The sequence below is a fragment of the Sphingomonas radiodurans genome (assembly GCF_020866845.1).
GTDB lineage: Bacteria > Pseudomonadota > Alphaproteobacteria > Sphingomonadales > Sphingomonadaceae > Sphingomonas > Sphingomonas radiodurans.
On the sequence record NZ_CP086594.1, the window covers coordinates 680,100 to 734,913 of the forward strand.

At 66.0% G+C, this 54,814-nt stretch carries 60 protein-coding genes, 1 tRNA gene and 1 other RNA gene (2 of these 62 only partly in view); 29 read left to right on the forward strand and 33 right to left on the reverse strand.

Features of this window, described 5'->3' with window-relative positions:
• From LLW23_RS03300 to LLW23_RS03310, 3 genes are all read left to right on the forward strand, one after another.
• A protein-coding gene (locus tag LLW23_RS03300; protein ID WP_228947364.1) for a DUF6975 family protein crosses the window boundary here: on the forward strand, positions 1-90 show its 3' portion. Its footprint begins 570 nt before the window's first position; only the last 90 of its 660 coding nucleotides appear in the window; its start codon lies off the left edge, out of view; the stop codon is at positions 88-90.
• Positions 91-173: 83 nt separating this feature from the next.
• Positions 174-1,028, forward strand: a complete 855-nt coding sequence (locus tag LLW23_RS03305; RefSeq protein ID WP_228947365.1) for an AAA family ATPase — start codon at positions 174-176, stop codon at positions 1,026-1,028.
• Between the two features lie 113 nt (positions 1,029-1,141).
• Positions 1,142-2,311, forward strand: a complete 1,170-nt coding sequence (locus LLW23_RS03310) for a retroviral-like aspartic protease family protein (protein WP_228947366.1) — start codon at positions 1,142-1,144, stop codon at positions 2,309-2,311.
• A 140-nt stretch (positions 2,312-2,451) separates the two neighbouring features.
• Here the strand turns inward: LLW23_RS03310 and LLW23_RS03315 are convergent, their stop codons facing one another.
• From LLW23_RS03315 to ssrA, 6 genes are all read right to left on the reverse strand, one after another.
• Positions 2,452-3,216, reverse strand: coding sequence for a LamB/YcsF family protein (locus LLW23_RS03315; protein WP_228947367.1), 765 nt, complete (start codon positions 3,214-3,216; stop codon positions 2,452-2,454).
• 11 nt (positions 3,217-3,227) lie between these two features.
• On the reverse strand, positions 3,228-3,983 hold the full coding sequence (locus LLW23_RS03320) for an SDR family NAD(P)-dependent oxidoreductase (protein WP_228947368.1): 756 nt from the start codon (positions 3,981-3,983) through the stop codon (positions 3,228-3,230).
• Positions 3,984-4,041: 58 nt separating this feature from the next.
• Positions 4,042-4,116: transfer RNA gene (locus LLW23_RS03325), tRNA-Glu, on the reverse strand.
• A gap of 50 nt (positions 4,117-4,166) precedes the next feature.
• On the reverse strand, positions 4,167-5,912 hold the full coding sequence (gene recJ, locus LLW23_RS03330) for a single-stranded-DNA-specific exonuclease RecJ (protein ID WP_228947369.1): 1,746 nt from the start codon (positions 5,910-5,912) through the stop codon (positions 4,167-4,169).
• Positions 5,913-5,916: 4 nt separating this feature from the next.
• On the reverse strand, positions 5,917-6,597 hold the full coding sequence (locus LLW23_RS03335) for a prolyl hydroxylase family protein (protein ID WP_228947370.1): 681 nt from the start codon (positions 6,595-6,597) through the stop codon (positions 5,917-5,919).
• 112 nt (positions 6,598-6,709) lie between these two features.
• Positions 6,710-7,055, reverse strand: a transfer-messenger RNA (tmRNA) gene (gene ssrA / locus LLW23_RS03340).
• Between the two features lie 42 nt (positions 7,056-7,097).
• Here ssrA and LLW23_RS03345 point away from each other — a divergent pair.
• A complete protein-coding gene (locus LLW23_RS03345) occupies positions 7,098-7,529 on the forward strand; it encodes an RrF2 family transcriptional regulator (protein WP_228947371.1) in 432 nt (143 codons plus the stop codon).
• A 96-nt stretch (positions 7,530-7,625) separates the two neighbouring features.
• Here the strand turns inward: LLW23_RS03345 and mscL are convergent, their stop codons facing one another.
• Positions 7,626-8,078, reverse strand: coding sequence for a large conductance mechanosensitive channel protein MscL (mscL, locus tag LLW23_RS03350; RefSeq protein ID WP_228947372.1), 453 nt, complete (start codon positions 8,076-8,078; stop codon positions 7,626-7,628).
• Between the two features lie 104 nt (positions 8,079-8,182).
• Here mscL and LLW23_RS03355 point away from each other — a divergent pair, with 104 nt between their 5' ends.
• The 7 genes from LLW23_RS03355 to LLW23_RS03385 all read left to right on the forward strand — a co-directional run bounded on the left by LLW23_RS03355 (position 8,183) and on the right by LLW23_RS03385 (position 14,133).
• Positions 8,183-8,764 (forward strand): LemA family protein, encoded by a 582-nt coding sequence (locus LLW23_RS03355; protein WP_228947373.1) that lies wholly within the window; start codon positions 8,183-8,185, stop codon positions 8,762-8,764.
• Between the two features lie 143 nt (positions 8,765-8,907).
• The gene (locus LLW23_RS03360; RefSeq protein ID WP_228948446.1) at positions 8,908-9,699 is read left to right on the forward strand and encodes a TPM domain-containing protein; all 792 of its coding nucleotides are present in this window, start codon (positions 8,908-8,910) and stop codon (positions 9,697-9,699) included.
• On the forward strand, positions 9,699-10,370 hold the full coding sequence (locus tag LLW23_RS03365) for a TPM domain-containing protein (RefSeq protein ID WP_228947374.1): 672 nt from the start codon (positions 9,699-9,701) through the stop codon (positions 10,368-10,370). Before LLW23_RS03360 ends, LLW23_RS03365 begins: the two co-directional genes overlap by 1 nt.
• Positions 10,367-10,897: an NUDIX hydrolase gene (locus LLW23_RS03370; protein ID WP_228947375.1), complete on the forward strand. Its 531-nt coding sequence runs from the start codon at positions 10,367-10,369 to the stop codon at positions 10,895-10,897. The genes LLW23_RS03365 and LLW23_RS03370 overlap by 4 nt, the downstream gene beginning before the upstream one ends.
• Positions 10,898-10,943: 46 nt before the next feature.
• Positions 10,944-12,287, forward strand: coding sequence for a PQQ-dependent sugar dehydrogenase (locus LLW23_RS03375; RefSeq protein WP_228947376.1), 1,344 nt, complete (start codon positions 10,944-10,946; stop codon positions 12,285-12,287).
• A gap of 88 nt (positions 12,288-12,375) precedes the next feature.
• Positions 12,376-13,674 carry an alkaline phosphatase family protein gene (locus tag LLW23_RS03380; RefSeq protein ID WP_228947377.1) on the forward strand — a complete coding sequence of 433 codons (1,299 nt, stop codon included), beginning with the start codon at positions 12,376-12,378 and terminating at the stop codon, positions 13,672-13,674.
• A gap of 9 nt (positions 13,675-13,683) precedes the next feature.
• On the forward strand, positions 13,684-14,133 hold the full coding sequence (locus tag LLW23_RS03385; protein ID WP_228947378.1) for a MaoC family dehydratase: 450 nt from the start codon (positions 13,684-13,686) through the stop codon (positions 14,131-14,133).
• Between the two features lie 30 nt (positions 14,134-14,163).
• Here LLW23_RS03385 and LLW23_RS03390 read toward each other — a convergent pair whose 3' ends face one another.
• From LLW23_RS03390 to petA, 5 genes are all read right to left on the reverse strand, one after another.
• Positions 14,164-14,772, reverse strand: a complete 609-nt coding sequence (locus LLW23_RS03390; RefSeq protein ID WP_228947379.1) for a peptidase — start codon at positions 14,770-14,772, stop codon at positions 14,164-14,166.
• A 79-nt stretch (positions 14,773-14,851) separates the two neighbouring features.
• Positions 14,852-15,439 carry an adenine phosphoribosyltransferase gene (locus LLW23_RS03395; protein ID WP_228948447.1) on the reverse strand — a complete coding sequence of 196 codons (588 nt, stop codon included), beginning with the start codon at positions 15,437-15,439 and terminating at the stop codon, positions 14,852-14,854.
• Positions 15,440-15,494: 55 nt separating this feature from the next.
• On the reverse strand, positions 15,495-16,337 hold the full coding sequence (locus tag LLW23_RS03400; protein ID WP_228947380.1) for a cytochrome c1: 843 nt from the start codon (positions 16,335-16,337) through the stop codon (positions 15,495-15,497).
• Positions 16,338-16,362: 25 nt separating this feature from the next.
• Positions 16,363-17,646 carry a cytochrome b gene (locus tag LLW23_RS03405; protein WP_228947381.1) on the reverse strand — a complete coding sequence of 428 codons (1,284 nt, stop codon included), beginning with the start codon at positions 17,644-17,646 and terminating at the stop codon, positions 16,363-16,365.
• An 11-nt stretch (positions 17,647-17,657) separates the two neighbouring features.
• Positions 17,658-18,242 carry a ubiquinol-cytochrome c reductase iron-sulfur subunit gene (petA, locus tag LLW23_RS03410; protein ID WP_228947382.1) on the reverse strand — a complete coding sequence of 195 codons (585 nt, stop codon included), beginning with the start codon at positions 18,240-18,242 and terminating at the stop codon, positions 17,658-17,660.
• A gap of 169 nt (positions 18,243-18,411) precedes the next feature.
• Between petA and LLW23_RS03415 the strand changes: the two genes are divergently transcribed.
• Together LLW23_RS03415 and LLW23_RS03420 are read left to right on the forward strand one after the other, a co-directional pair.
• Positions 18,412-18,849 carry a tRNA (cytidine(34)-2'-O)-methyltransferase gene (locus LLW23_RS03415; RefSeq protein WP_228947383.1) on the forward strand — a complete coding sequence of 146 codons (438 nt, stop codon included), beginning with the start codon at positions 18,412-18,414 and terminating at the stop codon, positions 18,847-18,849.
• 103 nt (positions 18,850-18,952) lie between these two features.
• Positions 18,953-19,546, forward strand: coding sequence for a GNAT family N-acetyltransferase (locus tag LLW23_RS03420; protein ID WP_228947384.1), 594 nt, complete (start codon positions 18,953-18,955; stop codon positions 19,544-19,546).
• Here the strand turns inward: LLW23_RS03420 and LLW23_RS03425 are convergent.
• Both LLW23_RS03425 and LLW23_RS03430 read right to left on the reverse strand, forming a co-directional pair.
• Complete coding sequence (locus tag LLW23_RS03425) at positions 19,516-20,262, reverse strand: hypothetical protein (protein WP_228947385.1); 747 nt, start codon at positions 20,260-20,262, stop codon at positions 19,516-19,518. The genes LLW23_RS03420 and LLW23_RS03425 overlap by 31 nt on opposite strands.
• Positions 20,259-21,071: a hypothetical protein gene (locus tag LLW23_RS03430; protein WP_228947386.1), complete on the reverse strand. Its 813-nt coding sequence runs from the start codon at positions 21,069-21,071 to the stop codon at positions 20,259-20,261. Before LLW23_RS03430 ends, LLW23_RS03425 begins: the two co-directional genes overlap by 4 nt.
• An 89-nt stretch (positions 21,072-21,160) precedes the next feature.
• Here LLW23_RS03430 and lipB point away from each other — a divergent pair, with 89 nt between their 5' ends.
• The 3 genes from lipB (at position 21,161) to LLW23_RS03445 (ending at position 23,079) form a co-directional block, all read left to right on the forward strand.
• Positions 21,161-21,826 carry a lipoyl(octanoyl) transferase LipB gene (lipB, locus tag LLW23_RS03435; protein WP_228947387.1) on the forward strand — a complete coding sequence of 222 codons (666 nt, stop codon included), beginning with the start codon at positions 21,161-21,163 and terminating at the stop codon, positions 21,824-21,826.
• 88 nt (positions 21,827-21,914) lie between these two features.
• On the forward strand, positions 21,915-22,172 hold the full coding sequence (locus LLW23_RS03440) for a hypothetical protein (protein WP_228947388.1): 258 nt from the start codon (positions 21,915-21,917) through the stop codon (positions 22,170-22,172).
• Between the two features lie 289 nt (positions 22,173-22,461).
• Complete coding sequence (locus tag LLW23_RS03445) at positions 22,462-23,079, forward strand: hypothetical protein (RefSeq protein ID WP_228947389.1); 618 nt, start codon at positions 22,462-22,464, stop codon at positions 23,077-23,079.
• Positions 23,080-23,148: 69 nt separating this feature from the next.
• Here LLW23_RS03445 and LLW23_RS03450 read toward each other — a convergent pair whose 3' ends face one another.
• Both LLW23_RS03450 and LLW23_RS03455 read right to left on the reverse strand, forming a co-directional pair.
• On the reverse strand, positions 23,149-23,436 hold the full coding sequence (locus LLW23_RS03450; RefSeq protein ID WP_228947390.1) for a hypothetical protein: 288 nt from the start codon (positions 23,434-23,436) through the stop codon (positions 23,149-23,151).
• A gap of 146 nt (positions 23,437-23,582) precedes the next feature.
• Positions 23,583-24,125, reverse strand: coding sequence for a fasciclin domain-containing protein (locus tag LLW23_RS03455; protein ID WP_228948448.1), 543 nt, complete (start codon positions 24,123-24,125; stop codon positions 23,583-23,585).
• A 139-nt stretch (positions 24,126-24,264) separates the two neighbouring features.
• Here LLW23_RS03455 and LLW23_RS03460 point away from each other — a divergent pair, with 139 nt between their 5' ends.
• The 5 genes from LLW23_RS03460 to LLW23_RS03480 all read left to right on the forward strand — a co-directional run bounded on the left by LLW23_RS03460 (position 24,265) and on the right by LLW23_RS03480 (position 30,362).
• Positions 24,265-25,671 (forward strand): MATE family efflux transporter, encoded by a 1,407-nt coding sequence (locus tag LLW23_RS03460; RefSeq protein WP_228947391.1) that lies wholly within the window; start codon positions 24,265-24,267, stop codon positions 25,669-25,671.
• Between the two features lie 132 nt (positions 25,672-25,803).
• On the forward strand, positions 25,804-26,091 hold the full coding sequence (groES, locus tag LLW23_RS03465; protein WP_228947392.1) for a co-chaperone GroES: 288 nt from the start codon (positions 25,804-25,806) through the stop codon (positions 26,089-26,091).
• A gap of 55 nt (positions 26,092-26,146) precedes the next feature.
• Complete coding sequence (gene groL, locus LLW23_RS03470; protein ID WP_228947393.1) at positions 26,147-27,784, forward strand: chaperonin GroEL; 1,638 nt, start codon at positions 26,147-26,149, stop codon at positions 27,782-27,784.
• A 181-nt stretch (positions 27,785-27,965) separates the two neighbouring features.
• Entirely contained in the window at positions 27,966-28,535 is a 570-nt protein-coding gene (locus LLW23_RS03475; protein ID WP_228947394.1) for a Uma2 family endonuclease, read from the forward strand.
• Between the two features lie 51 nt (positions 28,536-28,586).
• Complete coding sequence (locus tag LLW23_RS03480; protein ID WP_228947395.1) at positions 28,587-30,362, forward strand: ABC-F family ATP-binding cassette domain-containing protein; 1,776 nt, start codon at positions 28,587-28,589, stop codon at positions 30,360-30,362.
• Between the two features lie 162 nt (positions 30,363-30,524).
• Here the strand turns inward: LLW23_RS03480 and LLW23_RS03485 are convergent, their stop codons facing one another.
• Positions 30,525-31,331 (reverse strand): ATP-binding protein, encoded by an 807-nt coding sequence (locus LLW23_RS03485; protein ID WP_228948449.1) that lies wholly within the window; start codon positions 31,329-31,331, stop codon positions 30,525-30,527.
• A 14-nt stretch (positions 31,332-31,345) separates the two neighbouring features.
• Positions 31,346-32,332 carry a mannose-1-phosphate guanylyltransferase gene (locus LLW23_RS03490; RefSeq protein WP_228948450.1) on the reverse strand — a complete coding sequence of 329 codons (987 nt, stop codon included), beginning with the start codon at positions 32,330-32,332 and terminating at the stop codon, positions 31,346-31,348.
• A 261-nt stretch (positions 32,333-32,593) separates the two neighbouring features.
• Here LLW23_RS03490 and LLW23_RS03495 point away from each other — a divergent pair, with 261 nt between their 5' ends.
• The 4 genes from LLW23_RS03495 to LLW23_RS03510 are packed head-to-tail and all read left to right on the forward strand — an operon-like array spanning position 32,594 to position 39,515.
• Positions 32,594-33,982: a TIGR03013 family XrtA/PEP-CTERM system glycosyltransferase gene (locus tag LLW23_RS03495; RefSeq protein ID WP_228947396.1), complete on the forward strand. Its 1,389-nt coding sequence runs from the start codon at positions 32,594-32,596 to the stop codon at positions 33,980-33,982.
• Positions 33,983-33,992: 10 nt separating this feature from the next.
• Positions 33,993-36,062 (forward strand): XrtA/PEP-CTERM system histidine kinase PrsK, encoded by a 2,070-nt coding sequence (gene prsK, locus LLW23_RS03500; RefSeq protein WP_228947397.1) that lies wholly within the window; start codon positions 33,993-33,995, stop codon positions 36,060-36,062.
• Positions 36,059-37,405 (forward strand): PEP-CTERM-box response regulator transcription factor, encoded by a 1,347-nt coding sequence (prsR, locus tag LLW23_RS03505; protein WP_228947398.1) that lies wholly within the window; start codon positions 36,059-36,061, stop codon positions 37,403-37,405. The genes prsK and prsR overlap by 4 nt, the downstream gene beginning before the upstream one ends.
• A complete protein-coding gene (locus LLW23_RS03510) occupies positions 37,398-39,515 on the forward strand; it encodes a tetratricopeptide repeat protein (protein WP_228947399.1) in 2,118 nt (705 codons plus the stop codon). Before prsR ends, LLW23_RS03510 begins: the two co-directional genes overlap by 8 nt.
• Before the next feature lie 144 nt (positions 39,516-39,659).
• Here the strand turns inward: LLW23_RS03510 and LLW23_RS03515 are convergent, their stop codons facing one another.
• The 3 genes from LLW23_RS03515 to LLW23_RS03525 all read right to left on the reverse strand — a co-directional run bounded on the left by LLW23_RS03515 (position 39,660) and on the right by LLW23_RS03525 (position 41,558).
• Positions 39,660-40,016 (reverse strand): GntR family transcriptional regulator, encoded by a 357-nt coding sequence (locus LLW23_RS03515; RefSeq protein ID WP_228947400.1) that lies wholly within the window; start codon positions 40,014-40,016, stop codon positions 39,660-39,662.
• A gap of 37 nt (positions 40,017-40,053) precedes the next feature.
• Positions 40,054-40,632, reverse strand: coding sequence for a nitroreductase family protein (locus LLW23_RS03520; protein WP_228947401.1), 579 nt, complete (start codon positions 40,630-40,632; stop codon positions 40,054-40,056).
• Positions 40,633-40,901: 269 nt separating this feature from the next.
• Entirely contained in the window at positions 40,902-41,558 is a 657-nt protein-coding gene (locus tag LLW23_RS03525; protein WP_228947402.1) for a hypothetical protein, read from the reverse strand.
• A 275-nt stretch (positions 41,559-41,833) separates the two neighbouring features.
• Here LLW23_RS03525 and LLW23_RS03530 point away from each other — a divergent pair, with 275 nt between their 5' ends.
• Together LLW23_RS03530 and LLW23_RS03535 are read left to right on the forward strand one after the other, a co-directional pair.
• Positions 41,834-43,438: a peptide MFS transporter gene (locus LLW23_RS03530; protein ID WP_228947403.1), complete on the forward strand. Its 1,605-nt coding sequence runs from the start codon at positions 41,834-41,836 to the stop codon at positions 43,436-43,438.
• A 78-nt stretch (positions 43,439-43,516) separates the two neighbouring features.
• The gene (locus LLW23_RS03535) at positions 43,517-44,194 is read left to right on the forward strand and encodes an NnrU family protein (RefSeq protein WP_228947404.1); all 678 of its coding nucleotides are present in this window, start codon (positions 43,517-43,519) and stop codon (positions 44,192-44,194) included.
• A gap of 16 nt (positions 44,195-44,210) precedes the next feature.
• On the opposite strand, the gene mobA is transcribed toward LLW23_RS03535, so the two are convergent.
• The 6 genes from mobA to LLW23_RS03565 all read right to left on the reverse strand — a co-directional run bounded on the left by mobA (position 44,211) and on the right by LLW23_RS03565 (position 47,961).
• Positions 44,211-44,741 carry a molybdenum cofactor guanylyltransferase gene (mobA, locus tag LLW23_RS03540; RefSeq protein WP_228947405.1) on the reverse strand — a complete coding sequence of 177 codons (531 nt, stop codon included), beginning with the start codon at positions 44,739-44,741 and terminating at the stop codon, positions 44,211-44,213.
• Positions 44,742-44,832: 91 nt separating this feature from the next.
• Positions 44,833-45,378 (reverse strand): hypothetical protein, encoded by a 546-nt coding sequence (locus LLW23_RS03545; protein WP_228947406.1) that lies wholly within the window; start codon positions 45,376-45,378, stop codon positions 44,833-44,835.
• 95 nt (positions 45,379-45,473) lie between these two features.
• Entirely contained in the window at positions 45,474-45,902 is a 429-nt protein-coding gene (locus LLW23_RS03550) for an OsmC family protein (protein WP_228947407.1), read from the reverse strand.
• Positions 45,903-45,982: 80 nt separating this feature from the next.
• Positions 45,983-46,279 (reverse strand): glycine zipper 2TM domain-containing protein, encoded by a 297-nt coding sequence (locus LLW23_RS03555; RefSeq protein ID WP_408642033.1) that lies wholly within the window; start codon positions 46,277-46,279, stop codon positions 45,983-45,985.
• Between the two features lie 201 nt (positions 46,280-46,480).
• Positions 46,481-47,299 (reverse strand): 2,3,4,5-tetrahydropyridine-2,6-dicarboxylate N-succinyltransferase, encoded by an 819-nt coding sequence (gene dapD / locus LLW23_RS03560; protein ID WP_228947409.1) that lies wholly within the window; start codon positions 47,297-47,299, stop codon positions 46,481-46,483.
• Positions 47,296-47,961 carry a pyrimidine 5'-nucleotidase gene (locus tag LLW23_RS03565; RefSeq protein WP_228947410.1) on the reverse strand — a complete coding sequence of 222 codons (666 nt, stop codon included), beginning with the start codon at positions 47,959-47,961 and terminating at the stop codon, positions 47,296-47,298. Before LLW23_RS03565 ends, dapD begins: the two co-directional genes overlap by 4 nt.
• Before the next feature lie 290 nt (positions 47,962-48,251).
• On the opposite strand from LLW23_RS03565, the gene LLW23_RS03570 reads away from it, so the two are divergent.
• On the forward strand, positions 48,252-49,253 hold the full coding sequence (locus LLW23_RS03570) for an LLM class flavin-dependent oxidoreductase (protein ID WP_228947411.1): 1,002 nt from the start codon (positions 48,252-48,254) through the stop codon (positions 49,251-49,253).
• A gap of 21 nt (positions 49,254-49,274) precedes the next feature.
• Here LLW23_RS03570 and LLW23_RS03575 read toward each other — a convergent pair whose 3' ends face one another.
• The gene (locus LLW23_RS03575; protein WP_228948451.1) at positions 49,275-50,582 is read right to left on the reverse strand and encodes a sensor histidine kinase; all 1,308 of its coding nucleotides are present in this window, start codon (positions 50,580-50,582) and stop codon (positions 49,275-49,277) included.
• Positions 50,583-50,705: 123 nt separating this feature from the next.
• On the opposite strand from LLW23_RS03575, the gene LLW23_RS03580 reads away from it, so the two are divergent.
• Positions 50,706-50,963 (forward strand): hypothetical protein, encoded by a 258-nt coding sequence (locus LLW23_RS03580; RefSeq protein WP_228947412.1) that lies wholly within the window; start codon positions 50,706-50,708, stop codon positions 50,961-50,963.
• On the opposite strand, the gene LLW23_RS03585 is transcribed toward LLW23_RS03580, so the two are convergent.
• From LLW23_RS03585 to LLW23_RS03605, 5 genes are all read right to left on the reverse strand, one after another.
• A complete protein-coding gene (locus LLW23_RS03585; protein WP_228947413.1) occupies positions 50,936-51,601 on the reverse strand; it encodes a response regulator transcription factor in 666 nt (221 codons plus the stop codon). The two genes, LLW23_RS03580 and LLW23_RS03585, sit on opposite strands and share 28 nt — an antisense overlap.
• 76 nt (positions 51,602-51,677) lie before the next feature.
• The gene (locus LLW23_RS03590) at positions 51,678-51,929 is read right to left on the reverse strand and encodes a hypothetical protein (RefSeq protein ID WP_333473789.1); all 252 of its coding nucleotides are present in this window, start codon (positions 51,927-51,929) and stop codon (positions 51,678-51,680) included.
• Positions 51,930-52,171: 242 nt separating this feature from the next.
• On the reverse strand, positions 52,172-53,377 hold the full coding sequence (locus LLW23_RS03595; protein ID WP_228947415.1) for an acyl-CoA dehydrogenase family protein: 1,206 nt from the start codon (positions 53,375-53,377) through the stop codon (positions 52,172-52,174).
• A gap of 24 nt (positions 53,378-53,401) precedes the next feature.
• Positions 53,402-54,499, reverse strand: coding sequence for an acyl-CoA dehydrogenase family protein (locus tag LLW23_RS03600; protein WP_228947416.1), 1,098 nt, complete (start codon positions 54,497-54,499; stop codon positions 53,402-53,404).
• Positions 54,500-54,625: 126 nt separating this feature from the next.
• A protein-coding gene (locus LLW23_RS03605; protein ID WP_228947417.1) for an SDR family NAD(P)-dependent oxidoreductase crosses the window boundary here: on the reverse strand, positions 54,626-54,814 show its end. 600 nt of this gene lie beyond the right edge of the window; only the last 189 of its 789 coding nucleotides appear in the window; its start codon lies off the right edge, out of view; it ends in the stop codon at positions 54,626-54,628.

A 54,814-nucleotide genomic window follows, 5' to 3' on the forward strand; every position in this document is an offset into this window, starting at 1 on the left:
ATGATGTTCGGCGCGCAACAGCTGATCGCGCAGCACCGCGGCCTGTGGCACTTGCTCGATGCGCGCGCCGGAGCCCGCAACGCGCATTAAGCGGCAGGACTTAACCCGGCTTGCGCCCGCCCGAAAATTCCCGCATCGCCAGACCCGATATTCGAACGAGACGGGATGAGGGCATGAAGCGTTTCGAGGGCACGCAAAGCTATGTCGCGACCGACGACCTGAAAGTGGCGGTAAACGCCGCCGTGTCGCTCCGCCGCCCGCTGCTGGTGAAGGGCGAGCCCGGCACCGGTAAGACCGTCCTGGCCTATGAAATCGCCAAGGCGACCGGCGCGCCGCTGATCGAGTGGAACGTCAAGTCCACCACCAAGGCGCAGCAGGGCTTGTACGAATATGACGCGGTCGCCCGGCTGCGCGACGGCCAGCTCGGCGACGAGCGCGTTCACGACATCGGCAACTACATCCGCAAGGGCAAGCTGTGGGAAGCGTTCACCGCCCCCGAATTGCCCGTGCTGCTGATCGACGAGATCGACAAGGCCGACATCGAATTCCCGAACGATCTCCTGCAGGAGCTCGATCGCATGGAATTCCATGTCTACGAGACGAAACAGACGATCCGCGCTGCCGATCGCCCGATCGTCGTGATCACGTCGAACAACGAGAAGGAACTGCCCGACGCATTCCTGCGCCGTTGCTTCTTCCACTATATCAAGTTCCCCGATCGCGACACGATGCAGGCGATCATCGACGTCCACTTCCCCGGCATCCAGAAGATGCTGGTGAACAAGGCGATGGATATCTTCTACGACGTGCGCGACGTGCCCGGCCTGAAGAAGAAGCCGTCGACCAGCGAATTGCTCGATTGGCTCAAGCTGCTGCTGCACGAGGACATGCCGCTCGAGGTGCTGCAGAATCGCGATCCGACCAAGGCGATCCCCCCGCTCCACGGCGCGCTGCTGAAGAACGAACAGGACGTGATGCTGTTCGAGCGCCTCGCGTTTATGGCGAAGCGCCAGGCGAACAAGGGTTGAGGTCTCCCCGTCATTCCCGCGAAAGCGGAATGACGGCGCCCCCCCGTACCATTCTGAACCCGACCGCCCCGTAACCCCGTAGCCGCCCCGCGCCCCGCGGGCTAAGCAGGCGCGTGTTGCTTTTCTCGCTCCTCGCCGCTGCCGCGCTCGCGCTGCCAGCGGCCCAGCCCACCGGCACGGCGACGCTCGCGCCCGACGCCGAAACGCGCTGGGTGCCGTTCGAGCTGACGCCGGGCAATCAGATGCGCTTCACCATGGCGGTCGACGGGCGGCCGACGGTGGCGATCCTCGATACCGGCGTCAGCTATTCGGTGCTGTCGCGCCGCTTCGCCGACCAGGCAGCGCTGAAGGTGAAGCCCGGCGGCAGCGCCACCGCGATCGGCGGCCTGGTCGATATCGGCTGGACCGACACCACTTCCGTGACGCTCGGCGGCGCAACACGGCGCGGCGGAGGGCTGACCGTGGCGACGCTGCCCGCTATCGCGACCGGCAGCGCACAGGCGGTCGATCTGCTCGTCGGACGCGACCTGACCGGCAATTATGCGCTCGACATCGATTATGCCGGACGCCGCTTCCGCCTGCTGCCGAGCGGGCGGATGCCATATCGAGGCTTCACTGCGCCGCTGGCGATCTCGCGCGATCGGCTGGTCTATGTCAGCGAACTCACGCTGGGCGCGGCGCGGCTGCGGCCGATGGTCGTCGACACCGGCGACGGATCGTCGGTGACGGTCAGCGCCGCCGGCTGGTCAACGGCGCGGCTGACGGGCATCCGCACCACTACGGCGGTCTCCTTCGGCCTCGCCGGCGCGGTGACCAGCACGATCGGCGTGGTCCCGTCGCTCGCGCTGGGCGAACTCGTTGCGCGAAATGTCGAGATTCGTATCGAGCCGGCCAACGGGTTCTCCGAATCGATCGAGGCGGCTGGCCGGATCGGTTCGGGCTTCCTGCAGAACTACCGCGTGCTGCTCGATCCCACCGCCGGGCGGATGATCCTCAGCCCCGGCCCGACTGCGGACCAGCGGCCACTACGCTCCACCAGCGGGTTGCTCGTCGGCGTCGACCGCGACCGGCTGCGCATCCTCCACGTCATGCGCAGCGGCCCAGCGGCCGTGGCGGGCTGGAAGGAAGGCGAGACGATCTGCACCATCGACGGCCAGCCGATCCCGCGCGATTATGGCACCAGCGCGCTCGCCACCTGGTCGGCCGGCGCGCCTGGCCGCACAGTCGCGCTCGGCCTGTGTGACGGCACCAAGCGGACCCTGACGCTGCGCGACTTCTACTAAAAAGGGGAATTTGCCACCTAGTTCCCCGGCGAAGGCCGGGGCCCAGCCGCAAACCGACTAGTGGAGAGTGGCGCCAGCGCCACAATCCCCGCCCCGACTAGGCCCCGGCCTTCGCCGGGGAACGAACCTCCGGCCCTAAATTAGCTCGCAATAAATGGCGCGATCGTCAGGCCGCGCTTGGAAAGCACCTCACGCACCCGCCCCGCCATCGCCATGGCCGCGGGGTTGTCACCATGGACACAAATCGAATCGACCGCAAGCCGAACGCTGCCGCCCTCCACCGTCGGCATCTCGCCGCTGTCGAGGAAGCTGACCAGCCGCCCCGCCGCGACGTCGGCATCGTGAATCAGCGCGCCGGGAGCACTCCGCGGCACCAGATCGCCCGCCGCAGTGTAACCGCGATCCGCGAACACCTCGCTGAACACCCACAGCCCCGCCGTGCTCGCCGCCGCCTGCAGCTCAGTCCCCGAAATCGCCAGCACTGCAAGCGCTGGATCGACCGCACGCACCGCCCGCGCGATGGCATCGGCCACCTCGCGCTCGGCCGCCGCGACATTGGCAAGCGCCCCATGCGGCTTCACGTAGCGCACCGGATGCCCGGCGAGCGCCCCGACGGCGATCAGCGCACCCACCTGCGCCGCGACGAACCGCTCGATCTCTGCCGGTGTCGCCGGCAACCGCCGCCGCCCGAAGCCAAGCAGATCGGGATAACTCGGATGCGCCCCCACCACCACGCCGCGCTCGCGCGCTAGCACCATCGTGCGGAACATCGTCTCCGGATCGCTGGCATGCCCGCCACATGCGACGTTAGCGCTTGTGACGAGCCCCAGCATCGCGGCATCGTCACCCATCGACCAGGGGCCGTAGCCCTCCCCCAGATCGGCATTGAGATCGATCGAGATCATGGGAAGCCACCCTACAACGACTGCCCGTCATCGATATCGATCACCGATCCCGTCACCATCGCGCTCGCGTCCGATGCGAAATACAAAAGCTGCGGATCAAGCACGTCGATCGGCATAAAGCGCCGCCGGTGCCACCCGGCGACCTGCTTCGCGCCGCCCTCGGTATCGAACCAGTCGCCAGCGATCTCGGTCTGGATATAGCCCGGCTGGATCACATTGACGTTGATCCCCTGCCGCACCCACTCGCGCGCCAGATTGCGCCCGAGATGCGCCACCGCCGCCTTAGACGCAGCATATGCGCTGTCGCCATGACCCGTCACATGCGCGGTAATCGAACCGATCAGCACGATCCGGCCCCGCCCGCTCTCCCGCGATCCAGCCGCCATCAGCCGCTTGGCGCCCTCGCGCGCGGTGAGCAGAACGCCGGTGAAATTGGTGTCGATGGTCTGCCGCAGCGCGGCAGGCGCGACGTCGACCGAGCGCCCGCCATTCGCGACACCGGCGTTAGCGATCACCGTATCGACGATGCCGAACTGCGCCTCGGCAGCATCGAAGGCCGCAGCAATCGAATGCTCATCGGTAACATCGATCGCGACCGGCAGCGCCGCATCGCCCAGCCGCGCCGCCAGCGCCTCGACCCGATCGATCCGCCGCGCACAGATCACCACACGTGCGCCGGCGGCAACGAACACCTCGGCGAAGTGCGCGCCCAGTCCCGACGAAGCACCGGTGATGAGCGCAACGCGCCCGCTAAGATCGAAAGCCACGCATCCCCCCTCGCATTGCGCCCTGTCGGCGCCGCGAGAGGCGAGCGGGCGATGAAGCTGGTGACCCCTACGGGATTCGAACCCGTATTTCAGCCGTGAAAGGGCCGCGTCCTAACCCTTAGACGAAGGGGCCAGCGGAGGTGCGGTTAGAAGGCACTCCGCAGTAAGTCAATCGCGTGTACGTCAGTCTGCCCAGGCCGCATCGTCGATGTGCAGTTCCGCCGCCGGCCGCTGCGCCCAATCATCGATCTTCGCGCGCCCGGCGAGCCATAGCTTGCGATGTGGCGCTGCGCCAAGCAACGCCGCGCCGAGCGGCGTATCGGCAGCACGGAACGCCATCGCCTTTAGGCTACGCCCGTCGTCCCCCGCTACGATCGCGCGGACATGGCCGTTGCCGACCACATCGACCCGCACCGCCCGCACGGGGCCAATCGCGACCCGCGGCGACGGCCAGCCCATGCCATACGGCCCGCCGACCTCGAGCGCAGTGACCAAATCGGGCGTAACACCGCCCGGCGCATGCACCGAATCGACCAGCAACGCACGGTCCGCGACCGCGGCCGCCACCCGCACCGCCAGAAGCTCCTCGAGGAAATCGGCGAACGCCGGCACCTTGTCGGCCTCGATCGTCAACCCCGCCGCCATCGCATGCCCGCCGCCGGCGACGAGCAACCCCGCCTCCTTCGCCGCAAGCACGGCCTGCCCCAAGTCGACGCCCGGGATCGACCGCCCAGATCCCTTGCCGACTCCCGCCTCATCGACTGCGATGACGATCGCCGGCAGGCCGAGCTTCTCCTTCAGCCGCCCGGCGACGATGCCGATCACGCCGGGATGCCAGCCGCGCCCCGCCACCACCGTCACCATTCGGCTCGTGGGATACAGCGCTTCCGCCTCGGCCTGCACCGCCGTCTCGATCGCCCGGCGCTCCTCGTTCAGCCGGTCCAGCTCGGCGGCGATCGCGCGCGCTTCGTCCGGATCGCGCGTCGTGAGCAACCGCACACCCAGGTCCGCCCGCCCGACGCGCCCACCGGCATTGATCCGCGGCCCCAACGCGAAGCCCAGATCGGTCGCGGTCGGCGCTCGCGTCAGCCGCGACGCTTCGATCAGCGCGGCGAGCCCGACATTGCGTCGCGCCGCCATCACCTTCAGCCCCTGCGCCACGAACGCGCGATTGAGCCCGCGAAGCTGCGCCACATCGGCTACCGTGCCCAGCGCAACGAGATCGAGCAGGTCGAGCAGCCGCGGCTCGGCCCGCCCGGCAAAAAAGTCGCGCTTGCGCAACACGCGCAACAGCGCCGCACCCAGCAAAAACGCGACGCCGACCGCAGCCAGATGCCCATGCGCCGCCCCCTCCCCCTCGTCGAGGCGATTGGGGTTCACCACCGCATGCGCGATCGGCAGCGCGCTCGCGCATTGATGATGATCGACGACGATCACGTCGACCGGCACTGCACTCGCCGCGGCAAGCGCGTCGAACGCTTGCGCCCCGCAATCGACCGTCACGATCAGCGTTGCGCCCTCGCCCGCGAGCCGCTCCATCGCTCCCGCGGTTGGGCCATAGCCCTCGAGCATGCGGTCGGGGATATAGGCGCGCGCCTCGATCCCCAGGTCGCGCAGCAGCAGGATCATCACTGCTGCCGAGGTCGCGCCATCGACGTCGTAATCGCCGAACACCGCCACCTTTTCGCCCGCGACCACAGCATCGGCAAGCCGCTCAGCGGCACGGTCCATGTCACGGAAGATCGACGGATCGGGCATGAACGCGCGGATCGATGGCGTGCGATGATCGTCGAGCGCCTCGCGCGGGCAGCCGCGCGCGAGCAGCAATTGCGTCACCAGATCGTCGAGCGACAGATTGTCCGAAGCGGTCGCGCGCCAGCGCCACGGCTGGCCCAGGATCGACCGCTCGACCCCCAAGACGTGCATCATCGAGTCACGCCGCCGGTTCCCAGCGCGCTTCGCGAAACCATTTGGTGATGATGTACTTGGTTCCTTCCAAGACGGCCGTGCCCTCGTGCAGCGTCATCGGGTTCGGGCTGCCGTCGGCCTTCATGTTGTTCCAGGCCAGCAACAGGCCGCGCTTCGGCGCGACCCGCACGCCGGCCTGCGGAAACCAAGTCGCGCCGCCTTCATCGACATCGTTGAGGAAGATCATCGCGGTCCACACGCGCTGCCCGCCGCTGGCCTTCATAGCCGGCCAATAGGTCTCGCCCTCGTGGAAATAATCGTTGTGCGCCCTGAAATATTGCCCGGCGGCATATCGCTGCCCCTGCATGGTCTCGCCGCAGGCGGGATCGAACCCGAGCAGCGCGGCCAGCCCGTCATCAATCGGCTTAATGTCCGGCGCGTGCCGATCCATGTCGCAACTTTCCGACGTGCGAAACGATGCGCCGCCGCTGTCGGACAGCAAGGTCGAGGGCCGGCGGTTGGCGTCGATCATCGCCACCAGCCGCTTGCACGTCGCAGGATCGAGATAGCCCGGCAGCTTCCACGCCTCGGCCACTTGGCTCGGCAACTTCACCGCGCGCGGCTCCGCCGCCAGCCGCGCCGTCACCGCCGCGCCGATCTGCGCGCGATGCACTGAGGGTTGGCCCGAAATGTTCGAGATCGACATGGCCAGCCTATTTGCGCGCTGCGATGCGGATGACAAGCGCACCCGCCTGCGAGCTTCTTGATGGGTGTGGATCAGTGGGGGGCTTCTGTTGCCCGGTGCCCCCCGTACCGCTGGAATCCGATTCTGTTGCCCGGTTCGGTCCAACCGCGCTTTGTAGAATAACCTTAGGCCGTTAGGCCCTCAGTTACGCTGCAATTGCGAGTGCTTCGTTATCGTTGGCACTTATGTGTAGGCCGTCACGGTGGTCCCATTCCGAGCAAAAACCAGCGCCTTTCAACACACGTCGATCCTGGTTCGGCCCCGTCACCGAAGCTGCGGAACAGCTGCGGTGGTGGAGCCGCCGGGTACTGCCCCCGGGTCCGCTGCGTCTATTTTACACTAGTATTTATCGCCATAGCCGTGGGGCAAGCCCCGCGAGCCCGAGCAATATAGGGCATTGTAGAGAAACTGCAAAGAGCGCCTTCCGGCGGCCATAATACGGGTGCATATAACAGGGTATCATGCTTACCCAGCGTTCCCGTTACGCCCTTCGATCGATGATCTATCTTGCGACGACGCCGGCCGGTGGCCCGCCCGTGCCGATGAACCGCATCGCGATCGAAGCCACCGTCCCGCGCAAGTTCCTCGAACTGATCCTTGCCGATCTCCGCGATGCCGGGCTGCTGCACAGCTATCGCGGCAAGATGGGCGGTTACGTCCTTGCCCGGCCCGCACATCTCATTTCGCTCGGCGAAATCATCCGCGTCATCGAAGGCCCGCTCGCGCTGGTCTCGTGCGTCAGCCGCACCGCCTATCGCCCGTGCCGCGACTGCAAGAGTGAGGCTGATTGCGCGATCCGCCACGCCATGGCCCGCGTCCGCGACGAAACCGCACGCATCCTCGACGGGACCAGCCTGGCGGATGCGACAGCGGAGGAAATGGCGGCGGCCTGAGGCCCGTCATCCCAGCGAAAGCTGGGATCGCCATCATCAAAGCGATCCGCTCCAATGCGCCCTGCCCCAGCTTTCGCTGGGGTGACGGAACGCCGCTCACACCCGCGGCCGCGCCCGCAATTCATCCCTGATCTCGCGCAACAGTGCCACGTCGGTCGGCTCCGCCGCCGGCTCGGCCGCAGCCTTCTCTTTCTCGCGTTCGAACAACGCCGTCGCGCGGTTCACCGTGCGCACCAGCATGAAGATCACGAACGCGACGATGACGAAGCTCACCGCCTGGGTGATGAACGCACCATAGCCGAGCAACGGTACGCCGGCCTTCTTCAACGCGGCATAATCAGTCGATCCGATGAGGTTCGCCGGAATCTCGCCCATCACGACGAAATAGCTCGAAAAATCGAGCCCGCCAAAGATGCGCCCGATCACCGGCATCAGCACGTCCTCGGTCAGCGATGTCACGATCTTGCCGAACGCCGCACCGATGATCACCGCCACCGCAAGATCGAGCACGTTGCCGCGCGCGATGAACGCCCTGAATTCCTTGAGCATCGTACCTCCCGTTTCCTGATCGAGGTTAGCTTGCGATTGCCCCTTCGCCAAGCATCCCGGCTGTCCTATATGAGTGATACAGGCCCCTTCGGAGACCCACGCCAATGACGTTCCGTCCCGTCCTCCTCCTCCTCGCGCTCACGACGACTCTCGCCGGCTGCGGGATCAACACCGTCCCGACCGCGGAGGAGAATGCCAAGGCACGCTGGGCCGACGTGCAGAACCAGTATCAGCGCCGCGCCGATCTCATCCCCAACCTCGTCTCGACAGTGAAAGCCGCCGGCGCGCAGGAAAAGGACATTCTGACCGAAGTGACGCAGGCACGCGCCTCGGCGACGCAGATTCAGGTCTCGGGCGACGAGCTGAGCGACCCCACGAAGATGCAGGCCTATCAGCGCGCGCAGGCCGGGCTCAGCCTGTCGCTGCAGCGGCTGCAGGAGGCCTATCCCGAGCTTCGCAGCCAAGGCAATTACACCACGTTGATGAGCCAGCTCGAAGGCACCGAGAACCGCATCACGATCGCGCGCAACGACTACAACGGCGCAGTGCAGGCGTATAACACCCGCATCCGCACCTTCCCCGACGCGGTCGGCGCGAAGATCTTCTATGGCGCCAAGCCGATGGTGCCGTTCGCCGCGACCACGCCCGGTGCCGAGGCGGCACCCAAGGTGGATTTCGGGAGTTAAGGCATCCCGATCCGCTTCGGGCCGAGCGTAACGGCTCGGCCTCCTCTTCTTCGGAGTAGATAGTGCAGCGCGTCGACAGGCTCAGCGCGAACGGCTGGTGGGTTTGGCTCCTCGCCACGCTGGCGGTGGCGCTGTGCGTCGCCATGCCCGCGACGGCGCAGACCTTCCCCAAGTTCACGGGCTTGGTGGTCGACGCTGCCGACATTCTGCCGCCGCAAGTCGAGGCCGATCTCACGCAGAAGCTCGACGCTCTGCAGCGCGACACCAAACGCCAAGTCGTCGTCGCCACCGTGCCCAGCCTCGAAGGCTATCCGATCGAGGAATATGGCTACAAGCTTGGACGCGCCTTGGGCGTCGGGCTGAAGGATGTCGACAATGGCGCAATCCTGCTCGTCGCGCCGACCGACCGGAAGGTGCGCATCGAGGTCGGCCGGGGGCTCGAACCCTTCCTCACCGACGCCTTCTCCAGCGTCACGATCAATCAGGCGGTTCTGCCGCGCTTCAAGGCCGGCGACATGCCCGGCGGGGTCGTCGCCGGGACCGATGAGATCATCGCGCAACTCCGCTCCTCGCCCGAAGAAGCGCAAGCGAGGCTCGACGCGGCGGTAAAGGATTTCGACGCGAGCCGCGCCCCGCAGCGCTCCGGCAGTGGCGGCGTGCCTATCGGCCTCATCTTCTGGGGCATGGTAGCGCTGTTCGTGTTCCTCTCGGTCGCGCGCAGTCGTGGCGGCGGAGGCCGGCGTTACCGTGGCGACGGTGGCGGCAGTGCACTACCCATCGTGCTCTGGTCGATCGCGAACGAGATCGGCCGCAGCAGTGGCGGTGGCGGCGGTTGGGGCGGTGGATCGTCCGGCGGCGGCGGCTGGGGCGGCGGCGGGTTCAGTGGCGGCGGCGGTGGCGATTTCGGGGGCGGTGGCGCCTCGGGGGATTGGTGATGCGGCTGACCGCGCAGGATCACGCCACGGTCACCGCCGCCGTTGGCGCGGCCGAGGCCGCCACCGACGGCGAGATCGTGACGATCGTCGCGCGCTCGTCCGATGCGTACCACGACGTCGGGCTGCATTATGCCGTGCTCGCGATGCTGCTCGTCCTCGCCTTGCTAGCGGCGTTCCCAGGCGTGCTCGACGCGATCCATGCGCTCTTCGCCGATCCCTGGACCGAATCAATCACGACCAGCGCCGCGCTGACGATCGCGACCTTCCTCGCGGCCGTCACCTTCCTCGCAGTCCGCTATCTGCTCGCGATCCGGCCGCTGCGCATGGCGTTAACGCCGCGCGCAACCAAGGCGCGCCGCGTCCGCGCTCGCGCGCTGGCGCTCTTCCGCGCCGCCGCCGAGCAGCGCACTAGGGCCGCGACCGGCGTATTGCTGTACCTCAGCCTCGACGAACATCGCGCCGAACTGATCGCCGACGCCGCGATCCACGGCCGCGTCCCCGATGACATTTGGGGCCATGCCATGGAGGCACTGATCGTCGCGGTAAAGGATGGCCGCCCCGGCGATGGCATGGCAGCAGCGGTGGCCGAGATCGGCGTCGTGCTTGCCGAACATTTCCCACGCAGCGCCGGCAACCCCAACGAGCTGCCCGACAGGTTGATCGAGCTATGACCGACGCGCCCACCGATGCGACCGAGACGATGTGGGAAGGCCGCTTCATTCGGATGATGCGACAGGGGAAATGGGAATATGCTTCGCGCAGCCGCGGGATCGAGGCGGCGGTAATCGTCGCGATCACCGATGCCAACGAGATCGTGCTGGTCGAGCAATATCGCGTGCCGCTCGGCCGCGCCTGCCTCGAACTCCCCGCCGGCCTGATCGGCGACGTCAACGCTGGCGAGCCGATGGCTGAAGCGGCCAATCGCGAGCTTGAGGAAGAAACCGGCTACCGCGCCGGCCGCATCGAGCCGCTGGGCTTCTTCCACTCCTCGCCTGGCATGGTCAGCGAAGGCTTCACGCTGGTCCGCGCGCACGATCTGGTGAAGGTCAGCGAAGGCGGCGGCGATTCGGACGAAGACATTGTCGTCCACACCGTCCCGCGCGCCGAGATCGCCGCCTTCGTCGCGCGCAAACGTGCCGAGGGCCTCGCGATCGACGTCAAGCTACTGCTGCTGTTGGCGGATACGCTGATCGGCTGACGCGCGGGGCCTTCCCCCATACCCCTGCCCCGCCTATCTCCCGCTTATGCGCAAACATATCCTGATCGTTCTCGGCCTGCTGGTTCTCGCCGGTGTCGGTGTCTTCGTGTGGCTTGGCTGGCCCGACAAGGCGATGGTCGATTTCGCGCAGGTGACTGGCCAGCGCCCCCAGATCAGCAACCCGCGCCGTCAGATCATCCCGACCGTCAAGGTCGCCAAGGCGGTCGGCTGGCCGCAGGGCGGGATGCCGACAGCCGCGCAGGGGCTCACCGTGACGCGCTATGCCGACGGCTTCGATCACCCGCGCTGGATGTATCGCCTGCCCAACGGCGACGTGCTGGTTGCGGAGACGAATTCGCCGCCGCGTGAGGGCGGTGGGATCACCGGCTTTGTAATGAAAACGCTGATGGGCCGCGGCGGCGCCGGCGTGCCTTCGGCCAATCGCATCACGCTGGTGCGTGATGCGAACGGCGATGGCCGGGTCGACGAGAAGCACGTGTTCATGACCGGGCTCAACTCGCCGTTCGGCATGGCGCTGTTCCAGGGCCAGCTCTACATCGCCAACACCGATGCGTTGGTGCGCGTTCCCTATGTCGAGGGCGCGACGAGCATAACCGCCAAGCCCGAACTCGTCATCAAATACCCCGGTGGCGCGAACCATTGGGCGCGCAACGTGATCCCGGCGGAGGACGGCAGAACGCTGTACCTGTCGATCGGCTCGGCCTCGAACATCGCCGAGGGCGGCCTCGACAAGGAACGGCTGCGCGCGACGATCCTGCAGGTCTGGCCGAAGGAGAAGACTTACCGCATCTATGCCGCGGGCGTGCGCAACGCGAACGGCATGGCACTCAATCCGCAGACCAACCAACTGTGGACCGTCGTCAATGAACGCGACATGCTCGGGTCGGATATCGTCCCCGATTATCTCACCGCGATTGAGCTCGGCGATAACTTCGGCTGGCCTTGGTATTATTGGGGTGGCTATCCCGACAAGCGCGTCGAGCCGGCCAACCCCGCCCTCCAGCAATATTCGAAACGCCCCGATTACGCGCTCGGCCCGCACGTCGCCGCGCTCGGCCTCACCTTCGCCGCAGATGCGAAGCTGGGCCGGCGCTTCGCCACCGGCGCCTTCATCGGCGAGCATGGCTCGTGGAACCGAGTCCCGGTGTCGGGCTACAAGGTCGTCTTCGTGCCGTTCAACGCGCAGGGTTGGCCGGCAAAGGGCGCCAAGCCGGTTGACGTGCTCACCGGCTTCCTCAACGCCGATGGCGAGGCACTCGGGCGCCCGGTCGGCGTGATCACCGACAAGGCTGGCGGGCTGCTAGTCGCGGATGATGTCGGCAACGTGATCTGGCGCGTCGCGGCGGCAGGGCAAGTCGCCGCGCGCTGATTACGTTTCCCCTCCCGAGAGGGAGGGGAGCGGAAATGTGACAAGCACGCGCAAGACAGGCCGGGTTTCCCCCGCTACCGGAGCGGACATGTTCCGACTCCTCCCGCCGCTCGCCATACTCGCCGCTGTCGCCGGATGCGCTTACCCAGGCACGCCGCCCGCGCTTCCCCCCGCCAATGCCCCGGCGCCGCTCGCATCGCCAGTCGCTTCGGCGGCAAAAGTACCCGTCACGATCATGGTCTCGATCGACGGCTTCCACCCCGACTACCTCGATCGTGGCATCACACCCAATCTCTCACGGCTCGCCGCTGAGGGCGTCACTGGCCCGATGCTGCCGAGCTTCCCGACCAAGACGTATCCCAACCACTGGACGCTCGTGACTGGCCTGCGCCCCGATCGCCACGACATCACCGCCAATACGATCGAGGATCCCGCCCGCCCGGGCGAAATCTTCACGATGGCGACTGACGATCCTGCGTGGTGGAACGCAGCGGCCCCGGTGTGGGTGACGGCGGAGAAGGCCGGCATCCGGACCGCTTCGATGTTCTGGCCCGGCTCGGTCGTCGGCTGGGGCGGCGTTCGCAGCAGCGATTGGCCCTATACCGTCATCGGCGGCACGCGCCCCACCGACTGGCAGGCCTATACGCAGCAGATGCCTGACACGAACCGCGTCCGCGTCGTGCTCGATTGGATGCGCCGCCCCGCCGCTACCCGCCCGCGTCTGGTGCTGACCTATTTCGACATCGTCGACACCTACGGCCATCAATACGGCCCCGTCTCTCCGCAGGTGAACACCGCGATCGCCGACGTCGATCGCGCGATTGGCGAACTCGTCGCTGGCCTTGCCGCGCAGGCCCAGCCAGCGAACCTCATCATCGTCTCAGACCATGGCATGGCGGCAACGTCGAGCGACCGAGTGATCGCGCTCGACCAGCTCATGCCGGCAACCGACGCGCGCATCGTCGAGGCTGGTCCTTATGCGACCTTTGCGCCGTTGCCCGGTCGCGATGCCGCCGTCGCCGCTACGCTGCTCAAGCCGCACCCGCACCTCACCTGCTGGCGTAAGTCGGAGATCCCGGCGCGCTTCCACTATGGCCGCAGCCCGCGCGTACCGCCATTCCTGTGCCTGGCAAAAGATGGCTGGGTAACCGCCAAGACCTCCCCGACGAAGCCCTTCTCCCGCGGCGAGCACGGCTATGACAATGCCGCTCCCGAAATGCGCGCGCTGTTCATCGCGAGCGGCCCTGCCTTCGCATCGGGACGCCGAGTCGAACAATTCGACAATGTGTCAGTCGCGCCGCTATTGCGGACGTTGCTCGACCTGCCGGCAGATCCGACCCTAGACGGAACGGATTCGCCCTTCCGGTCGGTGATGAAAAGACCGTAGGAGGGGACAATGCAATATTTCGAGGACATCGCCGTTGGCACGGTGTCGCGCTTCGGCAGCTATCAGGTGACGCGCGAAGAAGTGATGGAGTTCGCCGGACGCTACGATCCGCAGCCCTTCCACCTTTCCGACGAAGCCGCAGCGCAAACCCATTTCGGGCGGCTCTCGGCCAGCGGCTGGCACACATGTGCGATGGTGATGTCGATGATCGTCGCCAATTTGAAGGTCAATCGCCAAGCCGGGCTGGGTTCGCCAGGTGTCGACGAGCTTCGCTGGCTTAAGCCGGTCTATCCCGGTGATACGCTGCGCTGTGAGACCGAGGTTATCGAGAAGCGTCAGTCGCAATCGCGGCCCGAGATGGGCATCTTCAAGAGCCGCATGACCGTCTACAACCAGGATGATGTGGCTGTGATGTCGATGATCTCGAACGGCCTCGTTTCAACGCGGCCGCAAGAATAAGCCGGCGGCCGAAGCCGCCGGCCAAGTAGTTCACCGCGGGTTGCGCGGCGTGCGTCGGAACGAGCGCGATGGGCGCGGTGTACGGATCCCGTCGGCGCGATTTTCGCGGCGGTAATCGCGATAGTCGCGCCGTACGTCGGTGCGGAACTCACGCCGCGCGTCCCGACGGCCATCACGGAATTGACCTCGGTCGATAGTCCCATTCCGGAAGGCCTGGCGATTATCCCGCAAGTCGCCACGATAGTCGCGGCGCTCAGCGCGATAATTCTGACGGAAGCCGTTCCAGTTCGCCCGCGCACCCGGTTGGTTGAAACCCGGCCGGCCCTGCCAGTAGCGACGCTGTCCGTCGTTCCAACGGAACGGCCGACGATTGCGGTCGTACACGTAGACCCCGGTGCCCGGATAATAGAAGTTGTTGTACCAGCCAAACCCGTTGTTGAACCCGCCAAGGCCAGCGCCGCCAAAGCCCGGCCCGCCAAAGCCCGGCCCACCAAAGCCGCCGTCCAAATAAGGATCACCAACAAAGGCGGACCCGTAGCCGAGCGATGCACCGCCATAGCCGTAACCGTCAGTGCACGCCGCGGTGCCCATGCCGATACCGCCAATCAGCGCCACCAATCCAATCCGCTTCCAGTTCATCGTCCGTCTCCCAACATTGGAGGAGCGGCGGATACGCGCCGCAACGAGACTGGAAACGAGAACGGCTGGTCGAAGTTCCCTAATGGCCAGGGAACGAAACGAGCGCATTAACGCGGATGCCGTCGCTACGTAGCAGATCGGCACCGCCCAGGTCAGGCAGATCGACGAGGAATTGCGCCTCTTTCACCACCGCACCTGCCTTGTGGAGCAACCGCACCGCCGCGCGAGCCGTGCCGCCGGTGGCGATGAGATCGTCGATCAACAGAACTATAGCACCAGGCGCAAATGCATCGGCGTGGATTGCGATCCGATCCTGCCCATATTCGAGCGCATAGTCCTCGGCGATCGTAACGCCCGGCAGCTTGCCGTCCTTGCGGATCAGCAAAACGCCGGCCTTCAGCGGAACAGCCAAGGCGGCGGCGAACAGGAAGCCGCGCGCTTCGATCCCCGCGACCAGATCGACCGGCCCTTGCGCAGCGGCCACCATCCGTTCGATGCACGTGGCAAGCCCGTGCGGATCGAGCAGCAATGTGGTGATGTCGCGAAACTGGATCCCGGGCTTGGGAAAATCCGGAATCGTCCGGATCAGCGCCTTCAGGTCACCGTTCGCAGATGACCCCTCCCGCTGACGGGAGGGGTCGGGGGTGGGGCTGTCCTCGAGATCCATGTCGCACGACATGCCCTCCCCTAACCTCTCCCGCAAGCGGGAGGGGCACCCTCTCTCAATGCTTAATGTTGCGCCAGACGTTCTGGTAAGCGCCCCATGTCAGGAAGCAGAAGATTACCAGGAAGATCACTGCCGCAAGACCGGTGCCATGGCGCGTCTCGAGATTAGGCTCCGCCGTCCAGGTGAGGAACGCGGCGACGTCGCGCGCCATCTGCTGCTGGGTCGACTTAGTGCCGTCCTCGTACGCCACCTGCCCATCGGAGGCGAGCGGCGGCGGCATCGCGATGTTGAGGTTGGCGAAGTACGGGTTGTAGTACAGCCCGTCCGGCGTCTTCACATCCGGGAATTTCTTCAGCAACTCGGCCGGCTGCTCACGATAGCCGGTCAGCAACGACGCGACGTAATTGCCACCGTCGTGACGTGCCTTCGTCATCAGCGACAGATCCGGCGGCAGCGCATTGTTGTTCGCGGCGCGCGCGGCAACCTCGTTGGGATACGGGCTCGGGAAGCGGTCCGAAGCGACGTTCTTGCGCGTTGCCGCTTCGCCCGTCTCCGGGTTCACACTCGGCTGCTCGATCGGCCATGCCTGCGCGATCGCCTTAACCTGGCCTTCGCTGTAGCCGATCTTCTCGAGATCGCGGAACGAGACGAACTTGAGGCTGTGGCAGGCGGCGCAAACCTCCTGATACACCTTGAGCCCGCGTTGCAGCTGCTGGCGATCGAACTTTCCCGTCAGGCCAGCCGACGAAAGCTCGGCGTCCTTGGGATGCAGGTGAAACTCGTGCTCCGCAGTCTCGGGCGCGGGATCGGTGATCGCGGACGATACGGTCCCGAACAGCGAAATGCCGAGCACGAAGACGAAGAGCGCTCCGATCAGGAGTGCGATGGTACGAACCATTGTCTTAAAATTCCCCCGTATCGGCTCAGTGCGCCATCGCGGTCTTCGCGGGCGAGGTGCCATGCTTGGCGAGCACCGCTTCGGTGATCGAGTGCGGCAGCGGGCGCGGACGCTCCGAGCGCGACACGATCGGCAGGATGATCAGGAAGTGTGCGAAGTAATAAGCGGTCGCAAGCTGACCGATGATCACGTTGCGCGCACTCGCCTCCGCACCGCCGATATAACCCAGGATGAGCACATCGACGAGCAGTACGATCAGGAACATGCGGTACGTCGGCCGGTAGTTCGCCGAGCGAACCGGCGAGGAATCGAGCCACGGCAGGAAGAACAACAGCAGGATCGAACCGAACATCGCCAGCACGCCCCACAGCTTGCCCGTTAGGACGAAATCCGCGGTGAAGCTCTTGAGGATCGCGTAGAAGGGCAGGAAGTACCATTCAGGCACGATGTGCGCCGGCGTCGAGAGCGGGTTCGCCTCGATGTAATTGTCCGGATGGCCGAGCAGGTTCGGCGAGAAGAAGATCAGCGTTGCGAAGATCAGGAAGAACACCGCGACACCAACGCCGTCCTTTGCCGTGTAGTACGGATGGAACGGCACCGTATCCTGCTCGCCCTTCACGTCGACGCCGGTCGGGTTGTTCGAGCCCGGGATATGCAGCGCCCAGATGTGCAGGATGATGACACCTGCCGTCACGAACGGCAGTAGATAGTGGAGCGAGAAGAAGCGGTTCAGCGCAGCATTGTCCGGCGCGAACCCGCCGAGCAGCCAGATGCGGATCGGCTCGCCGACCAGCGGTATCGCCGAGAAGAAGCCAGTGATCACCTGCGCGCCCCAGAAGCTCATCTGCCCCCAAGGAAGCACATAGCCCATGAATGCGGTGGCCATCATCAGCAGGAAGATGACCACGCCGAGCAGCCACACCATCTCGCGCGGTGCTTTGTAGGAGCCATAATACAGCCCGCGCGAAATGTGGATGTAAACCACCAGCAGGAACATCGACGCGCCGTTGGCATGCGCATAGCGCAGGAACCAGCCAGCGTTCACGTCGCGCATGATGCTTTCGACCGAGCTGAACGCGACCGCGCCGTTCGCGGCATAATGCATCGCCAGCACAACGCCGGTGACGATCTGGCACACGAGCGCTGCGCCGGCGAGGATGCCGAAGTTCCAGAAATAGTTGAGGTTGCGCGGTACGGGATAACCCGCGCCGATCGCGTTGTAGACGAGTCGCGGCATTGGCAGCTTCTCGTCCAGCCACCGCATCAGCGGCTGCTTTGGCTCATAATGCTTGGCCCAGGGAAAGCTCATCTCTCGCTACCTCAACCAACCGTCACGACAGTGTCGGACGTGAATGTATATTCGGGAACCGCAAGGTTCGTCGGTGCCGGGCCCTGGCGGATGCGGCCAGCCGTATCATAGGCCGAGCCATGGCACGGGCAGAAGTAGCCGCCGAACGGCCCCTTGTTCTCGCCCTCGCCCGCGCCCAGCGGCACGCAGCCAAGGTGCGTGCAGACGCCCAGCGTGATCAGCCAGTTCTTCTTGCCCGCCTTGGTCCGGTCCTGCAGACTCTGCGGATCGCGCAGCGAATCCACCGGCACCGCGTCCGCCGCAGCGATCTCCTGCGGCGTCAGGTTGCGCACGAAGAGCGGCTGTTTTCGGAACGAGGATTTTATCGATTGGCCAGGCTCGATCTTGCTGATGTCGACCTCGGTCGTCGACTGCGCGAGCACGTCGGCCGAAGGGTTCATCTGGTTGATCAACGGCAGCACGATAATGCCTGCGCCCACTCCGGCCCATGCAATCGCGGCGATATTGATGAAGTCGCGCCGGCGGGGGTCGTGGCCTTCCTCTTGGTGCGGCGCCGGTGTTCCGCCCGGAGAAATCGTGCTGTCGACCGTCGCCATCCGTAAACCCTTGTCCTTCCTGCCGCGGCTGGCCGCATCGCCCGGGGTCGTGCCCGGTGTGCCCGCCTGGAATTCCCTCGCCGTAACGAAGATCAAGGTCTGATAGCCCCGCCCTCCGCGCCTGCCAACTGCCATTTTACGGATGTGGGCTTGCACGCTAATCAGCGCGATGCGCGTCGCCCTGTACGAACCCGACATCGCCGGCAACGTCGGCACGATCCTGCGCACCGCGGCGTGCTTCGGCGTCGGTGTCGATCTGATCGAACCGATGGGTTTTCCCTGGAGCGACCGTGGCTTGCGCCGTGCCGGCATGGACTATGCCGCCGCCGGCGAGGTGACACGCCATGCCGATTGGGGGGCATTCGCGGCGCAGCTCCACGGCCGGCTGATCCTCGCCACGACCCGCGGCGCGACCGACTTGTGGGACGTACGCTTCGCCGCCGACGATGTGCTGCTGTTCGGCAGCGAAAGCGCGGGCGTGCCCGACGCCGTCCACGCCCGCGCCGACATCGCCGTCCGCGTGCCGATGCGGGCAGGCTTCCGCTCGCTCAACGTGGCGGTCAGCGCCGGGATCGTGCTCGCCGAAGCGCTGCGCCAGACGCGATGATCGGCATGCCTCGACTTTCCGCTGTCGCCGTCACTAGAAGCGGCGGCATGCCAACGCTCGGTCTCGAACATGCCGCCGCTATCTTCCAGCGCCATGCAGCCACATGGGCCTGATCCAGGTCGCCGACGATCAGGTGGCGACCGTCGTCACCACGCTCGAAATGCGGCAGCGCCCCCCGCTTCGCCCCGTGCCGCCATCACCGCTGCGACTGATCCGCTGGCCGGCGCCCGATCCTGCCAAGTATCGCACGCTGTTTCGCCGCGTCGGCGGACCATGGCTCTGGTTCTCGCGGCTGGCGATGGACGATGCCACGCTCGTCCGGGCAACGCACCAGCCAAACACGCAAGTCCACGCCGTCGTCGACCAATCCGGAATCGAGGTCGGGCTGCTCGAACTGTCCCATCCGGAACGCGACTGGTGCGCGCTCGACTATTTCGGCCTTGTCCCAGAACTCGTCGGGCGCGGCCATGGGCGCTGGTTGATGGCGCTCGCGATGCAGCTGGCGTGGCGGCCGGGCGTCGCATTCGTCCGCGTCAACACCTGCTCGCTCGATCACCCCTCGGCGCTGAATTTCTACCGCGCGCAGGGCTTCGTCGCGACCAAGCGCACGGTCGAGACCTTTGCCGACCCGAGACTCGCCGGCCTATTGCCACTCGACTCCGCGCCTCACGTCCCGCTGCTGGCGAACCGGCGATAGGCGACCACGCCGAGCAGCAGCAGCCCGACATTATAGGCGGTCGCCGCAATCGCGAGCAGCGCCGCCACCAGCGCGATCAGGAACGGATTGTCGTGCCCCGGCTCGCGTAGCCAGGTGTCGAGCGGGAACAATGGGCTCACCGCCAGCCATTGCAGCAGAAACAGCGCAACTACGGCGCCAAGAATGCCCCACGCCGCCCCGCTGGTCATCCGCCAGCTCGCCCCAACCGCCCGCGCTGCCCCCTGCCCCGGCTCGGCGGCCAGCGCCGGCAACGTAGCGATCAGCCGCGCTTGCACGTACAGGCCCGGCAGTACGATGGTCCACAATCCCAGCCCGACCGGGATTGCGACCAGCAGATTGGCGAGCAGGAACCGCCCAAGCCGCCGCAGCGCGATTTGCAGCGCCTCGCCCACACTCGGCCGCTCGGGCGCGAGCAGCAGCAATGCGATCGTCACCAGCCCGACCAACGCGACCAGATCGGCCAGCAGATACCAGAAGGCGTTGGCCTGCCCCCAGGCGGTAACCGCGGTCAGCCATATCTCCATCGCGCCCTCGTCCCGTGGCGTGGCGGGCAAGGCTGGCAACGGATCGCACAGCAATTGCACTGCGAAGGCGGGGAGGAAGATCAGCGGCCCCGCGACGCGCAGGATGAGATCCGCCTCGCGCCGGAAGATGCCCCAGGCGTCCGCCAGCAGGCGTGCAAAACTAGGGCTCATGCCGCGCCACGCGCATCCCGCGCGGCGACGTAGAATTGCGCGGAATAAACCGACTGCAACACGCTGAACACCGCCGTCACCGCCGCCGTCGCCAGCGCAACCACGAAGGCGACCGCCCCCGCCGCGTCCGACCCGAAGATCAGCCGTGCGATCAGCCCGACGATCGACACGGCGGCGATCAGAACGACCAGAAACACGATCGAGTAGAGGATCAGCACCCCGATCAGCTTGAGCGTCGATCCGCGGCTGAGCGCGAACGACCGACGGATCGCGCCGAGCCGGAGCCGCTCATTCACCACCACGCCCATCAATGGCACGAGCCGCGCGGCAAGCCACAGCCCGACGACCGTGAGCACCAGGAAATACACGGTCGCCAGCCCGAACCGCCCGACGTTCAGCGCATCCTGCGACAGCCCCGCCTGCGCGCGCGAAACGTCGAAGCCGGAGGTGCCGATCAACAGGATCCCCGGCATCACCGCGGCGAAGAACACCAGTCCCATGACGATGATGATCCCCAGCATCGGCCCGATCCGCGCCCCGCCGATCGCCAGCGCGGCTTGCTGATCGACCGCCGGATCGGTCGCCACCGCGGTCAACGCCAGCGCGCCCAGGATCGCCATCGCGAACACGAACAGCCCGACGACGGTGCTCACGAACTTCATCGCCGGCGAGGTGCCGGCAGTGGCGTCGATCGCTGCTTGCACCACGGGCGGTACGAACAGCAGCAGCAGCGCGATCGCCGCGAGGATCGCGAACCGCCCGGCGATGACCTCCGTCGTCCGGTCCCAGACCTTCCCGATGCTGATCATGAACCGACCCCGTTACGCATTGCCGCGCGGCGCTTACCCGATCGGCCCGACGCTTGCCAATCGCTTCCCCGGCCCGCATCTCGGCCCGCGTGATCGACGACGATAGCATCGAATGGCGCGTGACGCCCGGCCTGACCGATTATGCGCTGGCGCTCGCCGAGATGGAGGCGCGCGCCGCCGCCGTTGCCATCGGCCAGGCGCGCGAGCTGGTGTGGCTGCTCGAACATCCGCCGGTCTACACCGCCGGCACCAGCGCCGATCCCGCCGAGCTGCTCGATCCGCGCTTTCCGGTCGTCGCGGCGGGGCGCGGCGGGCGCTACACCTATCACGGCCCCGGGCAGCGCGTCGGATACCTTGTGCTCGACCTTGGCAAACGCGGCCGCGACGTGCGCTGTTTCGTCCATGGCGTCGAAGGCTGGGTGATCGCTGCGCTTGGCGAATTGGGCATCACCGCCTTTCGCGCGCCGGGCCGGATCGGCATCTGGACAGTCGATGCGGCGGGTCGCGAGGCGAAGATCGGCGCGATCGGCGTGCGCGTCCGCCGCTGGGTGACAATGCACGGCTTCTCGGTGAACTTGTCACCGGACCTTTCGCATTTCGGTGGAATCGTGCCGTGCGGGCTGTCGGAACACCCCGTCACGAGCGCTCTGGCGCTTGGGGCCGTTCATGATCGTGAAACTTTTGATGCCGCGCTTGCGTTGTCTGGGTGTGCTTTCCTCAAAAGTCTTTCTTGTGTGCGTGAAATCGAGACTTGAGGGGGCGGCGTTCTGTGACTAATGTCCACTCTGATTTGGGTATTAAGGATCCGTCCGTCGTCCAAATCCACTATCTAGGGAGCTATCCATGCGTGCAATTTCAAAGATCCTGACGGGTTCGACCCTCGTAGCTGCCGCGCTCGCCGTTTCGGCTTGCGGCTCGAAGACCGAAACTGCCACCGACAACACCACCATCACCGACATGAACGCCACTGAGGGCATGGATACCATGACCGACAACATGACTGCCGTTGACGGTGGCATGAACGGCGGCATGATGGCGAACGACACGATGATGTCGAACGACATGATGATGACGAACGACACCGCGATGAACGCGATGTAATCATCGCGCTTTTTGCGTGATGTGAGGGCCGTCCGGGGAACCGGGCGGCCTTTTTCGTGCCTGCTGAAGAGCACGACGGTTTCTATGGCATGCGACCGTCAATCGTTACGCCGCCGCTCAACCGCCCTGCAGGTCTGATGAACGGACTTGGAGAAGCTGGTGGAAACGCATATGAATCCCGCGTGTTGCGCGTGGGGAGGTTGCGGTGGTGAGTGGGTTGCGGTTCGCGGGGGCAGGCGTCGCTGCTGTCGCATTGTTGGTTTCGATGCCAGCTTCGGCACAGTTCTTCATGAAATCCAAGGATCTTTCCGGCCAGGTCGTGCGCGGTGACGAACCCGGCGTGGCGCAGCCATTGCCCGGCGCGACTGAAAAGGAACTCACTGCCGGACTGACGTGGACGCTGCGTGCCGCACTCAATGTCGCCGCGCTGCAGTGCCAATTCGAGCCGACGCTGCTGACGGTCGACAATTACAACGCGATCCTCACCGATCACCGCGCGGAGCTGAAGGATTCATACGACACGCTGACAAAATATTTTCAGCGGATGAACAAGGCGCCCAAGGCTGGGCAGTCGGCGCTCGATCAGTTCGGCACGCGAACCTATTCCAGCTTCAACGCCGTGGCATCGCAGTATAATTTCTGTCAGATCTCCAGCGAGATCGGGCGTGGGGCGCTGTATGCGCCACGCGGTGGCTTCTCCACCATCGCGCGTGAGCGCATGCGGCAGTTGCGCAACAGCCTCGTGCCATGGGGCGAGCAGCAATTCCCGCGTTACGTACGGTCAGAATGGCGTGTGCCGCGGCTCGACAAGGTATGCTGGTCCGGCAAGGGTGAGTGGCAGACGCGCAAGTGCGGCCCACTCGATTTTCCGCCGCCGCTGGCGTCCGTCAACATGGCGCAGCGCTAAGCTCAATCCATCGACGGCAGACATGAAAAGGGCGTGGTCCGCATCACGCGACCACGCCCCTCTAAACGATTACTTCTCGCCATTGTCCTGGACGCCGACCACCGGCACTTCGACTTCGGTCTTCTTCGTGCCGACGACAACTTCCTTGCTGTCGACGTCAACGTCCGGCAACGCGCCGCCCTTGGCGCTGATGTCGACGTCCGGCAGTGCGCCTTCCTTGACATCGGCGCTCCAGAAGCCCGTCGCGAACAGAATGGCGGCAATGATGGCCGCAACCGCCAACACGATGGCAATCGTGCGTCCTGCTCCGCCGCGCTTCACCACTACGCGATCGTCCGTCGTGCGATAATCAGCCATTTTACGCTCTCCCTGTACTCGTGACATTCAGCATAGCCGAACCACGAGAACGCCGCTTTGTTCCGGAGCCGTAAGAAAAGGTTGCTGATTGCGCGATTTAGCCCGCGCCGGCACCCGATCTGGCACCAGCGCGGGCCATGAACAAATTACGGCATCAGCACCGTATCGACGACGTGGATCACGCCGTTGGACTGGCGGACGTCGGCGATCGTTACGTGTGACATGCCGCCCTTCGCGTCGGTCAGCATCAGCGTCTTGCCCATCATCGCCGCAGTCAGGGGCTCGCCCTGTACGGTGGTCAGCGTTGCCTTGCCGCCGCCAGCCTTGATCGCCTTTGCGATGTCCTTCGACGTCATCGTGCCCGCCACGACGTGATAGGTCAGGATCGAAGTCAGCGTCGCCTTGTTCTCAGGCTTCACCAGCGTGTCGACGGTTCCGGCAGGCAGCTTCGCGAAGGCGGCGTTCGTGGGCGCGAACACGGTGAACGGCCCCGGGCCACTCAGCGTCTCGACCAACCCGGCTGCCTTCACGGCCGCGACGAGCGTCGTATGGTCTTTCGACGCGACCGCATTGTCGACGATCGTCTTGGTCGGATACATCGCCGCACCGCCGACCATCGGATTCTTCTGTGCGAGGGCAGGCCCGCTGCCGGCCAGGGCCAGCGCGAATGCCACACCGCGGATCATCATCTTCGCCATTTGAATTTCTCCTGCGCGTTTGTCAGCGCACCCACAGCTACGAAGATAACCTGTTATAGTTTCACCGCAGGCTCACCTTTTCCACCCCGCGCTTTCCCCACATCCAAAACCCGCCTACCCGCGATCCGCCATGGAGATCGCCGCCAATCCACCGCTGACCGGCACGCGCCCCGTCACCGATCGAGCGGAGCTGTCGGCGCTCGTGCGGCTTGCCGGCCCCCTCGTCGGCGCGAACCTGTTGCAGATGGCGGTCAGCGCGGTCGACGTGATCTTCGTCGCTCGGCTGGGGACGGTCGATCTCGCCTCGGCGACGCTCGGCGTCTTCATGTTCAATCTTAGCATGTACGCGCTCATCGGTCTCACCAGTGCCGCCGCGCCGCTAATCGCTGCCGAGCTCGGTCGCCGCCGCCATGCGGTGCGCGAGGTGCGGCGCAGCGTACGCATGGCACTATGGGTCGGCGCGGCCGGCGCCCTCCCAGTGATCCTGATCCTCGCACACGGCGAAACGCTGCTGCTGCTCGCCGGGCAGGATCCCGAAGTCTCGCGACGCGCCGGGCGGTTCCTCGACATAATCGCCATCGCGATCGTGCCGGGCGTCGCGGCGGGCATCATGCGCACCGCCGCCGCCGCGCTCGGCCGCCCGGGCTGGGCGTTCGTCGTCACCGGGATCGCGCTCGCCGTCAGCATCCTCGCCAACTGGATGCTGGTGTTTGGCAACCTCGGCGCGCCGGCGCTCGGTCTAGAAGGATCGGCACTCGCGAGCGTCATCAGTCTCACGGCAATGGCATTGGCCTATGTCGCGATCCTCAAGTTCGATCGCCGCCTGCGCCGCTATCGCCTGTTCGGGCGCTGGTGGAACACCGAATGGTCGCGCTTTCGCGAGATCGTGCGGCTCGGCGTGCCGATCATGCTGACGTGGGTGTTCGAGGGCGCGCTGTTCGGCGGTGCGGCGATCCTGATGGGGCTGATCGGCGTCAACGAAGTCGCGGCGCACGCAGTCGCGCTCAACATCGCCGCCGTCGCCTTCCAGATCCCGTTCGGCATCTCGCAAGCCGCGACGATCCGCGTCGGCATGGCCTATGGCGCGGGCGATCACGCGTGGATCGCGCGCGCCGGCCGCGTGGCGCTGGTGCTCGGCATCGGCTTCATGGTGATCACCGCCACCGCGATCTGGGCGACGCCGCGGCTGTTCATCAGCGCCTATATCGATGTCGACGCGCCGCAGAACGCGATCGTCGTCGCACTCGCGATTAAGTTCCTCGTGCTCGCCGCGATATTCCAGCTGGTCGATGGCGCGCAGGCAGTCGCCGCCGGCGTGCTGCGCGGGCTGCAGGATACCCGCATGCCGATGCTGATCGCGCTGTTCGGCTATTGGGTCGTCGGCTTCGGCACCTCGATCTTCCTCGGCTTTTACGCCGGCTGGGCTGGCGTCGGGATCTGGACCGGCCTCGCCGTGGGCCTGCTGGCAGTGTCGATCCTGCTCCTGTGGCGCTGGCAGGCGCGCGAACGGCTCGGCCTGCTCCCGGGCTCAATCTGACGATTTGTTCAGCTGATTGATCGTTACGCCTGTTGACGCGACGCGTTGGCACTCTCATATGGCGAGTGCTGGCACTTGACCCCGTCGAGTGCCAAAAAATTGTCATACTCCGCTCAACAAGAGGGAAACCGCATGAACTTTCGTCCGCTGCATGATCGCGTGCTCGTACGCCGCGTCGAGGCCGAGGAAAAGACGGCCGGTGGGATCATCATCCCCGACACCGCCAAGGAAAAGCCGCAGGAAGGCGAAGTCGTCGCCGCCGGTGCCGGCGCCAAGTCGGAAGACGGCAAGATCAGCCCGCTCGACGTCAAGGCCGGTGACCGCATCCTGTTCGGCAAGTGGTCGGGCACCGAGGTCAAGGTGAACGGCGAAGACCTGCTCATCATGAAGGAATCGGACATCCTCGGCATTCTCGCCTGAGATCGTTCGACCTCCTCAACTTCCTCAACATTCGTTGATTTGAAAGGGTAGCCACATGGCAGCCAAGGACGTAAAATTCGGTCGTGACGCGCGTGAGCGCATCCTGCGCGGCGTCGACATTCTCGCCGATGCAGTGAAGGTTACGCTGGGGCCAAAGGGCCGCAACGTCGTCATCGACAAGAGCTTCGGCGCACCGCGCATCACCAAGGACGGCGTCACCGTCGCCAAGGAGATCGAGCTCAAGGACAAGTTCGAGAACATGGGCGCCCAGATGGTGCGCGAAGTGGCCTCGAAGACCAACGACATCGCCGGTGACGGCACCACCACCGCGACCGTTCTCGCTCAGGCGATCGTTCGCGAGGGCATGAAGTCGGTTGCAGCCGGCATGAACCCGATGGATCTGAAGCGCGGCATCGATATCGCCGTGATCAAGGTCGTTGAGGACGTGAAGGCACGCTCTAAGCCGGTGTCGGGTTCGGCCGAGATCGCCCAGGTCGGCATCATCTCCGCGAACGGCGACAAGGAAGTCGGCGAGAAGATCGCGGAAGCGATGGAGAAGGTCGGTAAAGAAGGCGTGATCACCGTCGAGGAAGCGAAGGGTCTCGAATTCGAGCTCGACGTTGTCGAGGGCATGCAGTTCGACCGCGGCTATCTGTCGCCATACTTCATCACCAACCCGGAGAAGATGTCGGTCGAACTCACCGATCCGTACATCCTGATCCACGAGAAGAAGCTGTCGAACCTGCAGGCGATGCTCCCGATCCTGGAAGCAGTCGTGCAGTCGGGTCGCCCGCTGCTGATCATCGCCGAGGACATCGAGGGCGAGGCTCTGGCCACGCTCGTCGTGAACAAGCTGCGCGGCGGCCTGAAGGTCGCAGCGGTCAAGGCACCGGGCTTCGGCGATCGTCGCAAGGCGATGCTCGAGGACATCGCTGTCCTTACCAAGGGCGAAGTGATCAGCGAGGATCTCGGCATCAAGCTCGAGACCGTTACGCTGGGCATGCTCGGCACCGCCAAGCGCGTGTCGATCGACAAGGACAACACGGTCATCGTCGACGGCGCCGGTGATTCCGATGCGATCAAGGGCCGCACCGAAGCGATCCGTCAGCAGATCGAGGTCACGACCTCGGACTATGACCGCGAGAAGCTGCAGGAGCGTCTCGCCAAGCTCGCTGGCGGCGTTGCCGTCATCAAGGTCGGCGGCGCCACCGAGGTCGAGGTCAAGGAGCGCAAGGATCGCGTCGACGACGCCCTCCACGCAACTCGCGCAGCAGTCGAAGAGGGCATCGTCCCCGGCGGCGGCACGGCCCTCCTGTACGCAACGAAGGCACTCGACGGCCTGAAGGGCGTGAACGAGGACCAGACGCGCGGTATCGACATCGTCCGCAAGTCGCTAACCGCTCTGGTTCGCCAGATCGCGCAGAACGCCGGCCATGACGGCGCCGTGGTTTCGGGCAAGCTGCTCGACCAGGACGACACGTCGTTCGGCTTCAATGCTTCGACCGACGTGTACGAGAACCTCGTCACCGCCGGCGTGATCGACCCGACCAAGGTCGTCCGCACCGCGCTGCAGAACGCCGCATCGGTGGCTGGTCTCCTGATCACCACCGAAGCGACCGTTTCGGAGCTGCCGGACGACAAGCCCGCGATGCCCGCAATGGGCGGCGGCGGCATGGGCGGCATGGACTTCTGATTTTCGACCGGGGCAGCGAAAGCTGCCCCGGACAGAAAATCAGAACGGCCAGCGGGTTTGCGCAAGCCAACCCGTCTGACGTCCAGCAGCGGCTTCGCCGCTGCCCCGTTCGAAAGAAAGGGTCGGGTGCATCAAGCACCCGGCCCTTCTTTTGTTGGAGCAACACTGGTATCTTTCGGTGATGGCTGAAGTCGCTCTCGATCCCGCTTATCGCCGCATCTCCGTCGAAGAGTTCCTCGCGATGAACTTTGGCGATGCGAAGGCGGAATTGGTCGACGGCCTGATTTACATGATGGCCGGCGGCACGGAGATACATTCCCGTATCGCCATAAACGTGATCCTGACGATCGGACCGATGCTACGCGGCAGCGGCTGTCGCCCTTATGGCTCCGATCTCGGCGCGCGGACGGGGGAGCGCACAGTTCGTCTCCCCGACGTTGCGATCTACTGCAATAATCCGGCCTCGGACGAAAACGCGCAGAAGCTGCTGCTCGGCGATCCTCGCGTTGTTTTTGAGGTTCTTTCGCCATCAACGTCCGCACTCGATCAAAAAACGAAGTTGAACGAGTATCGTGATTTGGCGGGCGTGAGCGAAATCGTGTTGATCGATCCGTCGACGCATAGGATCCGGCTAGTCGAACGGACAGGCGTCGATGCGTGGAACGATCACTGGTTACAGCCGGGCGAGGATCTCCACCTCGCGTCCCTAGACCTCACTCTGCCCCACGCCGAAATCTTCGCCGACGACTGACGCACGCTTGCCGCTTGGCGCATCGCCCCCGCGCCCCTATCTGCCGCCCCCATGGCTGCCCCAATCCTAGCGTACGAAGACCTCGGCCTTATCCAGGGCTCCGGCTGGCTCTTTCGCAATCTCAATTTCTACGTCGGCCCGCGCGATCGGCTCGCGCTGATCGGCCGTAATGGCGCCGGCAAGACGACGCTGCTGAAGCTGATCGCCGGCACGATCGACAGCGACGAGGGCCGGCGTACGATCGTGCCCGGCACGCGCGTCGTGCTGCTCGAACAGGATCCCAACCTCGTCGGCTACGCCACGCTCGCCGATTACGTCATGGCCGGCGACGACGCGCCCGAACATTACGAGGCCGATGCCATCGCTGACCAGCTCGGCATCGATCTCAGCCGCGACGCCGCCACCGCTTCGGGCGGCGAGCGCCGCCGCGCCGCGATCGTCCGCGCACTGGCGCAGGATCCCGACGTCTTGCTGCTCGACGAGCCCACCAACCATCTCGATATCAGCGCGATCGAGTGGCTCGAGGAATGGCTCGGGCGTTTCCGCGGCGCCTTCGTCGTCATCAGCCACGATCGCACCTTCCTCACCCGCCTCACCAAACAGACGCTCTGGCTCGACCGCGGGAACATGCGCCGCGCCGAAGTCGGCTTCGGCGGTTTCGAAGCCTGGACCGAGCAGGTCTTCGCCGAGGAACAGCGGCAGGCCGAACGGCTCGATGCCAGGCTCAAGCTCGAAGAACATTGGCTGCTGCGCGGCGTCACTGGCCGTCGCCGCCGCAACCAGGGCCGGCTGACCAAGCTCAAGGAAATGCGCGCCGAACGCGCCTCGATGATCGGCCCACAGGGCACCGCGGCGCTCTCAATGGGCAGCGACGACAACAAGACCAAGGTCGTGATCGACGCCGAACACGTCACCAAATCCTATGACAAGCGCACGATCATCCGCGATCTCACGCTCCGCGTCACCCGCGGCGACCGGATCGGCATCGTCGGCCGTAACGGTGCGGGCAAGACGACGCTGCTGAAGCTCCTCACCGGCGAGCTCGCCCCCGACAGCGGCCGGGTAAAGCTGGCGAAGACGCTCGACGGCATCGTCATCGATCAGCAGCGCAAGCTGATGGCCCCCGAGAAAACGGTGCGCGACGTGCTGGCGGAGGGCGGTGAGTGGATCGACGTGATGGGCGTCCGCAAGCACATCCACGGCTATCTCAAGGAATTCCTGTTCGATCCCAACCTCACCGAGGCGAAGATCGGCTCGCTCTCCGGCGGCGAACGCTCCCGACTGCTGCTGGCGCGCGAGTTCGCCCGCCCGTCGAACCTGCTGGTGCTCGACGAGCCGACCAACGATCTCGATCTCGAAACGCTCGATCTGCTGCAGGAAGTGATCGGCGACTACGCCGGCACCGTGCTGATCGTCAGCCACGACCGCGACTTCCTCGATCGCACGGTTACGGTGACGCTCGGGCTCGACGGCTCGGGCAAGGTCGATGTCGTGGCCGGCGGATACGAGGACTGGGAACGCCAACGCGCGCCCGCAGCCGGATCGCGCAAGGCCGCCGCCAAAGCGGTTGCAGCCGCCCCCGCACAGACAAAGACCAAGCTCACCTACAAGGACCAACGCGATCTCGACCAGCTCCCCGCACGGATCGAAGCCCTCGACCAGGCAATCGCCCGCGACGAAGCCACCCTCGCTGACCCCGCCCTCTACGTCCGCGACCCTGCCGCGTTCGATAGGCTGATGAAGACAATCGCCAAGGCCCGCGACGAAAAGGAAGCGGCGGAGCTACGCTGGCTAGAACTGGCAGAAATGTCGGAAGGGCTGGGCTGATCGCCTCTCAATGCTCTCCGAGCTCGCTCGGGGAGGGGGACCACGCGAAGCGTGGTGGAGGGGCTGGCCTGGCGAGACCGTGCCGCATCCCACCCCCTCCACCACTCGCCTACGGCGAGCGGTCCCCCTCCCCAAGCGAAGCTTGGGGAGGATTGGAAAAGATCACACCGCCTTCCCCGCCCGCCCGGCAAGATCCACCACATAGTGCCACGCCACCCGCCCCGACCGGCTCCCCCGCCGCGTCGCCCACAACATCGCATCGGCCTGATCAAACGGCAGCCCAAACCGCGCCGCATACCCCCGCACGATGTCGAGATACAGCGGCTGATCGACCACATGGAACCCAAGGCTCAGCCCGAAGCGATCCGCTAGCGCCAGCTGATCGTCCACCGCGTCGCGCGCGTTGATCGCATTTTCCTGCTCGTGCATGTCGCGCGGGATCAAATGCCGCCGGTTCGAGGTCACCACCAGCCGCGCATTCGCCGGCCGCGCCTCCGCCCCGCCCTCCAGCAGCGAACGCAAGACCCGCGCATCAGCCGCCGCGTCGAACCCCAGGTCGTCAAGGAACAGCACGAACGCCCGCGGCACGCCGGCGATCGTGTCGAACAGCGCCGGCAAGCTATCGAGCCGGTCCGCCGTCACCTCGACCAGCGCCAGCGCACCGCCAGCCGCCTGCACCGCGCCGACGCTTGCCTTCACCAGCGCCGACTTGCCCGTTCCCCGCGCACCCCACAGCAACGCATCCTGCGCCGCATGCCCCGCCGCCAGCCGCTCGAGATTGCCCGTCAGCGCCGCCTTCTGACCATCCACCCCCTGCAGCAAATCGAGCGGCAACGGCGCGAACGCCCGCGCCGCCACCAGCACGTGATCCCGCCACACATAGGCCGCGTGCGCCAGCGGGTCGGCGGCGACGGGCGGCGGCGGCGCAAGCCGCTCCAACGCGCCAGCGATGCGGGCGAGATCATCCATGCGCGGCTGATCGCTCAATCCTTCATCGCCTCCAGCAACTTCTTCACTTCCTGGCTGCGCCCGCGCGGTAGGATCAGGATGTCGTTGCCCGAGGCGACCACGATCAGGTTGCTTACCCCCACCATCGCGATCCGCGCGCCGTCGGTCCGCGCCAAGCAGTTCGTGGTGTCGAGCGCGATCACGTCGCCACGGATCGCATTGCCGCCCGCATCCGCCGCGCTGATCGCGTGCAGCGCGTCCCAGCTGCCGACATCGTTCCAGCCCATCGTCACCGGCACCACCGCGACACGGCTCGCCTTCTCCATCACCGCATAATCGATCGACTCGTTCGGCGCCTCGGCGAACGGTTTGGCGGCCGGCCGCACATGCGTGCCGACACGCTCGCCCTCGGCCAGCGACCGCCGCACCGCATCGAGCATCACCGGCTCATATTGCGCCAGTGCATCCAGATAGGCGTCGGCGCGGAACAGGAAGATTCCGCCGTTCCACGCATAGCCGCCGTCCGCCAGCATCGCCTCGGCATCCGCCAGCGGCGGCTTCTCGACGAAGCGATCGACGCGATGCACTCCGTCCGCGATCGGCTCGCCCACCTTGATATAGCCATAGCCGATCTCCGGCGCGTCCGGCGCGATGCCGAACGTCACCATCCAGCCGTCCTGCACCACCGGCAGAGCCGCCGCGATCGCCGCGCGGAACGCATCGACATCCTCGATCACATGGTCCGACGGCATCACTAACAGCGGCGCCTCCGGATCGCGCGCGACCAGGGCCGCAAGCGCGATCGCAGGCGCAGTGTTGCGCCCGATCGGCTCCAAGATCAGCGCCTGCGGCTTTGCGCCGACCGCCGCCAGCTGCTCCTCGATCATGTCGGTGTGGCGCGCGTTAGCGACCACGATCGGCGCGTCGAACGCCTCACCCGCCACGCGCGTCGCGGTCAGCTGCAGCATCGTCTCGTCGGCGGTCAGCGCCAGCATCTGCTTGGGCCGCTCTGGCCGCGACATTGGCCAAAGCCGCGTCCCCGATCCACCGGACAGGATGACGGGAACGATCGACCGCATCAATTTCTCCTAGCAAGGCTGGCCCTCGGCCCGGGCGGGCCGCTGGCGTTCGACTATCGGGGATTCCCCGCGCCGTACAATGCGGTTGTGTCATTTCCGATCCAAACGCTTCTCAAAACCTTATCTTCAGGCTTTGTTTGCCATTTCCTGCGACACACCGACTGTCGGAATCCCTTACAAGGCGGGACGGGCGGGCGCGGGCGAATGATCAGGGTCTTCAAACATTATGTGCCCAACGCGGTCGCCCTACTCGGGCTGATCGATCTCGTGCTGCTGCTGGCCGCGGCGGAGGTCGGTTGGCTACTGCGCGCCTGGCAGCTCGGCATGGTGCCCGAGGTGATCTGGACCCGCCTGCCCGAGCTCGTCACCTTCGCTCTGCCGCTCGCCACCGCGATGATCGCCGTCGGCGCCTACCAGGCCGACGTGCTCGTCTCGACGCGCCAGGCGGTGATGCGGCTGATCGTCGCGGTCTGCCTCGGCGTCATTTTCCTCAGCCTGATGTTCTTCTTCTTTCCCTCGATCACACTGTGGCGATCGAGCCTGTTCTACGCGATGGTCTTCGCGATCATTGGCCTCACCGCGGTGCGTGTCCTGTTCGGCAAGCTGCTCGGCGGCGAGCGCTTCAAGCGTCGGATCGTGGTGCTAGGCGCCGGCCATCGCGCCGCACGACTGGGCGCGCTTGAGCACGCCAACGGCTCGAGCTTCGTCGTCGCCGGCTATGTCGCAATGGGCGAGCCGGTGACCGTCGTCGATGGAGCGCTCCCCCGCGACGATATCCCGAACCTCGCCGCGCATGTCGTTGAACTCGGGGCGCTCGAAGTCGTCCTCGCAATCGAGGAACGGCGCAACGCGTTGCCGCTAAAGGATCTGCTGCGCGTCAAGACGACCGGCGTCCACGTCAGCGATTTCTCGACCTTCCTCGAACGCGAGACGGGCCGGATCGATCTCGCCAGCGTCAACCCATCGTGGCTGATCTTCTCCGATGGCTTCGCCTCGGGCCGGATGATCTCGGCGATGATCAAGCGCGCGTTTGACATTGCGGCGAGCGCGCTGCTGCTTGCGCTGTCGCTGCCGGTGATCATCGTCACCGCCATCGCGATCAAGCTCGAAAGCCGTGGCCCCGCCTTTTATCGCCAGCGCCGCGTCGGGCTATACAACGAGCCGTTCGACATCCTGAAGCTGCGCTCGATGCGGCAGGATGCCGAGGTCGCCGGCCAGGCCGTCTGGGCACAAGAGCGTGACCCGCGCATCACCCGGATCGGCCGCTTCATCCGCATGGTCCGCATCGACGAGCTGCCGCAGTGCTGGAGCGTGCTGAAGGGCGAGATGAGTTTCATCGGCCCGCGGCCCGAACGGCCCCAATTCGTCACCGAGCTGGAAGAGCATCTGCCCTTCTACGCCGAACGCCACATGGTGAAACCGGGTATCACTGGCTGGGCGCAGATCAATTACCCGTACGGCGCCTCGATCGAGGATGCGCGCCACAAGCTCGAATACGATCTCTATTACGCCAAGAACTATTCGCCCTTCCTCGATCTGCTGATCCTGCTGCAGACGCTGCGCGTCGTGCTGTGGCCGTCGGGCGCGCGCTGATGCCGCGCCGATGATCACCGCGCCGATGACCTTGTGGACGCACGCGCTCGCCGCGCTGCTGTTCGGCACGCTCGCGCTGGCGCAAGTGCGCGCCACCGGCCGCGGGCTGCCACGCCTCACCTTCATCGCCGCGCTCGTCGCAACGGCTTTATGGGCGCTCGCGGTGGCCGGGCTCGATACGCGCGATGTCGCCACCCGCGTCGCGGAAAGCGTGCGCAACCTCGCTTGGCTCGCCTTCATGTACGCGCTCGCGCGACGCGATCGATCGGCCCCGGCGCTGCGTTGGGCCGCCAGCGTCTATGCCGCCGTCGCGCTCGTGGTAGCGGGAAGCGCCGTGCTCGCGGTCGCCTCCGCCATGACGGCCGATCGCGAGGCGGTGGCGGCGTACAGCTATGCGCGCGTCCTGCTCCGCATGCTGGCCGCGATCGCCGCGCTGCTGCTCGTCAACCAGTTGCGGCATGGGGCGGCTTGGCGCAGCCGCGGCGGGATACGTATCGTTGCGGTCGCGCTGTCGCTGATGTGGGCGGTCGATCTCCTGATCTACTGCACCGCCTGGTTCGTCGAGGGATGGCCGGAGGGTCTGATCGACGCACGCGGCGCGATGATGGTCGTGCTAGCGCCGCTGTTCGGGCTTGCGGTGCAGCGCGACGGCCACTGGACGTTGCAGGTCTCGCGCACCGTCGCGCTGCAATCGCTCTCGATCATTACCATCGGGCTCTATGTCGTCGTGACTGGCCTTGCGACCGGCGTGATCGCCGCATTCGGTGGCAACCATGCGCGGATCGTCCAGACCGCGTTCGTCTTCGGCACCACCGCCACGCTGCTGACGATCGTCTCCACCCCTTGGGTCCGCGCCTGGGCCAAGGTCGTGGTCGCCAAGCACCTCTTCAGCCACCGCTACGATTATCGCAGCGAGTGGCTGCGCTTCACCGAAACGCTCGGCGCCCCCGGCGGCGACGCGCCATCGCTCGACGTGCGCGTGGTGAAGGCGATCGCCGACCTCACCGACTCGCCGGGCGGCTTGTTACTGGTGCCCGACGGCCCCGGCCTAGGCCTTGGCGTGACCTGGAACTGGCCCGATGCGCCGCGGCCGAGCGAGACCGACGAGGCGCTGTTTGCCCACCTCGCCAGCAGCGGCCGCATCATCGAGCTCGATGCGGTGCGCGGCGATGGCGCCGATGCCGACGACAGCAGCAGCGTCGCCGCCTGGTTGCGCGACAATGCCGACGCCTGGGCAGTCGTGCCGCTGGTTCACTTCGACCGGCTCGCCGGCGCGATCGTGCTCGCCCGCCCGTCGCTGGATCGCGCGCTCGATTGGGAGGATTTCGACCTGCTCGGCGTCGCTGGCCGCCAGGCCGCGAGCTACCTCGCCGAATCGCGCGCGCACGCCGCGCTCGCCGACGCGCAGCGCTTCGACGAGTTCAACCGCCGCTTCGCCTTCATCATGCACGATCTGAAAAACCTCGTGAGCCAACTTACCCTCGTCGCGCGCAATGCCGAGCGCCACGCAGACAACCCCGCGTTCCGGGCCGACATGGTCGCGACGCTCACCGAATCCTCCGCGCGGATGAATGCGCTGCTCGCGAAGCTGTCGCAGCATCACGGCAGTCGCGGCGAAGCGATCCGCGCCGTCCCGCTGCTCGCGCTCGCCGAAGGGATCGCCGCTGCACGCCGCGCGCAGCACCCGGTGCTCGCCAGCGGTGATCCGCACGCGATGGCGACCGCGGACCCAAGCGCGCTCGAAACGCTTGTCACGCACCTCGTCCAGAACGCCATCGAGGCAAGCGCTCCCGACCGCGCCGTCACGCTGCATGTCGCGACCGAGGCAGGCCGCGCCACCATCACCGTCGCCGATGAAGGCTGCGGCATGTCCCCCGCCTTCGTGCGCGATCAGCTGTTCCGCCCCTTCGTATCGGGCAAGCCCGGCGGCTTTGGCCTTGGCGCGTTCGAGGCGCGGCAACTCGCCGAAGCGATGGGCGGCACGGTGACCGTCACCAGCCGCGAGGGCGAGGGAACCAGCTTCCGCATCACCCTGCCGCTCGCCGCCCCCAGCACCGACGCCTTGGGAATCGCCGCATGACCGAAACCCGCAAGCTGCTGATCGTCGAGGACGATCTCGGGCTCCAGCGCCAGCTCCGCTGGGCCTATGACGGCTATGAGGTGATTGTCGCCGGCGACCGCAGCAGCGCGATCGAGGCGCTGCGGCTGCACGAACCCGCGGTGGTGACGCTCGATCTCGGTCTTCCGCCAGACCCCGACGGCACCAGCGAGGGCTTCGCCGTCCTCGCCGAAATCCTGTCGCTAAAGCCCGATACCAAGGTGATCGTCGCCTCTGGCCACGGCGCCCGCGAAAGCGCGCTGAAGGCAATCGCCGACGGCGCCTGGGATTTCTACCGCAAGCCGATCGACATCGACGCGCTCGGGCTGATCGTCGCGCGCGCTTTCCACGTCCACGATCTCGAAGCCGAAAACCGCCGCCTCGCCGCCAACGGCGCCGTCCCCGCCTTGGGCGGCCTGATCACCGCCGCGCCCGAGATGGCGAAGGTGATGCGCACGATCGAGCGCGTCGCCCCCGCCGACGTCTCGGTCATGCTGCTCGGCGCAAGCGGCACCGGCAAGGAACTGCTCGCCCGCGGCCTGCACGAAACCTCGCGCCGATCGCGCGGTGCGTTCGTCGCAATCAACTGCGCCGCCATCCCCGAGACGCTGCTCGAAAGCGAATTGTTTGGCCACGAAAAGGGCGCGTTCACCGGCGCGGTGAAGACAACCGAGGGCAAGATCGAGCAAGCGCACGGCGGCACGCTCTTCCTCGACGAGATCGGCGACGTGCCGCTCCCGCTCCAGGTCAAGCTGCTGCGCTTCCTGCAGGAACGCGTCATCGAGCGGATCGGCGGGCGCAAGCCAATCGCGGTCGACACGCGCATCGTCTGTGCCACGCACCGCGACATCGACGCGATGGTCGCCGACGGCTCGTTCCGCGAAGACCTCTATTACCGCCTCGCCGAGATCGTCGTGCGCATCCCCTCGCTCGCCGAACGCCCCGGTGACGCGGCGCTGCTAGCCCGCCATTTCGTCACGAAATACGCGCGAACGATGAACCCCGGCGTGACCGGCCTCTCGCCCGAAGCGCGCGCCGCGATCGATGCGCACGACTGGCCCGGCAACGTGCGCGAACTCGAAAACCGCATGAAGCGCGCGGTGATCATGGCCGATGGCAAGCTCGTCACCGCCCCCGATCTCGATCTCGCCGCCGCCGACAATGCGCCGATCAACCTGCGCGCGGTGCGGGAAGCGGCCGATCGCACTGCTATCCGCCACGCGCTCGCCCGCGCCGACGGCAACATCTCGCACACCGCCCGGCTGCTCGGCGTCAGCCGGCCGACGCTCTACGACCTGCTCAAGAGTTACGATCTTCATGCTTGATACGCCGGCACGTTACCCGCTGCTGCGCGGCCGTCGCCGGCGCGTGCCGCGCGCCAGCCGCCCCCTGTGGCTGAACGCCCGGAACGTCCGCATCCTCGCGGCCCTCGCCGCGATCGCGCTGCTGCTCGGCGGCATCGCCCTGCTCGCCCGCCGCGCGGCGCAGCCCGACCCGCGCGACGCCTTGCCGGCCAGCCTCGCCGCGCTCGCCCGCGGCAATTACAGCGCGGCACGCAACCATGCGATCGTCGCCACCAAAGGCCCCGACGGCGGCATCGCCAACGCCGTGCTCGCGCGCACCTATCTGCTGCTCGGTGAGGGAGTCTCCGCAGAGGGCGCGCTCAACCGCGCCGTCGCCGGCGGCGTGCCGCAAGCGCGCCTCCACCAATTGTTCGCCGACGCCTGGCTGCTGCAAGGCGACCCCGACCGCGCGCTCGCCGAAGCCGCCCGCACCGACCCGCGCTACGGCGGCTATGCCGCGCGCGTCCGCGCCCGGGCGCTCGCCGCGAAGGGTGATGTCCCCGCCGCCACGCGCGCGCTCGAAGCATTGATCGCGCGCAACCCGCGCAACGCCTACGCCTATGCCGATCTCGCCCGCGTCCGCCTCGACGCCGGCGACATCCTCGGCGGCGACGTGGCCGCGCGCCGCGCCGTCGCGCTCGATCCGGCCAATCTCGCCGCCAGCGTACTCGCCGGCGAGATCGTCCGCAGCCGCTACGGCCTCGTCGCCGCCCTGCCATGGTTCGAACGCGCGCTTGAGCGAGACGCCTTCTATCATCCCGCGCTAATCGCCTACGCCGCCACCGCAGGCGACGCAGGCCGCTATTCGGCGATGCTGAACGCCACCCGCCGTGCGCTCGCCGCGCGCCCCGGCAGCCCGCAGGCGCTGTACTTGAACGCAGTCATGGCCGCGCGCGCCGGCAACCGACCTCTCGCCCGCGCCATGCTCGCCAGGATGGGTGACGCCGGCCTCGGCACGCCCGGTGTCGTGCTCCTCTCCGGCCTCGTCGCGTACGCCGACGGCGGCTACGAACAGGCTGTCGTCAGCTTCCGCGAGATCGTCGGCCGGCAACCGATGAACCTCGTCGGCCGGCGCTTGCTGGGTGCCGCACTGCTCCGCTCGGGCGACGCGCGCGGCGCGCTCGATATACTTCGCCCGCTCGCCGTCCGCCCCGATGCCGACAGCTACACGCTCGGCCTCGTCGGTCGCGCCTTCGAGGCGACCGGCGAGCGCGACTGGTCCGCCCGCTTCCTCGATCGCGCCGCGCGCCCAATGCTCGCTACCCCGCGTCCGTTCGAGGGCGACAGCGGCGTCGCAGTGCTCGCCAACGCAGTTGCCGACGCGCCTGGCGATCCCGCCGCCGCCGTCGCCTATATCCGCGGCCTGATCGCCGCTGGAGACCCCGCCACCGCTTATGCCAAGGCTCAAGCAATAGCCGCCGTATCGCCCGGCGTGCCCGACGCGCAGACCCTCGCCGGCGACGTGCTCGCGAGCGCCGGCCGCTACGCCCCCGCGCTCGCCGATTACCGCCGCGCCGCCGATCTGCGCTTCGACGAACCCGCGTTGCTCCGCCTCGCCGAAGCCGCCGACCGCGCCGGCCAGCGCCGCCAGGGCGCCGAGGCGCTCGCGCTGTATCTCTCGCAGAACCCGCAAAGCATCGTCGCGCGCCGCGCGCTCGCCAACATGCAGCTCGGCGCGCGTGACTGGCAGGCGGCGATCGACACGCTCGAAACGCTGCGCGACGCGATCGGCCCGCGCGACGCATTGCTCATGGCGCAGCTCGGCTATGCCTATGCCGGCGCCGGTGATCCCAAGACAGGCGCGATCTACGCCCGCGCCGCGTATGCGATGGCGCCGATGAACCCAGCGGTCTGCGACGCCTATGGCTGGGCGCTATACGAAAGCGGCGACACGCCCTCCGCGCTGCAATTGCTCGTGAAGGCCTCGAAGCTAACCCCCGAGCACGCCGGCATCCGCTGGCACTTGGCGCAAGCCCTCGCCGACGCCAACCGCAACGCCGAGGCCCGCCAGCAAATCCAGATCGCGATGCGCGACCCCTCGTTCCAGGATCGCCAGCCGGCAACGGCGCTGCTCAAGGCGCTGACCACCTAACCGTCCCGTCGCTTAGGCCCTCGGCTGCCGCGCCTCCCGTCATTCCCGCGCAGGCGGAAATCCATATTCCAGGAAGGCGTTATGGATTCCCGCCTTCGCGGGAATGACGGCGCAGCGTAAGCCTAAAGCCTGGAGTCAGCAGGCCTAAGCCCGCTCGCGATCCAGCAGCCCGGCGGTATCCAGCCCCAGCAGATCGATATGCGCTCGGATCCGCGGCCAATGCTGCGTTACGAACGTCTCGCGCTCCGCCACGCGCAGCCGCTCCGCCGCACCCGGCAGCACGAACATGCCCACCCCGCGCCGCACCTCGACATAGCCCTCGTCCTGGAACGACTGATAGGCCTTCGCCACCGTTAGCGGATTGGCGCCATGCTCCGCCGCCAGCGCGCGCACCGAGGGCAATTGATCACCCGCGCGAAAGTCACCGCGCAGGATGCTTGCGGCGATCGTGCCGCGCAACCGGATGTAAACCGGGCTGTCATCGCTGCTCAGCGCTGTCATGCTGCCTTAATACAGCAATGGAGCGCCGCGTCGAGTCCTATGGTGTCCATTTCCGGACAGTTACGGCCAGATCGGGCCGCGGCCGCTCCTCCTGCGGGCGCGTCGGCGTGCCGATGAAGATGAACCCCGCGATCCGCTCGGGCGCCGCGCCGAACGCATCGCGCACCTGCTCGTTGAACGCCGCCCAGGTCGAAAGCCACCCGCCCGCAAACCCCATCGCGTGCGCCGCATGGAGCAAGTTCATGCACGCCGCCCCCGCCGACAATTCCTGCTCCCACACCGGAATCTGGCTCCCAAGCCGCGGCGACGACAAAGCGACGACGAGCGCCGGCGCCTGCCGCGCGAATTGCTCCACCGCGTCGAGTTCGAGCTGCTTCGCCCCCGGCCGCTCGCCGCGATAGGCATCGAGCAGCAAGGCCGCAAACGCATCGCGCTGCGCGTCCGCGACCATCACGAAGCGCCACGGCGCAAGCTTGCCATGATCCGGCGTGCGACACGCGATGGCACACATCTCCGCCACCTGCGCCTCGCTCGGCCCCGGCGCCCCCAGATCGCGCGGCTTTCCCGAACGGCGGGTCTGAAGGAGTGACAGCGGCGAGGACGTATCGTTGAACATGCTTCCTCTTATCGCGAAGCGCTCGCCAGTCGAACCTTTGATCGCCACCGCGCGCGCCGTCCTCGCGGCCTTAAGCCTGGACACACGGCTCCGTGAGCGTTGCCGCCCTAGCCATCTTTGCCGCACCTGCGCTGGCACTCATCCTCACCAGCCCGCGAGTGGGCGCCGGATTTCACTCGTTCCACTATTCAGAAGCGGCTCAGAACGGCAATTGTTGGGTGGATTTGCGACGGTCCGCTTTTTGCCGGTAGCACGCGACAGCGGACACTCTATCCGCGTTTCACCACGCCTGACAGCGTTGGCCTGTGCGCCACTTCCTTGATGTTCACCGCGTCCCGAAGCCGAATGCCGCTAACGAGATCAAACCCTTCCAAATACCAGCCCAAAGCAATTGGGTCGGCCTCGCTGTATGCCCGTGTCGCTTTGTCCGTATGAGAGATGAAAAGAAATGAAGGCTCTGGCCATGCTTTGATGTTAAACGAGACTTCTGTGACAAGTTTCTTCGTTTCGTTGCGCTTCAACAAAAATCGAAGATGCTCACCCTGCTCGCGCACGACCATATCAGCGCGGCCGATAGTGTCAGCCTGCTCAGGTCGAACAGTCAAGAGAGCAGCGACAATACCGCGCATAGCTATTTCGAGCGTGTCGAGGCCGTCCGGAAACTCCTTTGTTACGCCTACCTCGACATAACGATGCCACCACTCGGCATGGTTATCTGTTATTCGAGCCGAGCCTACCTCGATGGAAGGCGCGAAATGAACATAAAGCGCCGGGAACGAGCCTAAGCTGAAGCCTGCACCGTTTAAGTACCAAGCAATTCGACGGCCGTAAGCCACAGCCTCATGTTGCCCCTCCAGATATGAGTAGCGATCTCCAGCAAACAGCCTGATGTCGTTGATCAGGGACGGGCGGCCATCTTTTGTCATGCGCGAAGGTCGGCTCTTGGCACCTCAGATTGCAACAGCAAATGGCAATAAGTGGGCGACAGCGGACTGGCTGGTCTCCAAGGGCGAAGCGAGGGCACGGCCAAAAGCCCTACTTCCACCGGTTATCCCATACACCCCGAACCCGCCCCGCAGCGACCGCAGCCACCGACAATCGTCTCACCGGCAACAACCCCTTGGAATCCTGATTTCGCACGCTAGGCTCGCGCGCACCAAGGGGAGCGTTCATCCCCGGCCGACTTTCCGGGAGCGTATTCTTGCCCATCATTCCGTCGATCGCGCTTGGTTTTCTCGCGATCCTGCTGGCCGGCGGCACCGTCGCCGCGACCACCAAGGGGCCCGAGTTCCTGGGCCATCCCAAGGGCCTCTACGTCCTGTTCTTCGCCGAAATGTGGGAGCGTTTCTCCTATTACGGCATGCGCGCACTGCTGATCTTCTACCTGACCAAGCACTGGCTGTTCGATGACGGCAAGTCGAACCTGATCTACGGCGCCTATACCAGCCTGGTGTACATCACCCCGGTGCTCGGCGGCTATCTCGCCGATCGCTATCTGGGGCAGCGCAAGGCGGTGGTATTCGGGGCGGTATTGCTCACGCTCGGCCATTTGCTGATGGCGGTCGAGGGCGATGGTGGTCAGGGCTCGTCGGCGCTCAACGTCTTCTGGCTCGCGCTCGCCTTCATCATCGTCGGCTCGGGCTTCCTGAAGGCCAATATTTCGGTGATCGTCGGCCAGCTCTATCCGCTCACCGATGTGCGCCGCGACGGCGCCTATACGATCTTCTACATCGGCATCAACGTCGGCGCCGCGCTCGGTACGATCATGGCGGGTTGGCTCGGCGAAACCTATGGCTGGGCGTACGGCTTCGGCGCGGCGGGCATCGGGATGCTGCTTGGCCTCGTCGTGTTCGTGCTCGGCAAGCCGCTGCTGCTCGGCAAGGGCGAAGCGCCCGGCCCGCTCACGAAGAAGCTCGAATGGTCGCTTTACGGCGTCGGCCTCGCCGCCATCGCGGTGATCTGGGCGCTAGTCCAGTATCAGAGCGTCATCCAGACGCTGCTGATCATCTCGGGCATCGCGCTGCTCGGATACGTGCTGTTCGAAAGCTTCAAGCTCGAGCCGCACGCCCGCGATCGTATGTTCGCGGTGCTGTTCCTGATCGCGCTCAACCCGGTGTTCTGGGGCTTGTTCGAACAGGCCGGCGGCAGCCTCAATCTCTACACCGATCGCTACGTCGATCGCGGCGATGTGCCCGCGTCGCTGTTCCAGTCGATCAACCCGATCTACATCGTGTTGCTCGGTCCGATTTTCGCGGCCTTATGGGTGTTCCTCGGCAAGCGCGGCATCGAGCCGTCGGCGCCGGCCAAGTTCGGCCTCGCGCTGGCGCAGGTCGGCCTGTCGTTCCTCGTCTTCGTCTGGGGCGCGCGCACCGTCGGCGTCGAGGTCGCGACGCCGATCTTCTTCGTCTTCGCGATCTACTTCCTGCAGACGACCGGCGAGCTTTGCCTCTCGCCCGTCGGCCTCAGCGCGATGAATCGCCTCGCGCCCAAGCACCTCGCCAGCCTCATCATGGGCGCGTGGTTCTACATGACCGCGGTGGGCAATTTCGTCGCCGGCAAGATCGGCGAAGCAACCGGCGGCGAAAGCGGCGAGATGACCAAGGAAGGCACGCTCGCAATCTATTCGACGATCGGCTGGTGGACGATCGGCATCGCCGCCGTCGTCCTCGCCTTGAGCCCGCTGGTCCGCCGCTGGATGCACCTCGATACGCTGCAAGACGAAACCGGCCACGGCATGGCCGGCGAAGCCGAACTGGCCGAGCCACAAGCGGCCGGCTTCCGCACCGCCGGCGAAACGCGCCCCTGAAGTTCCACCCGTCGCCCCGGGCTTGACCCGGGGCTCCGCTTGTCATCCACTGTCGCCGGGCAGCGGGAAAGAGCGACGATGGGCAACGTGGTGGTGGCGGCGATCGCGTTCGTGGGCACGCACTTCCTGCTGTCGCATCCGCTGCGAGCGCCGTTGGTGCGCGCCGCCGGCGAGCGCGGCTTCATGGGCATCTACAGCCTGGTCGCCTTCGCCACGCTGATCTGGCTCGCCCGCGCCTACAGCGTCGCGCTCGAGGGCGTCCCGCTTTGGGAGGTCGGCGACGCCCTGTGGGCGATCGGTACGATCGTTATGCTCGCCGGCTCGATCCTGTTCATGGGTTCGGTGGTCCGCAACCCGGCGCTGCCCGAACAGAAGATGAGCGCAGTGCCCGAGGCCCGCGGTGTGTTCGCGATCACGCGTCACCCGATGATGTGGGGCTTCGCGCTGTGGGGCATCGTCCACATCCTGATCTACCCTGATCCCGCGAACATCGTCCTGTCCGGCGCGATCATCATCCTCGCGCTGATCGGCGCGCACATGCAGGATCGCAAGAAGGCGACGCTCCAGCCCGAATTCTGGCGCGAATGGGTGCGCCGCACCAGCTACTGGCCCTTCGCCGCCATCGCTGCCGGCCGCGCCCGGATCGGCAAGATCGGCATGCACGCGCTCGGCGGCGGCTTCGTCGTGTGGCTGGTCGCGACCTGGGCGCACATCCCGCTGGCCGGCTGGCCCGCCGGCATCTGGCGCTGGATCTGAAGTCAGCCGAACAACGCTACCGCCGCAAAGCCGCCAGATCACCCACCGTATTCACATTCACCGGCATCACATTCAGCGCCACCCCCCGCGCCCCGACAGCAGCGGTCCAATGCCGCACCGCCAGCGATCGATCCGCCGCCAACCACTCGGCCAGATGCTCCGCCAACGCACTCGGCCACCACCCGATCACCGGCAGCCCCGCGACATAGCTAGCCCCAGCCCCGCCCAGCCGCTCGACCAGATCCCCCGGCAGGATCGGCACATCGCACGGCGCGCTGAGCACTGCGGCAAAGCCATGCGCCCGCGCATGATGCAGAGCGCCCGCCAGCGCCCCCAACGGCCCTAGCCCCGCGCGCGGCCGATCCGCAACGCTCACCAGATCGCCGTGCGACCGCCCGACTACCACCAGCGCATCGGTTTGCGGCGCCAGCCCAGCCGCGACATGATCGATCAGCGCCCGCCCCTCGAACAGGGCTTCCGCCTTGTCCGCGCCGAACCGCCGCGCCTGGCCGCCGGCAAAAATCGCCCCGAGAACGTTGTTCCCCATGCCGGCACCCTAAGCCCCCGCCAGACCAACAAAAAGGGTGTCGGCGAATACACGCCGACACCCGAAATACTCCGATAATGATCCGCTTGCTTTAGCGGCAGACAACCTGACCGCGGTCGATCGTCCGTCCAAGCACCGCACCGATGCCAGCGCCCGCCAAAACGCCGAGCGTGTTCGACCGCCCGTTGGTGAGCAACCCACCCGCAAGGCCGCCACCGATTCCGCCGATGATCAGACCGGTCGTTCCGTCCGAACGACGGCAATAGTAGCGACCGTTGTTGCCGCGATAAATCCGATCGTTGCGTGTCAGGCGACGCGGCCGATAGTTGGCGCCCGCAACATAGAAATTGTCGGCATAGTAAGCGCGCTGGCCTGGCGGCAGGCGATTATAGTCGTAATTTCCAAAACGGCGACGATCCTGGCGCCAATCTTGGCGCGCATCGCGCCGGTCCTCGCGAAACTCCTGACGGGCTTCGCGGACGTCACGGCGTGAGTCGGCATTGCGCAGGTCGCGGTTCCGTTCCTGGCGCGCGTCACGCATGTCCTCGCGGTATTCGCGCTGTGCGCCGGATTGTGCGGCGACCGGCACGGCGGTCAGCGTGGTTGCGGCCAAAGCTGCAGCAAGAAAAATGCGCATCGTGGATGTTCCTTTTCGATGATGCCGCAAGAACAGCCCACCCAAGTCAGAAGTTGCGTGAACCGAAAACTACGTCGCGTTCATCGTGCCGACAGTCACTCCGCCAGTAGATGCGTAAGCGTGATCTCTGCATTCAACACCTTGGAAACCGGGCAATTTGCCTTTGCTTCCGCCGCCAGCCGCTCGAACTCGTCCGCAGCCAGCCCCGGCACCGCCGCCCGCAGATCGAGTGCAGACTTGGTGATCGTAAAGCCGTCACCGTCTTTCTCGAGCGTCACCTTGGCATGCGTCTCGAGCGTGCCCTTGTCGTGCCCCGCACCCGCCAACGCAAAGCTAAGCGCCATCGTGAAGCAGCTCGCATGCGCCGCCGCGATCAGCTCTTCGGGGTTGGTGCCCGGCTCGCTCTCGAACCGCGTCGCAAAGCCATAAGGCTGATCCGCCAGCGCGCCAGACTGGGTCGAAACCCACCCCCTGCCGTCCTTGCCAAAGCCCTCGTAGCGCGCAGAACCACTATGTGTCGGCATGTCGTCGTCTCCTCATAGCAAAAAGGGCGCGGTCCGTATGACCACGCCCCTTGCTGTTTCAATCGCCGTTGCGGGCCGGCTTAGCGGCAGCGACGACGGCTGGTGCCACGATCGACCTCACGGCCGGCCAGAGCGCCGACTGCGGCGCCGCCCAGCGTGCCGAGCGTCCGATCACCGCGCGTGTCGATCGTGCGGCCGAGCAGCGCGCCGGCAACACCGCCGACGATCAAGCCGGTCGTGCCATCAGGCTTGCGGCAACGCATCCGGCCGTCCTTCCCGCGCCATTCGCGATACTGCGAGCGGCGCTGTGCGTCCGCGTCGCCGGTCGTGACAATGAGGGTCGGCAGAACCATCGCAGAGGCGCCGAGCGCCAGCATCATGTTACGCATGTTACTCTCCCTTGAGATCCGCCGCCTGGAACAAATCGGACGGCGTCGATTGATGACGGGGTCGTAACGTATGCCTATGGGCTGGGTTGCATGAACGCAAAACAACGTCGCGTTCATGCTAGCCGCGGCGCTGAATTGTTCCCATCATTCGCAAAAGCGCTGTACCCGAACCTTCAGACGCGACGCCAATCAGTCGCGCAGCAGCTCGTTGATGCTCGTCTTGCTCCGCGTCCGTTTGTCGACGCGCTTCACGATCACCGCGCAGTACAGGCCCAGGTTCCCGCCACCGGTCGAACCCGGCACCACTACCGCATAAGGCGGTACTTCACCGATGAACGTCTCGCCCGTCGCGCGGTCGATGATCTTGGTCGAAGCGCCGAGATACACACCCATCGACAGCACCGCGCCTTCGCCGACGCGCACGCCTTCCGCCACTTCGGAACGCGCGCCGATGAAAGCACCGTCACCGATGATCACCGGATCGGCCTGCAACGGCTCGAGCACGCCGCCGATCCCGGCGCCGCCCGAAAGGTGCACGTTCTTCCCGATCTGCGCGCACGAGCCGACGGTCGCCCAGGTATCTACCATCGTCCCCTCACCGACGTACGCGCCGATGTTGACGAAGCTCGGCATCAGGATCGCGCCCTTGCCCACGAACGCGCCGCGCCGCACCACGCTGCCCGGCACCGCGCGGAAGCCCGCAGACCGGAACTCGCTCTCGCCCCAGCCCGAGAATTTGGACGGTACCTTGTCGAACCAGTGCCCCGCACCCGGGCCATTATCGATCAGGGCATTGTCGTTAAGCCGGAACGACAGCAGCACCGCCTTCTTCAGCCACTGATTGACCTTCCAGCCGCCCGAACCATCCGGCTCCGCCACCCGCACCGTGCCCGCATCAAGCATCGCCAGCGCGTCCTGAACCGCATCGCGCACCGCGCCCGTCGTCGTCAGGCCGATCGCCGCACGATCTTCCCACGCCGTATCAATAGTGGCTTCGATGTCGCTCATGCTGGTTCCAATATCTCGTGCAGCCACGCCGTCAGATCGGGCGCGGTATAGTCGATGAAGCTGCGGTCGGCGCCGCCCGCCTGTTCCGAACCGTTGTCGATCCAGAGCGTCGTCATGCCGATCGCCTTGGCCGGCGCGAGATTGCGCGCCATGTCATCGGCAAATAGCGCGGTCGTCGGATCGATCGAGAGCGTCGCGCACAGCCCGGCATAGGCCGACGCCGCGGGCTTGGGCGCCAAATCCATCGCATGAATATCATGGATCGCCTCGAAGCTCTTGCCGAGCCCAAGCCGCTCCAGCACGCGCGTCGCATAAGGCCCGTCACCATTGGTGAAGACCACCTTGCGCCCCGGCAGCTTGGCGACCGCGGCGGCCAGCGGCAAATTCTCCTCCAGCACGTCCATCTCCACATCATGAACGAACTGCAGGAAATCGTGCGGATCCACCTCATGCTCGGCCATAAGCCCGGCGAGCGTGGTGCCATGCCCATGAAAATACGCCTTCTGCACCCGCCGTGCCTCGACCCGATCGAGCCCGAGCAGCCGCGAGATATACTCCGTCATCTTCGCGTCGATCCCCGCGAACAGGTCGGCGGAAGACGGATAGAGCGTGTTGTCGAGGTCGAAGACCCAGGCGCGGATATGATCAAGACCCGGCGGCATCCCGCGCTCGTTAAGGACGCACCACCGCCCGGTCAAATCTTCCCCTTCTAATCCTATACTTCTAAATCCTCCCCGAGCTCCGCTCGGGGAGGGGGACCGCCGGCGAAGCCGGCGGTGGAGGGGCTGGCCTGACGCGACCGCTGCACCCAACCAATCCCTCCACCACTCGCCTTCGGCGAGCGGTCCCCTTCCCCAGCAATCTGGGAAAGATCAGGCGGGGGAGGAATTGCTTGGGAAGGATTAAGCTCCACACAGTTGCGATCCTCCACCCTTCGGCCCACATTCCTCCCATGACCCAATTCTCGCTGCTCGATCTCGTCCCCGTCGTCGAAGGCGGAACCGTCGCCGGCGCACTCGCCAATGCCGCCGATCTCGCGCGTCACGCCGAGTCCGTCGGCTTCAACCGCTATTGGGTCGCCGAGCATCACGGCATGGCGGGCATCGCCTCCGCCGCGACCGCCGTGGTGATTGCGCACGTCGCCGCCGCCACCAAGACGATCCGCGTCGGCGCCGGCGGCATCATGCTTCCCAACCACGCGCCGTTGCAGATCGCCGAGCAGTTCGGCACGCTGGATGCGCTGTTCCCCGGCCGCATCGATCTCGGCCTAGGTCGGGCGCCCGGCAGCGACCAGCGCGTCGCGCGCGCGATCCGCCGCACGCTCGATACCGATCCCAACGCCTTCCCCAACGACGTCGTCGAGCTGCAGAGCTATTTCGCCGACGACGGCCGCACCGGCATCGCCGCGACGCCCGGCGCCGGCGCCAAGCCGCAGATGTGGATCCTCGGCTCCTCCACCTTCGGCGCGCAGCTCGCCGCGATCCTCGGCCTGCCCTACGCCTTCGCCTCGCACTTCGCACCCGACTCGCTCGACCAGGCGATGCACATCTACCGCCGCGATTTCCGCCCCTCCGCGCAGCTCGATCGCCCGTATGCGATGGCCGGCTTCAACGTCTTCGCCGCTGACACGCGCGAGGAGGCGGCCTTCCTCGCCAGTTCGCAGCAGCAGCAGTTCGTCGCGCTGCGCACCGGCAATCCGGGCAAGATGAAGCCGCCGGTCCACGGCTATCGCGAGAGCCTGCCGCCGATGCACGCCGCGATCCTCGATCAAGTGCTATCCTGCACCGCCGTCGGCACCCGCGACGACATCGCCGCCGGCATCGCAGCCTTTGTGAACCGCACCGGGATCAACGAAGTCATGCTGACGAGCAGCATCTACGACCACGCCGCCCGCAAGCACAGCATCGCGATCGCGGCGGATGCGATGCGGGACGAGGTGCGCGTCGCGGCTTGATTCGCGCTCGTCAGGCGAGGATCACGACGCCAACGGCAACCGCAATCGCACCAGCAACCCGCCCAGATCCTCGCTTTCCTCGAGGCTCACCGTCCCCTCGTAGATCTCCGCGACATCGCGCACGATCGCCAGCCCCAGCCCAGTCCCCGGCTTCCCCGTGTCCAGCCGCACGCCGCGATCGAAGATGCGAACGCGGTCGTCCTCCGGAATCCCGGCGCCGTCGTCCTCCACCATGATCTCGACGAACCCGGCCTGCGCACCCACCGTCACGAACACGCTCCCGCCGCCGTATTTCGCGGCATTCTCGACCAGATTGCCCATGATCTCGTCGAGATCCTGCCGCTCGATATGCGCGACCAGTGTCTTCGGCCCATCCATGTCGATCCGCACATGCGGATACAGCCGCTGCACCGCGCGCTCGACCGACTCCACGCTTGGCCAAACCTCGGCGCGACTATGCGCCGATCCCCGCCGGCCGACAGCCCGCGCGCGCGCCAGATGGTGATCCACCTGCCGCCGCATCGTCCGCGCCTCGCGCACCACCGTATCGGCAAGATCGTCCGATTGCGCCGTTGCCGCATTCATGATCACCGTCAGCGGCGTCTTGAGCGCGTGCGCCAGGTTTCCGGCATGCCGCCGCGCCTCCTCCGCCTGCGTTTCGTTGTGCGCGACCAGCGCGTTCAGCTCCTCGACCAGCGGCGCGACTTCGATCGGCAGCGGCCCGGCGATGCGATTGGTTCGCCCGCCGCGCATCCGCGCGATCTCCAACCGCAATTTGCGCAAGGGAAGCAGCCCGTAGAACGTCTGCAACGCCGCCAGCACCACCAGCCCGATTCCTAGCAGCAGGAAACTGCGCACCAGCGTCCGCCGCAATGCGCCGATCTGCGCGTCCAGCCCCTCGCGCGTCTGCGCCACCTGGAATCGCCAGCGCACCGTCGATCCGGGTAGCTTCACGTCACGCTCAACGACGCGCAGCTTTTCTTGCCCGAACTGCCCGCTGTCATAGGTATGGACGGCGCGATCATCGTGGACCTTGCCGTAGGCAAGCTGCCGATCCCACAACGATCGCGACGGAAACGCCTCGCGTCCCTTGGCTGATACTTGCCAGTAAAGCCCCGAATACGGCTCCAGAAAGCGCTGATCGGCCGGCTCGCGGTTGAACATCACTTCGCCATCGGGCCCAATCTCTGCCGAGACGAGCAACGAGCGCAGCACATATTCTAGCTGATCGTCGAAATTCTGCGTCACGGCAGAGATCAACACACGATCGAGCGCAAAGCCGCCGCCGGCGAGTAGCAACGTGATCCACACCGCGGCGATCACGATCATCCGCCGCGTCAATGATCCCGCGCGCGAGATTCCCGCAACCAGGTTAGTACCGCTATTCACTTCATCGCGCTCTGGAACCATCATGTCGTCTTGGTGTTTGTCGGCGCAGAAGGGAGACCAAGTGTGTCGCGTACCTTTCCGTTGTTCGCCGTCATGGTCATCGGTGGCTTGATCGTCAGCATGTTGGCGGGCTTCCTGCTCGCATCATGGGCGCTTGCTGGCATCACCCCCGCTTATGCCGCCCCGCCGACCTTTGCCCGCTCCGAACCGCGCATCGTGACTCCTACCGATCGGTGGCGCGAGGCGGGATATGCACGCATCGGGCTATGGGAAGAGCCACAAGCCAATGACGGTTACACCGACGGCTCGTCGAGGCTGTAACCCAGCCCGCGAATCGTCGTGATCACGTCCTGCCCCAGCTTCTTGCGGATGCGCGTGACGAACACTTCGATCGTATTGGAATCGCGATCGAAATCCTGATCGTAGATGTGCTCGATCAGCTCGGTACGGCTGACGACCTTGCCCTTGTGGTGCAGCAGGTATGACAGCAGCTTATACTCCTGCGCCGTAAGCTTCACCGGCTCGCCGGCGCGCGTCACCTTGCCGCTCCGCGTGTCGAGCCGGATATCGCCCGCGGTCAGTTCGGACGAGGCATTGCCCGAGGCGCGGCGGATCAGCGCGCGCAACCGTGCGATCAATTCCTCGCTCTGGAACGGCTTGGCGACATAATCGTCCGCCCCCGCGTCAAGCCCGGCCACCTTGTCGGACCAGCTGTCGCGCGCAGTCAGTACCAGCACGGGCATCACCTTGCCCTCGCGGCGCCACCGGTCGAGCACGGTCAGCCCGTCGATCTCGGGCAGCCCGAGATCGAGCACGACCGCGTCGTAATTCTCGGTCGACCCGAGGAAATGCCCCTCCTCGCCATCGGTGGCGAGATCGATCGCATAACCGGCGCCCTCCAGCGTGTTCTTCAGCTGCTGGCCCAGATTGGGCTCATCCTCGACGATCAGGACGCGCATGGTCTCTCCCGGTACAATAAGCGGTATGGTGTTATCTGGGGGATTAGCACCGTCGGGGGTGCCGCAAAAGAGTCGCTTATCGTCCGGTACGACCGACCACCTGGCCGGACCGTCCATCGACATCGACCCAGATCACTGTGCCGTCGCGCAGAAACTTCAATGTGTAGATCGCACTCGGCATCTCGAAATCGAAGCCGATGTACTGCGCGTCCTTCATCGTCGGGATGATGCGCCGCTCGATTTCCTTGATCGGCAGGATTCGCCCCTCGCGCAGCGCCCGCCACGCGGCGATGCCGTCACGCTGCTGCTCGCCCGGTTGCGCAAGCACCGGGGCAGCCAAAAGCAACAGGGGAAGGGCAACATGCATCCGCATGGTTGCTGACATAGCTGTAAGGGATTGAACACCCAGTGAATGCGGTGTTGCCCTCGGGCAACAGTCGGGTGCCGGCGTCACGATTGATCGCCCTCACCCTCCCGGCGCGTTCCGCGCCTCCCTCCCTCTCCCACCGGGAGAGGGAAGGGGCCCGCGACCCGTAGGGTCGTGGGAAGGGTGAGGGTGACTGACTTCTGTTACCGGCCGACAGCCAGATCCTTGAACGCGGCATCCTTGTCGGTGCGGATCTCACCCGGCAGCCCGAGCACGCGCTCGGCGATGATGTTCTTCAGGATCTCGTCGGTGCCGCCCGCGATGCGCAGGCCGGGCGAATTCATCACCGCGCCCTGGAACAGGCCTTTCAGCGGCAGCAGCGCGGGATCGTTGATGATCCCATACTGGTCCTCCGCCTCGACCGCGGCATTGCCCAGATCCTGCAGCACGTTGGCCGCGATGATCTTGCCGATCGAGCTTTCCGGCCCCGGCGTCTGCCCACGGCTCAGCGCCGTCATCGTGCGCATCCGCGTGTTCCGCAGCCCCTCGGACTGGACGTACCAGTCGGCCAGCCGCTGACGGAACGCCGAATCCTTCAGCAGCGGGCCGTCCGCGGCATCGAGGTCACGCGCGAGATCGAGGATCTCCTTCGGCCCGGCGCCACCGCCACCGCCGACCGCGAGGCGCTCGTTCATCAGCGTGACGAGCGCAACCTTCCAACCGTCATCCACCGCACCGAGCCGCTGCGCATCCGGTATCCGCACGTCGGTAAAATAGATTTCGTTGAAGTTCGACCCGCCCGACATCTGATGAATTGGCCGGATCTCGATCCCCGGCGATTTCAGGTCGAGCCAGAACATCGTCAGGCCCTTGTGCTTGGGCACATCCGGATTGGTCCGCACCAGCACGATGCCATAGTCGGAATAATGCGCGCCCGAGGTCCACACCTTCTGCCCGTTGACGACCCAATCGTCGCCATCACGGATCGCGCGCGTGCGGATCGCCGCCACGTCCGAGCCACCGGCGGGCTCCGAGAACAGCTGCGACCAGATCTCCTCGCCGCGCAATGCCGGGCCTACGAAACGATGCTTGGTCTCGTCGTTCGCGAACGCCATCACGGTCGGCACGCACATGCCGAGCCCGATCGTGAAATAGCCGTATTGCACCGGGAACTTGGCCTCTTCCTGGCCGAAGATCACCGACTGGATCGGCGTGCCGCCCGCCCCGCCCCATTCCTTGGGCCAGGTGATCTGCGCATAACCGGCCTCGGCCTTGCGCCGCTGCCAGGCCTTGCCCGCCGCCATGTCGTCGGCATGGTCCTGCGCCTTATGCTCGGCGGCGTTCTTTTCGAGCCAGGCGCGCGCGGTGGTGCGATACTCGGCTTCTTCGGGGGAATCGTTGAAGTCCATGTGCTTATCTCCAGAACCGTTCGATTACGCTGCGTTCTTCATCTCAAGCTGGCTCACCAGCCGCTCGCGCCACGTCGCGGGCGCACCCGCGACCAGCGAAAGCTGCCGTGACCGACGGTAATAAAGCTGCGGGTCCGCTTCCCAGGTGAAGCCGATCCCGCCGTGCGTCTGGATATTCTCCTTCGCCGCGAACCAGAACGCGTCGCTCGCCGCGACCCGCGCGGTGGCCGCCGCCAGCGGCAGTTCACCCGCGTCGGTGTTGAGCGCCCAGGCACCATAATAAGCGTTCGACCGCGCGACTTCGTTCTTCACGTACATGTCGGCGAGCTTGTGCTTGATCGCCTGATACCCGCCGATCTGCCGGCCGAAGGCGTAGCGGCTAAGCGCATAATCCTTCGCCATCTCGAGGCTCTTGTCCGCTCCGCCGATCTGCTCGAACGCCAGCAGCACCGCCGCGCGATCGAACACCGCCTGCATCGCCGCGATGCCATCCTCGCTACCCAGCCGCTCTGCCGGCGCATCGGTGAACACCAGCTTCGCCGCCGACCGCGTTGGATCGAGCGTTACCAGCACTTCGGCCGCAACGCCTTCGCCCTTCTCGACGAGGTACAGCCCGTCCTTCGCCAGCACCACGATCAGGTCCGCGACGTCGCCGTCGGTCACCGGGATCTTCTCGCCCGAAAGTTTGCCGCCCGACACGGTCGTGCCGATCGAGCGCGCCGTCACCGGCCCCTTGCCCTCCGCGGTCGCGAACGCACCGATTACCTCGCCCGCCGCGATCTTCGGCAGCCACTTAGCCTTCTGCTCTGGCGAGCCGAACTTCATCAGCGCCTCGGCAACGAAATACACCGTTGAGGCAAACGGGATCGGCGCACACGCCCGCCCCAGTTCCTCGGCCAGCCCGCACAACTCGACATGCCCCAGCCCGAGCCCGCCATGCTCCTCCGGGATCGCCACGCCAAGCCAGCCCTGCTCCGCGACGCCCTTCCACAGCGCCTCGTCATACGCGCGATCCTCATGGTCGAGCACACCACGCACCACCTTGGCATCGCATTTGGCGGCGAGGAACTTGCGCGCCTCGTCCTTCAGCATCTTCTGGTCGTCGGAATAATCGAAGTTCATGTTGGTTCGTCCCAAATCGCCGCCCAAAATCCCGTTCGTGCCGAGCGCAGTCGAGGCACATAGCCAAGAGCGTTGCGCTGCTTATCGGTCCCTCGACTTCGCTCGGGACGAACGGTGGTGTTCACATCACTTCGGCTGCATCCGGATCGCGCCATCCAGCCGCACATCCTCGCCGTTGAAATACCCGTTCCGCAGCATCTCGAGCGCGAGCTTCGCATATTCCTCCGCCATCCCCAGCCGCTTCGGGAAGGGCACCATCGCGCTTAGCGCCGCCTTCACCTGCGGCTTCGCGCGCGCCAGCAGCGGCGTATCGAA

Coding starts and splice junctions, on each gene's coding strand:
- LLW23_RS03305 (WP_228947365.1), top strand. CDS start 174: ATGAAGCGTTTCGAGGGCACGCAAAGCTATGTCGCGACCGACGACCTG.
- LLW23_RS03315 (WP_228947367.1), bottom strand. CDS start 3,216: ATGATCTCGATCGATCTCAATGCCGATCTGGGGGAGGGCTACGGCCCC.
- recJ (WP_228947369.1), bottom strand. CDS start 5,912: ATGATGCACGTCTTGGGGGTCGAGCGGTCGATCCTGGGCCAGCCGTGG.
- LLW23_RS03335 (WP_228947370.1), bottom strand. CDS start 6,597: ATGTCGATCTCGAACATTTCGGGCCAACCCTCAGTGCATCGCGCGCAG.
- LLW23_RS03345 (WP_228947371.1), top strand. CDS start 7,098: ATGCTTACCCAGCGTTCCCGTTACGCCCTTCGATCGATGATCTATCTT.
- mscL (WP_228947372.1), bottom strand. CDS start 8,078: ATGCTCAAGGAATTCAGGGCGTTCATCGCGCGCGGCAACGTGCTCGAT.
- LLW23_RS03355 (WP_228947373.1), top strand. CDS start 8,183: ATGACGTTCCGTCCCGTCCTCCTCCTCCTCGCGCTCACGACGACTCTC.
- LLW23_RS03360 (WP_228948446.1), top strand. CDS start 8,908: ATGCCCGCGACGGCGCAGACCTTCCCCAAGTTCACGGGCTTGGTGGTC.
- LLW23_RS03365 (WP_228947374.1), top strand. CDS start 9,699: ATGCGGCTGACCGCGCAGGATCACGCCACGGTCACCGCCGCCGTTGGC.
- LLW23_RS03370 (WP_228947375.1), top strand. CDS start 10,367: ATGACCGACGCGCCCACCGATGCGACCGAGACGATGTGGGAAGGCCGC.
- LLW23_RS03375 (WP_228947376.1), top strand. CDS start 10,944: ATGCGCAAACATATCCTGATCGTTCTCGGCCTGCTGGTTCTCGCCGGT.
- LLW23_RS03380 (WP_228947377.1), top strand. CDS start 12,376: ATGTTCCGACTCCTCCCGCCGCTCGCCATACTCGCCGCTGTCGCCGGA.
- LLW23_RS03385 (WP_228947378.1), top strand. CDS start 13,684: ATGCAATATTTCGAGGACATCGCCGTTGGCACGGTGTCGCGCTTCGGC.
- LLW23_RS03390 (WP_228947379.1), bottom strand. CDS start 14,772: ATGAACTGGAAGCGGATTGGATTGGTGGCGCTGATTGGCGGTATCGGC.
- LLW23_RS03395 (WP_228948447.1), bottom strand. CDS start 15,439: ATGGATCTCGAGGACAGCCCCACCCCCGACCCCTCCCGTCAGCGGGAG.
- LLW23_RS03400 (WP_228947380.1), bottom strand. CDS start 16,337: ATGGTTCGTACCATCGCACTCCTGATCGGAGCGCTCTTCGTCTTCGTG.
- LLW23_RS03405 (WP_228947381.1), bottom strand. CDS start 17,646: ATGAGCTTTCCCTGGGCCAAGCATTATGAGCCAAAGCAGCCGCTGATG.
- petA (WP_228947382.1), bottom strand. CDS start 18,242: ATGGCGACGGTCGACAGCACGATTTCTCCGGGCGGAACACCGGCGCCG.
- LLW23_RS03415 (WP_228947383.1), top strand. CDS start 18,412: ATGCGCGTCGCCCTGTACGAACCCGACATCGCCGGCAACGTCGGCACG.
- LLW23_RS03420 (WP_228947384.1), top strand. CDS start 18,953: ATGGGCCTGATCCAGGTCGCCGACGATCAGGTGGCGACCGTCGTCACC.
- LLW23_RS03425 (WP_228947385.1), bottom strand. CDS start 20,262: ATGAGCCCTAGTTTTGCACGCCTGCTGGCGGACGCCTGGGGCATCTTC.
- LLW23_RS03430 (WP_228947386.1), bottom strand. CDS start 21,071: ATGATCAGCATCGGGAAGGTCTGGGACCGGACGACGGAGGTCATCGCC.
- LLW23_RS03440 (WP_228947388.1), top strand. CDS start 21,915: ATGCGTGCAATTTCAAAGATCCTGACGGGTTCGACCCTCGTAGCTGCC.
- LLW23_RS03445 (WP_228947389.1), top strand. CDS start 22,462: ATGAAATCCAAGGATCTTTCCGGCCAGGTCGTGCGCGGTGACGAACCC.
- LLW23_RS03450 (WP_228947390.1), bottom strand. CDS start 23,436: ATGGCTGATTATCGCACGACGGACGATCGCGTAGTGGTGAAGCGCGGC.
- LLW23_RS03455 (WP_228948448.1), bottom strand. CDS start 24,125: ATGATGATCCGCGGTGTGGCATTCGCGCTGGCCCTGGCCGGCAGCGGG.
- LLW23_RS03460 (WP_228947391.1), top strand. CDS start 24,265: ATGGAGATCGCCGCCAATCCACCGCTGACCGGCACGCGCCCCGTCACC.
- groES (WP_228947392.1), top strand. CDS start 25,804: ATGAACTTTCGTCCGCTGCATGATCGCGTGCTCGTACGCCGCGTCGAG.
- groL (WP_228947393.1), top strand. CDS start 26,147: ATGGCAGCCAAGGACGTAAAATTCGGTCGTGACGCGCGTGAGCGCATC.
- LLW23_RS03475 (WP_228947394.1), top strand. CDS start 27,966: ATGGCTGAAGTCGCTCTCGATCCCGCTTATCGCCGCATCTCCGTCGAA.
- LLW23_RS03480 (WP_228947395.1), top strand. CDS start 28,587: ATGGCTGCCCCAATCCTAGCGTACGAAGACCTCGGCCTTATCCAGGGC.
- LLW23_RS03485 (WP_228948449.1), bottom strand. CDS start 31,331: ATGGATGATCTCGCCCGCATCGCTGGCGCGTTGGAGCGGCTTGCGCCG.
- LLW23_RS03490 (WP_228948450.1), bottom strand. CDS start 32,332: ATGTCGCGGCCAGAGCGGCCCAAGCAGATGCTGGCGCTGACCGCCGAC.
- LLW23_RS03495 (WP_228947396.1), top strand. CDS start 32,594: ATGATCAGGGTCTTCAAACATTATGTGCCCAACGCGGTCGCCCTACTC.
- prsK (WP_228947397.1), top strand. CDS start 33,993: ATGATCACCGCGCCGATGACCTTGTGGACGCACGCGCTCGCCGCGCTG.
- prsR (WP_228947398.1), top strand. CDS start 36,059: ATGACCGAAACCCGCAAGCTGCTGATCGTCGAGGACGATCTCGGGCTC.
- LLW23_RS03510 (WP_228947399.1), top strand. CDS start 37,398: ATGCTTGATACGCCGGCACGTTACCCGCTGCTGCGCGGCCGTCGCCGG.
- LLW23_RS03515 (WP_228947400.1), bottom strand. CDS start 40,016: ATGACAGCGCTGAGCAGCGATGACAGCCCGGTTTACATCCGGTTGCGC.
- LLW23_RS03520 (WP_228947401.1), bottom strand. CDS start 40,632: ATGTTCAACGATACGTCCTCGCCGCTGTCACTCCTTCAGACCCGCCGT.
- LLW23_RS03525 (WP_228947402.1), bottom strand. CDS start 41,558: ATGACAAAAGATGGCCGCCCGTCCCTGATCAACGACATCAGGCTGTTT.
- LLW23_RS03535 (WP_228947404.1), top strand. CDS start 43,517: ATGGGCAACGTGGTGGTGGCGGCGATCGCGTTCGTGGGCACGCACTTC.
- mobA (WP_228947405.1), bottom strand. CDS start 44,741: ATGGGGAACAACGTTCTCGGGGCGATTTTTGCCGGCGGCCAGGCGCGG.
- LLW23_RS03545 (WP_228947406.1), bottom strand. CDS start 45,378: ATGCGCATTTTTCTTGCTGCAGCTTTGGCCGCAACCACGCTGACCGCC.
- LLW23_RS03550 (WP_228947407.1), bottom strand. CDS start 45,902: ATGCCGACACATAGTGGTTCTGCGCGCTACGAGGGCTTTGGCAAGGAC.
- LLW23_RS03555 (WP_408642033.1), bottom strand. CDS start 46,279: ATGCTGGCGCTCGGCGCCTCTGCGATGGTTCTGCCGACCCTCATTGTC.
- dapD (WP_228947409.1), bottom strand. CDS start 47,299: ATGAGCGACATCGAAGCCACTATTGATACGGCGTGGGAAGATCGTGCG.
- LLW23_RS03565 (WP_228947410.1), bottom strand. CDS start 47,961: ATGCCGCCGGGTCTTGATCATATCCGCGCCTGGGTCTTCGACCTCGAC.
- LLW23_RS03570 (WP_228947411.1), top strand. CDS start 48,252: ATGACCCAATTCTCGCTGCTCGATCTCGTCCCCGTCGTCGAAGGCGGA.
- LLW23_RS03575 (WP_228948451.1), bottom strand. CDS start 50,582: ATGATCGTGATCGCCGCGGTGTGGATCACGTTGCTACTCGCCGGCGGC.
- LLW23_RS03585 (WP_228947413.1), bottom strand. CDS start 51,601: ATGCGCGTCCTGATCGTCGAGGATGAGCCCAATCTGGGCCAGCAGCTG.
- LLW23_RS03595 (WP_228947415.1), bottom strand. CDS start 53,377: ATGGACTTCAACGATTCCCCCGAAGAAGCCGAGTATCGCACCACCGCG.
- LLW23_RS03600 (WP_228947416.1), bottom strand. CDS start 54,499: ATGAACTTCGATTATTCCGACGACCAGAAGATGCTGAAGGACGAGGCG.